This window comes from Cyclobacterium xiamenense (assembly GCF_042140265.1).
Lineage (GTDB): Bacteria > Bacteroidota > Bacteroidia > Cytophagales > Cyclobacteriaceae > Cyclobacterium > Cyclobacterium xiamenense_A.
In genome coordinates this window covers 2920585-2978255 of sequence record NZ_CP159481.1, presented here as the reverse complement: position 1 = coordinate 2978255, position 57671 = coordinate 2920585, and the positions used below count along the sequence as shown (strand labels likewise).

The following is a 57671-nucleotide window of genomic DNA, read 5'->3' as shown; positions in this document are numbered from 1 at the left end:
GTAAACAACCTGGCTGCCATGCATCCGGAAAAGACAGCCGAATTGCATTCCCTTTACAAGGATTGGATCGAAACGGTAAAAAATAAATGATACGCCGATTACGGTGAGAAATCAGGCCGACGCAGCGCAGGATCGTTTCGCAGAAAACCGACTTTCAAAACGTATTGGTTTACAAAAGAGAATTCAGAAAGTGGTAGTGAACAGCACATTCGTTTGGCAGCGATGAAAAAAATGGCCTTGGTCTGATCAATAGACAGGTAAAAATCTAGCATGTCTCGATTATACCAACCCCGATCATTTTGGTAACTTTTCACTCTTTCCATGGACCTGATCAGCTCTACCGATTCACTTGCGTGCCTACCTGTCCTTTGCGCCAAACTACACGATCAGGAATATGTCTTAAAACAGGGGGCTTTGCCTGGCCACTGGGATGTCCCCGTTTTAGGACGACAGGCGAAACGAATGCTGCATCAAATCCTCAAAACCGGCGAGCCTACCAGCGAATAGGTTTGAACCTGGCGTGCGAATCAAAAGTAGCTAGACTTTGGGAAGAGAGCCGTGGATCCTTCGATCCTGGGGCAGTGAATCAGGGTTCACTTTGCCGTCGGTGAAGTCTTTCTTCCGATCAGTAAAGGAAAGATGTAGAAACCGGGACGAAAGGTCAGAAAATGTTGGTTGGAAACCTGGGAGGTTTTACGAATAGAATTCTTGATCCTACCGGTTTTTTATTTGAATTATTTGTGCTAAATTAACTTGCCATGCGTTTGGTAACGACTAAGAAAAAACACATGCCCAAAAATCATCGATTAGCGACATTGATTTTATTCCTAGGTTCCACCTTGATTTGCGGCCAATTAATTGCACAACCCTGTCCAGAAACACTTTTCGAACAAACCGGGGAGGCCAACTACCTGGACATCCGCGCACCGGGTGGAGGAGATATACGTATTCCCCTTCCTGAGGTACAGGTTTTTCCTGGCGGAAAAGAAAGGATTTACATATTACTCCCCGATGTGGTTACTTCACTGGGGACCCCGATTATCCAATGGAATGAGCTGGTGCTAAAAAAGCCGCTAAACTCAGCAGCAAACTGGCAAGGCTCCCTGGACAGGGCTTCCTTTTTCGATACCAGTTGCCTTCCCCGTTTGGAAGCAGCAAATTTTGGTGATGCCAGTTCACAGGATAATTTTCTGTATGCAACAGAAAACAACAGGGTCACGGTTAAAGGTACCGTTGCCTTTGCAGCCGTAGATGGTAAGCAGCTGGTGTTGCATTTGGATGTGAGCGCTCAGGAGATTCCCAGCCCGCTAATCAATGATCTGGATGGAGAGGTTTTCACGAGCAACGGGCCCCTGACCATCACTTCCGGAGAAATCAGTTATTTCCCCAACGAGCACCGGCTGCAAGGCTCAGGTTTCGCCGAGGGAGAAAACTTAAATCAGCGGTTCGAATTTGAAGTCAATGGCTACATGGGAAGGCCAGGGATTTTTGTTGTGAACGAGGGTACGGAAAGGCAGGATGCATTTTATATTTACCGCATTGAGGGAGACCCGAACGTGGAACTCACGGTGAGAAAATACGCTCCCGGAACAAAATTGCTTGCCTCCAACTCTTTTTTTGAGCCCATTCCCTTTAGCGTTGATCCACTGGATTTTGATAAGCTGACCTTGCTCGGCACCTACCATAGCACGGCCCTGCTGATCGACCCAAAACCAGTGGCCATTCAACTGCCCCTCCAGAACCAGGCCTTCGAAGGGAAATCGCCAGATATTGAGCAGGTTAGAAGTTTTTCTACACCACTCCAGGTTTCTCCGAAAACCTGGGCGAGTAATGTTACGTTGTTCGTCGAAAACTTGCCGGTATGGAGCCTCCAATGGGATGAGCAAACTGACCCGGAAAAAAGCATAAAAACCATCAGGCTGAAACAGCGTCAAGAGGAAGCAGACAGCGAATTTCCGGAAGTTAGGCAGCGGCTCAGCTACCAGCAGGTGGAGCGAATTAACGAAGGCTTCATGGAGATTTTTAAAAATTTTGACGATGCCCAGGACACGTTGAAATTGAAGACCTCAATTTTAGCACTTTTTGAAGAAAACAGGCTTTCTACGACTGCCACCACAGCAGATTCGTTTGAGGATTTTCTGGTAACTACCGTTACTGCATTCAGGGAAGCTGAAAAATACGCCCTGTATACCAGTTCCGGGGAATCCGTGCCTGCACTGGATGCGAACGCGCTTGCATTATTGCCGATCGAATTAACGGTGGACGCCGAAACGGGCCTTCCCCTTTCCAGGTCCTTTTCCTACAAATCGACCCAAATGAAAATCGACTACGAAGCGGATAGCATCCTCCTCACCGTAGCTAACGAGCGCCAGGGAACACAACTGTTGAGATTGCCCAATTCGTCCCTACTCGATATTTATCAGTTTTTCGGGACATTGACCCAGCTACCGCTTGCATCCGATTACCAGGCAAACCTGGCATTCTTTGACCTGATTCCCAATGAAAAATCTCATTTTGGGGTGGACGGATCTGAACGGGTTCTGGTGGCACCTACCTATATTCATACCCGTATCCGGGTGGTGGACGAATTGACCTACCAGGGAACAGCTGCCTTTAAATTGGACGTTCAATTCAACGGGCTTAGCAACCCCTTTTTTGCGGAAAACTACGAGGAGGATTTCACCGGCACTTATTATGTCACACGATCCTTTCCCCACCAGATTATCAAAGCCACCTTTAATCAGGGATTAACCCTTCAATCCGAATAACCGACCATGCACCAAACTCCGTTGAGAAAAAGTTTATTCATTGATTCCGTTCTTTCCTTTGTTATGGTCGCGCTAAGCGTTACTTTTTTTCCCGCTTGCCAGCCAGCAGTCAATGAACCCAACAAAATCGAGCTTTCCGAGGCGATGGAAAACGGATACCTGGCCCATGAAGGTTACACACGCAGCCTTTCGTTTGTATACGATTGGCTTACCTATGCAGACCCCAAGACTGGTTTGATCCCGAGAAACCTGGACGGCGGTCTGGATATCTGGAATGCGCAGGATGCGGCAGCGGACAATTACCCCTTCATGGTCCTGACCGCTTCTATTCTTGATAAGCCATTGTACGAAGGCAGACTTGCGGAGCTACTGAAAACAGAAAAACGACTTACCAATCGGCTGGACCGACTTCCTGACACCTACTCGTTTTCAAAAAATGGGTTTGACCAGGAGGAAGTGAACAAAGATGCCATCATTTTTGGAGCCTCCGAATACGTCAAAGATGGATTACTCCCTTTGACTGAATACATCGGAAAAACTGCCTGGTCGGACCGCATGCGGGAAATCCTGGACGATATCTGGAAAAACGCCTCCTACGAAACGCCCTATGGTACCCTTCCATCGCTGAATGTGGAGGTAAACGGGGAATTGCTGCAAGTACTTTCCAGAGTATATTGGATGAGCGGAGACGAAAAGTACCTGAAATGGGCCCTCCGGCTGGGCGATTATTATTTGCTCGGCGAACAGCATCCTACCGATAATTTTGAGGTACTGCGCCTTCGTGACCACGGCTGTGAGATTGTATCCGGACTTTGCGAATTGTACCTCGCCACCGCCTTTGCCGCCGAAGACAAAAAAAGTGCCTACCAGCCCGCTATTTACCGCATGTTGGATCGGATTTTGGAAGTAGGTACCAACGAACACGGACTCTTCTATAATCAAATCAATCCAAAGACCGGAGAAGTGCTGGACGAAGGAATTGCCGACACCTGGGGATATACGTTCAATGCCTACTACAGCGTATACCTGCTGGATCAATACGAGCCCTACCGCCAGGCAGTAATCCGGGCCCTGGAAAACCTGGACAACTATGCCTATTACGACTGGGAACGGGGAAGCTCGGACGGCTACGCAGATGCGATCGAAAGTGCGTTAAATTTGTATAACCGCGAGCCACTGCCGCAAACCAAGACATGGATCGATTCTCAGATACAGCACATGTGGTCACTTCAGGATTCCGCTTACCGCCCCGGCACCGAGGCCTACCGGGGAAACGGGGTCATCGAAGGATGGCACGGCGACGGGAACTTTGCGCGAACTACCTTAATGTATTGCTTATGGAAAGCACAGGGAGTAACCGTCGAACCCTGGCGTCCCGAATTGTACCTGGGAGCCGTGGCCAACCCCTCGGGCGTACTGGTATCCTTGCTTAGCGAGGAAGACTGGGAGGGAAAAATCAAATTTGACCGGGCGAGGCACCGGTACATTTTCCAATTGCCCCTCGATTACCCCCGCATCAACCAATTTCCGGAATGGTTTGTGGTGGCCCCCGAGAAAAAGTACAGGGTTACTTTTCCCGTAGGAGACACTTCCGGCATCTACCGAGGCGAAGAACTGCTGGCCGGATTGGAACTGAGTCTGGAAAAAAACCAGCAAGTTTCCTTGATCATTCAGCCCCTTGAGGAGTAGAGACCATCCATTTCTCTGTACCAGTTGAGTAGATCCACGTTGTTCCCTACTCCGGAAGTGCCCTGAATCCTTTCCCGCAATTGTTGCGCAGCGCGTGCAACGGGCAGGGATGGGTACGCATTATCCCGTAAATAATGGGTAAACTTGAGTACCAGAAAGCCGTCGAACCATTGCCAGAATTTTTTCAAAAACGAAGCTTCTGAGTTCGACTGATTCTTTATGCGTAGCACTCGTTCGGTAAACTCCACCCTCTTCAGTAGAGGCTGAAGCACTGCAGGAAGCTGCCATTCCTCCGGTGCCTGCAGGTATAGAAATGGGATTTGGCGGAAGAAACCCTTCAGGCATTCGTAACAATCGGGATGATAGCTGGATTGGGATTCCTTACCTGCTGCTAAATAGTCTACCTGCGCTTTCCCGGTGCCAAAAGGAACGCGATCCGAGGCGCGACAAGAAGGATACACACGGGCCTGCAGGTAAGCAAACGCAGCCACTGGTAACAGTTTGTGCATGAAATAAAAATCTTCACCCGCTTTCCGGGTATTCATTCCACCCGATCGGGCGTAAGTGGCGGCCCTTACGGCCATGCAAGAGCCAACGGTATGTCTGGCAAAAGGATAGCCGGCCCAAATCAATCCCTGGATATAGCACCGTAAGTGAAGCTCGTAATCGACGATACCTGCGGCCAGTAGGCGATCCGGTTCTTTTTCGTACCGATGTTCAAACTGAAAGTGAGCCAACCCTAGAGAAGGGTGTTCAAACGCCTTTTCGGCAACTACAAAGTATTCCTCAGAAACTTCACAGTCGGCATCCAGACAAAGAATGGGACCATTTCTGTTCAGCTTCCCCCAGCGCTGAAGGGCTTCGTCCATACCAATCTTCCTGGCGAGACCGGCCCCGGCTTTTTTTGGGTGCAAGGACTCCTCTCGAATGAGTTTTAAGGAAAGAAAGTGCCCGGGGTGCCTGAGTCGCCATTCCTGGATCTGTTGAAGGCAATTCGCATTGGTTTCCAGGTCAGAGGTAGCCGCATCTTTAGAGGCATTTACGACACAAATCACTTCAACTGTCCCCCCAGGCGGAAGGCATTTGCCTAGAGAGTCCAGGGTACGATCGATCGCGGGCTCCTTGAAGGCAGGAATGACCAGCACCAAACACAAATCGTGCGAGGGCATTTCCTCAAAGTAGGGCTCGTTTACCAAAAAACGCTGGGTATATGTGGCGATTGCAGACTGTAGCGAGGGCATGGGCAATAGATTTGTAATGATCCGAAAAATACGAAAAAGCAGCAACAGATCGCCTTGGAATTACCGGTGGATCCGGTAAATTGAAAAAGATCTCGTATTTTTGGCTCATGTAAAAAATTGAAAAACGTCGATGAAATATTCCATTGATTTAAAAATACCTTCTTCTCAAGCCTGGCTCGATGCCGTCATGGCTGATTTTGACGCCTTTTTACAAGACCATGCCGACTGCGAGCGAAAAGCCTCTGCCATGGCTACTTCACTGATTGCCAAATATCCAGACCGTGTGAAAATCATCCCAGACATGATCGAAACGGCGATCGAAGAATTGGAACATTTTCATCAGGTATTTGCCCTCATGCAGCGAAAGGGAATCCCATTGAATAAAGAAATGAAAGAGGACCCCTACCTCAAGCGGCTAATGCCCCTTACCCATGGAGGAACGCAGGAAAGTAGGTTTCTGTCCCGCATGCTTCTCGGCTCCATCGTAGAATGCAGGGGATGCGAACGATTCCGTATGGTTTCGGAGGCTCAAGCCGACGAAGAATTGAAAAAGTTTTACAAAACGCTCTGGACTTCGGAGGCCAAACACGGGAATATTTTTGTGGCGCTTGCCCTGGAATACTTTGACGAAAAAACCGTATACGACCGCTTGCACGAGATGATGGAGTATGAAGGAGAGGTAATCCAATCCTTGCCTATTGCGCCGGCGTTACATTAGCCCGGATCTCAGGACTGGCTTTCGGATGCCGGATTTCGGGATTGGGCTGCTTTTTTTTCCTCCAATTTCCGCCGTGCAATATCTGCAGGATATTTCTGCGTAAGTTCCCGTATCTCGTAAGAAAACTCTCCGTAAAGTTCCTTCCAGATAGCCACTTCCTCCTCGGAATAGGTATAAAAACCGCGCCCGTTTGCAATGCCCCGCCCTCCGGCATCTACGATGTCATTGATGACCTTACCTGGTGCAGCATCGTTATTTAGCGTGGGAAAAAGATCGTTCATCACCTTACGGTAAGAGGCAATTCCTGTAAAATCCATCCAACGGAACACGCCCATCATGGGTAGGAAATATCCGGCGACATTTCTGCAGGCTCGATCCACGTCTTCCACGGAAGCATAGTCCTTGTCCACCAAATGCATGGCCTCCCGGTACATGGCATACATAAGCCGATTGGCAATAAATCCCGGAAGGTCCTTTTTAACCAGGACCGTTTCCTTTTGCCACAATTCCCCCAGATTGTAAAGGAATTGGGCTTTTTCCAAATCGCTGTCCTTGCCACATATCACTTCCAGAAACCGGGTCGTATACGCCGGCTCCATCCAATGCAGGCCAAAAAACCGATCCGGATGACTCACAAATTGCTGCAATTCGGAAATTGGAATAGCCGAGGTATTGGTGGTGATCAATGTTTTTTCCGATACGATCGCGTCCAGAGTTTGAAAAACCGCTCCCTTTATCGACTTGTCTTCCTTGATGGATTCGATAATCAGTTTGCAGTGTTTCAAATCGGACAGCTCCGAAGATGCAGAAAACCGCTTTAAATAATCCGAGACGTCACCCTGAATGAGTCCTTTTTCCAAAGCCAGTTTGAAGTGGTCTTTGACCCGTTTGGCGCCTTCCTCCAGTGCCCCGGGAACCAATTCAACGCCCGTAACCGGGTGCCCGGCCATTAGCATACAAGCAGCTATACTACTTCCCATGAGTCCAAGACCAATGATTCCAACGGGGAATTCTTTCGGATTAAAATCAGTTGACATGCGTTCGTTTTGACTGGTCGAAAAAAAAGAAGGCATTGAAGCCTCCTCTGAAAGTTTATAAATGCACCACTTTTCCTGTTCGTACCGATTCGTCACAGGCAAAAGCAATGCGCAGGCTATTCACTGCATCCTCCATATGGTCACTCAGGTCGGTGTCTTGATGAATGGCGTCTAGGAAATACTCCTGCTCCCGCTTGCAAAGGGCATTGTGATCCGGTTCATCCCGTAGATCAATCCATTCGTCTTCGTGCGCAAAAGCTTCGTTGGCATCCAGTTCAGAACGATGGTACAACAAGGATTCTGTCTTGGTATGTGCTTCAATGCTGTCGGATTTTCCGGATCCTCCGGCTTCCCGCGCCACGATGGATACGGATCCGTTTGGACCGAATACATCTTTTACAAAAAAGGCGGTTTCGCTGACCATCGGTCCCCAACCTGCCTCGTACCAGCCCACCGAACCATCTTCAAAACGAATTTGCAGGTTACCGTAATTGTAGTTTCCCTCAGGGATTTCTTCCGTTAACCGGGCGCCGATGGCATATACCTGAACCGGTCTGGACCGGGTCATCTGGCACATTACATCGATATAATGTACCCCGCAATCCACAATAGGGCTCAGACTTTTCATTAAATTCCGGTGAAGGGTCCACATTTTCCCTTCGCTTTGCTGATTCAGATTCATGCGCATCACCAGCGGTTTACCCAACTCCTGGCTCACCGAAATAAATTTCATCCAAGAAGGGTGGTGCCTGAGAATATAGCCTACGACCAATTTCTTGTTGTTCTTTTTAGCGGCATTCACCACACGACGGGCCCCCTCCACTGTATCTGCCAGTGGTTTTTCGACAAAAACGTGGCAGCCTCGCTCGAAGGCTTCTACTGCGTAGGTCTCGTGGGTATCCGGATACGTGGAAATACTAACCGCATCAGGCTTGGTAGCATCCATTGCCGCATAATAATCGTCAAAAAGGGCATATCCTCCTCCCAATTTCTCGTTAAGAACTTCCTTGGTCTTCCCACCGGAAACCAAGCCTACTATCTCAAATCCATCCAATTGATGGTAGGCCAATGCGTGGGAAGCGCCCATATTGCCGCAACCCACCACTAATATTTTTATTGATTTTTGGGTCATGCTGTATTCGTTTTTATGACTAGTTTCGTTTTCTATTATTGCCTCGTTTGTAAAAACCGTTTCCAAGTTAAAAAATATTCCCCGAAGCGAGGAACCTCTGAGCTATTTCTTTATTAAAGGGTATAGCGCAATTTCCTTGAACGCAATCGAAGCACCCTCCGACTGTACCTGAATGCGACCAAACCCGGGATTGAGTTGTTTCCCGAAATTTACCAGCGTACCGTTAAGGTAAACCGCCACCTGCCCTTCCCAGGCTTGTATTTCCAATTCGTTCCATTCGCCTACTTTTTTTTCCAAATCCTCACTTCCCCTAAAATCGATGGTATCGGTCCATTGAGGAGACCTTCCATACCAGTTGATCCGGCCACCATGGATTCGTTGGTAATCTCCCTGAGGTGCAAAATAAAGGGCATTACCCGGCTCTTTGTGGACCACCGGCGCGCTGAGTCCAAATGCAGTGGAACCATCCCCCACCACAATAAAATCACCGGTACCCCCTTCGATTATTTGGACTTCAATTCCGTTCATCCAAATCCCATTGTAGCCGCCATCCTCACCCTGCGAATGAATCAGGATCCCGCTATCCCTTGCTTTTGTTTTTCTGTTGCCATAGGTGGCACCCGTCCAGCGAAAATTCACCTTCAAAATAAAATTGTCGTAGGGGTTTTTCGTGGTGATGCAACCCCATTCTTCACCGCTGATATGCAACAAACCGTCCTCCACCCGAAATACCCTTAATGGATCCTGATTCCTTCCCCTACCTTGGATAAAGGTGTACCAGGCATCCAGATTTTCTCCGGAAAACAAGGGAATAAGCGTCCCTCGCTGCCAATTCGTCGGACTGGGTAGCGCTTGACCAAAACCCGGTAAGAAGACAAACAGGGTGAAAACTATAACTGCACATGCAACGAACGATGACTTCATCCTAATAGTGTTTTAGTAAGTATTGGCACGCGTATACATGCCATCGGGTAAAGATTGCAAATAAAGCATCAAATCACTCAATTCCTGAAGGTCCATGGCTTTGTCCAAGCCAGCCGGCATCAAGGATTGGGATACAGGCGTCAGGTTTTCTACTTCTTCTACGAGCACGTATCGCGATGCATCGGGGCCAAGCGCAATTTCATACCTTTCTTTTTCAATGCTTTTGATAATCCCTGTCAGTTGTTGGCTTGACGTGCCCAGTGAAACCGTCTCGTACTCTCGCGCAAAACTGGCAGAAGGGTAAACAATGGCTTCCAATATATCGTGCCGGGAGCGAATTTCTCCAATGTTGGTCAAATCCGGACCAAAAGTTCCTCCCTCACCGGCAACCGCGTGGCAAGTACCACAGGTGCCTTTTCCATAAAAAACCGCCCGTCCTCTGGCTACATCTCCAGCAAGTAGGTTGCTTTCCAGTACTTCCAGCGAAGTCAGGCGGGATCGTTGCGTTTGCTCCAGACTATCCACAATCGCCCATTTTTTCCCGGCAAAGATCTTACTTACCATATCAATAGAAAGCAGGTCCCATGCGTCTTTTCGCTGCAACAAGACTTGCTCCAAGGCAAGCCGTATCTCCGGCTGCTCTGCGTCATTGAACAGTTCCAGAAGCATCGGAAGATTTTCTGAGGATACGAAGGGGAAAACATGCTCCAGGAGCCAATTCAGGCGGTTTTCGTCAGGCGCGATGTCTCTCAAAACCCGGCCAACCAAGGCATGGTGCTGCCGAGCATCCGCCTGCAGAAGTTGCTGAGCAATCCATTGAAATTCGACGTCCTCGATTTTTTGACTTTGTGCGACCAGGGCCTGATAGGCCTTTAGCCTGAGGGAAACAGCCTTTTCATCGGACCGGGAAAGTAGGTTCAATTCCCGGGAGAAGGAGGTACTGTTAATTTGAGAGATAACGCCTAATGTAGCTTCCTGAACGGAGCGATCTCCTTCCCGCAAATACAGGCGCAGGCTATTGTACAGCGGGACCGACGGGTTTTTAGGAGGAAGAGATGCCAGCAAGGACAGCAGCCATTCTCCCCGTGCCGTCCCGAGATTCTTCCTCATTTCTCTTGAAATGTATGCCTGAACCGGCGCCTGATCGACAAAGACCGGCCAAAGTTCCACTACCCGGCCAGGGTCTGTATCCGGTCGGTTGGCCTGAGTTTCCAAAAACGAAACAAAAGCCCGGTGCCATTCCGGATGATTTTTCAACACCCAAACACCTGTTTCCTGTACAGTGGGATCCGATGCGGTCAAATAGGATGCAATCGCTTCCTCCGTTAATAAACTCTTACCTTTTTGATCCAAGGCGATAACGATCGCTTTGTTGAATCCGGATACTGCCAGCTCTTCCAGAAGCAGCGCCTCATTTTCCATCTCAATTAGTGCAAAAATAACTGCATGTTCAAAGAATCGGTCTTCCGGGTAGCGTTTCAAAGCCTGTAAAAGTGGTTGTGTTGCGAGGGGATCCGCGATTTGGCCCAGTGCTACGGCCACTTGTTTGAGTAGCGAAAGGGAAGCAGTTTCTTCCAGGACATGAATCAGTTTTTCACTTGCAGCTTTCAAGTCGCCCATTCCCAATACCCGAGCAGTGGCTGTTTTTACCAGATCACTGGTATCATCCAGGCCGGTATGCAGGGAATTCCAGGCCGTTGCTTGTTGGCTGCGGAACAGTAAAAAAACCGCATTCGCACGAACCCTTTCCTCCGGATGTTCCTGCATCAGCCTTTGTAAAAAGGGAACAGCGAACTTGGGTTTTTGCAGCAGGTAATTCCCGGCTTTTTCGGATACCTTTCGGCGAGGGTCTTCCAATAGCCTTGCCAGCTCACCCACCGAAAGATCATCCCATGAAATCTCCTTTCCCCAGGGATCTGCAAGTTGCTCGGACGCCTCTCTTTTTCGTATTCGGAAAATTCCTCCCGGCACATCCGGTTTGGCAGTGCGGCTCAACGGACAACCCGCAATGAACCAGCCACCGGTATTGACCAGCAGCAAATTACCGTTGGGCTCCTGCAACACATCGGTTGGATGGAAGTCCGGCAATCTACTCTGAAAAAATGGCTGCGCCTCTACCTGAAAAGAGGCGCCCGCGGGAGTCAGGATGCTACGAATGATCCTACCCGTATTGAATTCGGCATGAAACAAGTTACCCTCGAATTCTTTCGAACCACCTGATCCGGTGTGACGCATCAACCCAGAGGGAGAAACCCTGGCCATCCGGTGCATGACCGGCATCAAATCACCGGTGCGGCGTAGTTGATCTTGTGAAATAACCGGATGAGGCTTCGGATACACACCATTTTCAACCCAATGCATGAGCGCGTCCCTGTACCCGCCTTGTGGATCGGTAAAATACGTCATGGTCCCCAAGACTTCCCCGGAGGGTGTAAAAGTCAATTCAACCGCATTGTCAAAACCTCCACCGGCAAACGACTGCAATTGCGAACCGTCGGGCAAACAACGCCATATGCGTGCTCCCGCTCCTTCAAAACGAGTCGACTCTTTGCTGAAAATATCAAAACCCCTACGCGCATCCGCCAGATAAAGCCAGCCATCCGGCCCCATGAACGGACCGCTCAAAATGGCTGCATTGTGATTGAGTTTCCAACCCGATAGCAAAACCTTCCTTTCGTCCGCTACTCCGTCGCCGTCGGTATCGGTAAATTTCATCAGGTTTGGAGAATTGGTAACAATCAGACTGCCGTCCACAAACACGCCTCCCATGGGAAACGAAAGCGAATCGGCGAAGACGGTTCTTTGCTCAAACAGCCCGTCCTCGTCGTTATCCTCCAAAAGAAGGATACGGAAGTCTGGATTTTCTACAATACCGGCAGTGCTCTCGGTTTTACCACTGGATTCCATTACAAAAAGTCTTCCCTGGTCGTCAAAAATGGCAAACATCGGGTACTTCACAAGTCCGGGAAGGGTGGCTTCTTCCATTACGAAGCCATCGGGCAACTCCCAGTCCAGCTGCCGATTACCGGAGGGTTCCCCATCGAGAAAGTTCGCCCAAATCAAATAAACCAGCCCTGCCGAACCCAGCCATAGCAAGGCAGGAATCCATTTTTTCCAACCAGGCCACATCAGCATTTTCAGGAATTTTGATTCATCGCCTCACGCCCTAGCAAGAGGGGAAAAAATTGCCCGGTCAACGGTTCTCCTGGCTGAAAAATGGGTACCCCGGCCAGTAACTCTTGTTCGGTATTGGACCGGGTACCGTCCGCGAACACATTCAAAACAAACGCTCTTCGGGACCGTTCGGATTTGTTTTCGTAGGATCCATGCACCATGAGCGGGTGGTGAAACGTACCGTACCCCTTTTCCATTTCGATGGGAACGGGACGAAATTCCTCTTTTTGTGCGTCGGTAAGGTAATCCATTAGCCCGTCCATATTTCCAGCCAATTCCGGTTTGTCCAACAAGCCCCATCGATGGCTTCCCGGCACGTAGTACACGCAACCGTTTTCGGTATCCGCATCGTCCAGCCCCACCCAGCAGGTAAGGTGCTGCATTGGAACAGAGCGGGTCCAATACGCATAATCCTGATGCCATGCGACCACTCCACCGTGTTTGGCAGGTTTGCAAAACAGCTGATCGTGCCAAAAGCGCACGGATTTATCTCCCAAAAGCTGACTTGCCGCCATTACAAAGGCCGGATTCCATAATATATCGTGAAACCCATTGGTAATGCGCCAATGGCCAAGGGAATGAAACAAGACGGTATTTGGATCCGCCGATTCATTGGACTTAAACTCATAAAACAATTCGTTACCGGGATGGCCGGGATCCGTTAATTCTTCCAGTTCCTTATTTAACACATCCACCTGCCAGGGATCCAAAAGTTTGATGTGAGACAGGTAACCGTTCTCCTCAAAGAACGCGACTTGATCTTCCGACAAGCGGTATTTTTTCCAGTCGTTTTCCGTTTGGGGCCACTCGAAAAGATCGGTGATCAACTCGTGAATCCGGGATAAATCGTTCAACATGGGTAACTATTTGTTATCAATTGGGTAATAAAGGTGCTATTTGTTCCGGGGAAGTAACGCCAGGAGGAAGTGGGGTCACTGTCAGGTTGCGAAAATGGATCGGTGCTCCCTCTGACTCCAGGCAGATATACCCTTTTTTTTGCGTGGACTGACGGATGCCATTCACAAATTTTCCGTTGACGGAAAGCTTGATCACTCCGTCCACACAGACCACCACGTAGGTATTCCACTGCCCTTTGCCAAGGCAGCGGTTTTCAATGGACTTGCTCCTTGTTCCGCGAGGGTTATCGGGAACGGTCTCCACGCCACCCACGCCGAAGAGTTCTCCATGTACGTAAGCAATGGGAGGCAACTCGCCATCGGGCCGTTTATTTTGGTTGACCCAATCCAATTCCAGCATTTGTACTTCTACTCCATCGGGCAACCGGTTTTCCCCAGGTGCAGCTCCGGACCAGACAAAGGTACCGGAATTTCCACCAGCCTCCATGTGTTTCCACTCCACATACATGATAAAATTTTCGTATTGCTCCTCGGAACGAATGACGCCAATCGGCAGACCTTCGCATACCAACTCTTCCCCTTCAAACCGCCAGGTAGCAGGTCCTGTATTGACATCCCTCCAGCGAATGGATTTTTCCTCCGTGGCCCGTCCCTGGATCAGTGCATTTAGGTCTTGCTCCTTTCCAAATTCAAATAGGAATTCCTGTGCCGAAAGGGAGGATGAAAGGAGTAACAGGAAAAGCAAAAATAAAGGTATTCGTTGTTTGTTGTTCATAAAACTGAGTTAAGGAATCGTCAAATGCTACACTACTTTTGTAATTCCTGGTACCGCAATGGGCGGAACTTCTACCACCAGATCCCAGCGATAGTCCTCGGCAGCGGGTCCCAATTTATGTTCGCTATTCATGGCCTGTTCCCAGGTGATGGTCTGTCCGCTATAGCCGACCATTCTCCCCAGGATAGCTAGCATGGTGCTATTTGCCATCAACTCTCCCTCATTCATTGGCTGTCCGGCCCGGATGGAGGCAAAAAGTTCCTCGTGTTGGGTCTCGTAGGGGTTATTGGACTCCCCTTTGTAATCCCAGCGCTCGGATCCCATAGTGGCATGAATTCGTTTGCCGACATCCACGGAAGCGAACCCTTCTGTGCCTGCAATGTCTACTTTATTGGTATTGGAGCAACCTTTTTGCTGTCGGCTGAAATGCACGCCTTTGATGTTATTTTCGTACTCGTATTCGATGGCGAAATGGTCGTAGATATTACCCCACTGCGATTCTGTGCGGGATTGGCGGCCTCCGGTGCCAGTGGCCTGTATGGGCAAGCGGTCACCGAGTGCCCAGGACATCATGTCCAGACTATGAACCATCATCTCCACGATGTAATCTCCCGATAACCAATCGTAATAATACCAGTTTCTCAATTGGTACTCCATCTCGGTCCAATGATCCTGACGAGGTTTGTACCACAATCCCCCACCATTACGCGCGGTAAAAACCGAGGTAACCTCCCCAATCTCTCCATCTAGAATCCGGCTAAACAATGCCCGCTTTGGAAAATCATACCGAAAGGTAAACCCGGATACCACGGACAAGCCTTTTTCCTTAGCTTTGCGGGCCGAATCCAACACACTACGTACGCCGGGCGCATCGACGGCCACGGGCTTTTCGCAAAACACGTGCTTGCCTGCATCTACTGCGGCTTTGAAATGCGCCGGTCGAAAAGCAGGTGGCGTTGTCAATATCACTACGTCCACTCCGGCGTCCAGTACCTTCTGGTACGCATCAAAACCCACAAATTTCTGCGCATTCCCTACTTTTACCTGTTCGGGATTTATTTTTTTTAACGATTGGTACGACTCTTCCAGGTAATCCGAAAAAATATCGGCCATACAGGTAAGCTCGGCGTCTTTATCTGCTTTCAATGCCTGCGCGGCTGCTCCGGTACCTCTCCCTCCGCAACCAATAAGTCCAACCTTTAAGGTTTCTCTTCGGGCAGCGTACCCATTACGAATAGAAAAGCCCATGGGAAGCACTGTACTGCCGATTACCGCTGCGCCGGTGGATTTAAGAAATGTTCGCCGTTGATTGTGTTTATTCTCCATACTAATTTCCTCTGTTATGTTGGCTTGTTGGCCAGTGTTGAATTTAATTCATGCGTAAAATACGATATGTCTTTTCAAGTTCAAACAATTTTTCTACCAAAGGCCCGGGGAAAAGAGATAAAGATATTCGTGCTTGTTATCAAACCACAAAAAATAATATCTTTGAACAAATTGAGAAAACGTCTTCATGCAAACCAATTCGCCGGCTATTGCCGCTTCACTTTCGGATCTGGGCAAAGCGCTCAGGGGAGAACTGTTGACAGACTCCTATTCACTGGGCATGTATGCCACCGATGCCAGTATTTACCAGATTTTTCCATTAGCGGTCGTACTTCCCAAAGACGAAAGCGACGTAAAAAAAGCCTTGGAATGGGCGAACAGCAACCAAGTCACTATTTTGCCCCGAGGTGGAGGTACTAGCCTTGCGGGCCAGACGGTCGGAAAATCCCTGGTACTCGATTTTTCCAAGTACATGAACCAGACCCTGGAAATTAACACGAAGGAACGATGGGTACGGGTACAGCCAGGAAAGGTTCGCGATGTCCTGAATGAAGAACTTGCACCCCTCGGGCTCCATTTTGCCGTCGATCCGGCCACCTCCAGCCGCGCAAATGTGGGGGGGATGGTAGGAAATAATTCTTCCGGAACCAAAAGTATCCTTTACGGAAAAACCGTGGACCATGTACTCGAAGCAAAAATACTCCTTGCGGATGGAACCAGCATGCATTTAATGCCGACGACTGCGGAAACCTATCGGGAGATAGCCCAACAGGACACCAGGGAAGGGGAAATCTACCGTCGTTTTAAACAGCTTATCGAAGAAAATGAGGACTTGATTGAGCAGAAATTTCCGAAAGTCATGCGCCGGGTCGGAGGCTACAACCTCGACGAATTCATTCACACCGACGAATGGAACCTGGCAAAATTGATCACGGGAAGCGAAGGAACACTGGCGACAACACTGGAATTGAAACTGAACCTGGAACCCTTGCCTCAATGTAAATCGGTTTGTGTGCTTCATTTTGAAGAGGTGCTGGATGCCGTGGGGGCGGTTACGCGTATATTGCCGTACCAACCCTCCGCCGTTGAGATATTGGACAAAATAGTCGTTGACCTGAGCAGGGAAAACCTCACCACGAAGCGGCATTGCCATTTTATTCAGGGAGATCCGGCTGCCATACTCATCGTCGAGTTTTACGGAGAAACCATGGCGGACGTTATGGATCGGCCCAGGAAAATGATCCAGGAATTGCAGGAAAAGGGACTGGGCTATGCCTACCCGCTGTTTCCTCAAGGACCGGAGTACGAGGACGTATGGGTGGTTCGAAAAAAGGGACTGGGGCTAATGCTCGGTATTAAAGGCAAGAAAAAACCCCTCCCTTTTATAGAGGATGCCGGCATCCCTACCCAGCACCTTCGGGAATACATTGATCGTACGCTGCAAATCTGTAAAAAACACCAGACGGAAGTCGCCATGTACGCACATGTTAGCGTAGGTGTAATTCACGTTCGGCCCATCCTGGACCTGCGTGACCAAACAGATATCGAACGACTGGAAGCCATTGCGGAAGACACCTTCAACCTGGTGATGGAATACGGCGGATCCTGGAGTGGGGAGCACGGCGACGGGCTGGTAAGGAGCCCGTTCAACGAGCGTTTTTTTGGCAAGGAATTGTACCAGGCCATGATCAGCGTCAAACGCTTATTTGATCCGGAAAATCGAATGAATCCGGGAAAGATCGTAGAGGCAGAACGCATGTCAAACAACCTGCGCTATGGCAATCGGTACGAGGACCAGCCGGTGGAACCAGTCTTTCATTACCGGTCCGAGCAAAGCTTTCAGGAATCGGTCCATATGTGCACCGGAGTAGGCGAATGCCGAAAGCTACTGGGTGGGACCATGTGCCCCAGTTTCAAGGCTACTCGAGACGAAGAGCATACCACGCGTGGCCGGGCCAACGCACTGCGTATGGCCATGTCGGGCCAACTGGATGAAAAAGGACTTCAAAGTGACCGCCTGCAGGAAACCTTGAGCCTGTGCCTGAGTTGCAAGGCCTGTAAATCAGAATGCCCGAGTAATGTGGATATGGCCAAAATGAAAAGCGACGTGATGCAGTGGTATTACGATGCCAATGGTCCGACTCTGCGGGATAAAATGATCCGAGACGCCGCTCGTGTGGCAAAACGCTTGTCTGGCACCTTGGCCAAACCGGTCAATTTTCTACAATCGTCCGGACTGTTTCGGAAAAGCCTGGAGAAAATCGCCGGATTTGATAGCCGGCGGACGCTCCCTGCTTATACATCGGAATCTTTTTCTGACTGGTTTGCTAAAAATGGCGGAAAGCAGCAGAAAACGGGAAAGAAAGTCGCGCTTTTTGCCGACACCTACCTCAACTACCACGAGCCGTCTATAGGCAAGGCCGCATTAAAACTACTCAACGATTGCGGATACGAGGTGGTACTGGCCGAAGTGGGCTGCTGTCAGCGGCCCAAGATCTCTCATGGTTTCCTGCGAGCGGCAAAAAAGGAAGGGAAAAGTACCGTAGAGCAGTTGATGGTCTTAATCGAACAGGGCCTCACGGTGTTGGTTTGCGAACCCAGTTGTGCATCGGCATTGAACGATGACTTTCCGGATTTACTTGACGAAAAAGACCTGGCAGCAAAACTTAAGGAAAACGTGCTGATGATTGATGTTTTCCTTTCGAGGGAAATGGAGCGGGGCAATCTAAACGTCCGTTTTCGTAGCAAGGGAAATGGGCTACAAATTCATGGTCATTGCCACCAAAAGGCTCTCTACGGGACGCAGGCGATGAAAAATACCCTGAAAGAGCCGGCATCTTGCACCGAGATTCCTTCGGGCTGCTGCGGTATGGCGGGTTCCTTTGGCTACGAGAAGGAACATTATGCCCTTTCCGAAAAGATAGGAGAAGAAGTATTGTTTCCGGCCATTAGAAATGCCCCGGAGGATACCGAACTGGTCGCTTCCGGCTTTAGCTGCAGGCACCAAATTGACCACTTTACCGGAAAAAAAGCAAAACACTGGGTGGAGTGCGTGGAGGTGGTGCCCGAATGAAATTTCACCCGGGAACACCATACGCAGGGTACACCGACATAAGGGGTAGCGTTAGCGAGGCGTAGGTGTGGAAAATAACGGGTCCGGTTCCTGAACGCCAGCCTGGAAAAAAATCCAGGCAAGGAGATGGTCGTACCAACGTATTTATTATATTTTTACGAGAATTTGCCAATAAAAAATAAACCATAAAATCCAACCGCTACATGAATCCAATCCCCCAGCACGCTCCCCGAATCCTCTCCATCGATGCCTTGCGGGGATTCGACATGTTACTCATCGTATTTGCCGATCGCTTCTTTGCCTCCCTTCACAGGGGCGCAGACACGGCGTTTACCGGGTTTTTGGCTCGGCAATTTGAACATCCCGATTGGTTTGGATCTACCTTCTACGATATCATCATGCCCTTGTTCCTTTTTGTGGTCGGGGCGGTTATTCCTTTTTCTTTGTCCAAGCGCATGCAGGAACAAAGCAGCCGCACACAGCTTTACGGTAAATTGGTCAAGCGCTTCTTCATTCTTTTTTTCCTGGGCTGGATTGTGCAAGGCAACCTGCTGTCTTTGGATGCCGGGCAGTTTAAGGTTTTTAGCAATACCCTTCAGGCCATTGCTGTAGGCTATGTGGTTTCATGCCTGGCCTTCATTCACCTGAGCCGGAATGGCCGCTACCTGTTGTTTGCGGGCTGCCTGATCGTTTATGCGCTGCTGCTCACGGTCCCGCAGGTACCCGGCGTTGGAAGAAGCACTCTCCTACCCGATCAGAATTTTGCCCTTTACGTGGACCAACTGGTATTTGGCCGTTTTGACGATGGACTGCAATACACCTGGCTGCTGTCCGGTTTCGGCTTTGCCGCCACCACCCTTTCCGGCTTGTTTGCCGGCGAATGGATCAAGTCTGAAATGCCGCGAGAAAAAGTAGCCCGGTTTCTGTTCCTGGCCGGATTGATCTCCCTTCTTCTTGGCCTGATTTGGGGCATTTGGCATCCCATTGTTAAAAAAATCTGGACGAGTTCCTTTGTGCTCGCCTCCTCCGGGATTTGTTACCTGCTTCTGGCCGGCTTTTACTGGATCATTGACGTCAAGGGAAAAACAGCCTGGGCCTTCCCCCTAAAAGTAATCGGTATGAACGCCATAACCGCCTATGTGCTTTCCCATGTCATTGATTTTCCGGCCATCGCCGGGGACGTATTGTTTGGTCTCGAACAATACGGCGAAAGCTGGTATCCGGTATGGACCAGTATCGGCGGGTTTGTGATCCTGTATACGCTGCTTTGGTACATGTATGCAAACAAAACCTTCGTCAAGGTATAAGGCCGCCTTTTCGGATAAAATAATCACTTTGATGCTTTTTCCCTTGCTTTATCTCCGAACCGCACTGCTTTTTATTGGACTTTTTTGGCCGCTCACTGACTCAGAAACCGGTTTTTCCCAGACCCGGCCAAGATCCAGGGGGGTATTGGTTTCCCCTTCGGAACTTGTGGAAATCAAAACCAAAGCGGGTCAGGGCCTGGAACCCTATCGGAAAAACCTGCAAGAGTTCCTTTCTTTCATTGACAGCCTTATGGTGACTTCCATGGAGTGGCAAGAGCTCAAGGGGGAAGTGATCGTATACGATCGAAGCTCCTCAAGTCCCATTCAGTTGAGTTCGATCGGTGCCAAATTAGTGTACGGCACCGCGCTCGCCTGGCACCTGACAGGGGAAGAAAAATATGCCCAAAAATCCCGATCCCTTATTCTAGACCTGACGGATACCCATGGCTACCGGAATGACGCCGAACCCACTTTTCACTGGGGTGCCCAGGGTATTCTGAATTTGGCTCGGGGGGGTACACCCTATATCTATGCAGCGGACCTACTGGAATCTTGGTCGGGCTGGAACCGGGAGGACAAGCGTAGCTATCAAATCTGGTTACGGGATGTAATGTACCCCAAAGTGGCCTGGGCGAGCCGGTGGAGAAAAAACAATTGGGGTGTAGCCGGTTCGTTTTCGGCTGCACTTATCGCCTGGTACCTGATGGATCATCCGAAATGGGAGTTGGAGGAAATAAGCCCGAAACGGCAAAAACTAAGTCCCGAGAAAGCATTTGCCTCGCACAACCAATACCAAATCGGACGTCTGCTTACCACCGAGGAGTGGAAAATGGATGGAAAAGTAGCGGTATGGGGAATCCTTCCAAACGGCGCCATTCCAGAAGAAATCAGGCGGGGCGACGATCCGATAGATGGCGACCACCTACCCAGCGCCGGAAGCGGGACGCATTACACCATGACTTATATTGAACACCTTACGGCACACGCCGCCTTTCTTCGTCGACAGGGTGACAATCGATTGTACGATCACGTAGCAAACGATGGCTCGGGTTCCCTGCTGCAGGCCTACCTATTCGTCATTGATAATCCAAAAAAGTCGCACTGTTTTACCTCGAATCGAATAAATGCCCTATACCTGGCCTACGACTACTATCGGCACCCGGCAATGCTAAAAGCGCTTGCTGCCTGCGGCCCTGGTACTATCTCCGGGCAACGTTTGGCACTCTTTGCGAGGCTGACCCAACCCCTGGTGCTCGAGTAAAACCTGAGTCCGACTAAGATGAAGTTGCTAAATTCTACGTAAATTAACTCTTGTTTCTAATGGTTAGACACAATTGCTGATGAAAAAACGGCAAAAACTTGATCGTTGCCTGAACTGTGGCCGAAGCCTTCCGTCGTATGAAAATTTCTGTCCCGATTGTGGTCAGGAAAACAAAGACCAAAAGGTACCGGTCGGCGTGTTTCTGGAGGAATTGATCACAAGTCTTTTTAGTTTTGATGGGAAATTTTTTCAGACACTTGGCACTTTTCTTTTAAAACCGGGTGCTTTAACCCTCGCCTTTAATTCCGGACAACGAAAGAAATACACCCATCCCGTTCGCTTATACCTCATTTTTTCGCTGTTTTATTTCTTTGTGATCGGCTTTATTGTCCCAAATGATATCGTGGATCGTTTGCTTTCCGCGCGGGAGCTATCGAAGGATTCCGGAAACGTTCAAATAGATATTCAGGAAAAAATTCCAGAATCTGTGCAGAAGGAACTGAAACAAATCGAAGAGGCGGCAGCTGCCGGAGTACAGGCCAACAGGCCGGTTGCCTCCCCGGAGAGTTCCGACAGCGCCATGCAAAGGCTCTCCTGGAAAGAAATTCGCTTTTTATCCATCGACCCCGAAGTGAGTGAGGAAGTGTTTTCGGCAACGCTGGAAAAGAGTTCCTATGCCTTTGATTTGGGATTGACTCCCGAAAAACGCCGCGCATTTATCGCTAACTCCAACCTATTTGTTTCCCAGTCGGTAAAGAATTTACCGTTGATGATGCTTGTTTTGCTGCCTGTTTTTGCGTTTTTAATTCATGTTTTATACTTCAAGAAGGACCAATATTACATTGAAAATTTAATTCTCGGCTTTCATCTGCATGCCTTTGCCTACGCCTTGTACGGATTGGTCATCCTTCTGAATCTTTCTTTCGGGTTACAAAACAACTGGCTCGCGGAAATTGCATTTATTCTGGTTACCACCTATGCCTATTTTGCCATCCTGCGTATCTTCAAGCAGCATTGGTTTCGAACCCTTGTCAAATTCTGGATATTGGGATTGGGATACCTGCTGGTATTACTTGCCGGAATGGGTCTGGAGCTGTATTTTTCATTGCTATTGCTCTGATGCAGCCCCTATGGTTACCTGGTAGAGGAAAAAAGGACACATAGGGGATAATTGCAGGAGTCAATGGGATATTTCGCATCAAAAAACCCGGCCAATGCCATGGTTTCATAGGATTTTCCGGGAGTATAGGCCACACCGGGTCGGTATTTTTCTATTCCCGCGGCCGCGCGCCTCCGATCCAGCTCCACCTTTGAATTCTCCCATTGATGGTAGACTTTTTCTCCCGTAGCATAAGGTACCACGTAATCAAGGGAGCGGGCAACAGAGGCTCCCGCTTCGGTTTCAAAACGAAAAAACTGCAAGCCCCTGCCTGTTTCGGCTTCGAGAGTAATGAAAAATTGCAATAGGGGCTTTAATCCACTCACATGATAACTTAGGGCATCCCGCTGGCGAATGTCTATACTCGTCCCATCCGGAAAAAGGGCGTTTTCCAGGTAATACCGGGTCCGGTCCTCCGCCCATGCAAGCAGCGTTTCGTCGTCGAGCAACATACCGATCGTGCCTACCAGGTGGATTCGTTTGGTCTCCCAGTTATTTAATGGAACCCGGGCGTTACCGATTTCGGCAACAGCAATCGCTTTAAGCCATTTTTCCAAGACAAGTTGCTCCTGCGGTCGTAGACTTGATTTTAAGGAAAAAATAAGAGTAGACGATGGGCAGCAATTTATTTTCATTGATTGGATTGCCAGTGGCGTGAAACGTTTTTGCCCAGCTTAGACTAAAATCTCGCATTTTTCTTAAACTGTATTCGTCTGCAAACAACGCATAATGCCAGTAAAAAAGAGCCAGCTTGTCCATATCTTCCAGATGCAGCAGGGTTTTAACCCTCTCAGGGTCATTGTCCAGCAGCCCTTCGTAGTGGATCTCCTCCGCTGGGTTGGGTTCGTCCGTCCGTATTCCGGACCAGGCCTGCTCCAACTGATTTCGTAGCGCTGATAATCGGCCGGAATGGGCGGTCTCACGAATGATTTCCGGATGAACCAGGGTACTAAACTCCGTAGAAACAACGCCAGTCTGCAACCAGCCAAAACTAAATAAAACGAGTAAAATAGACGTCATGCCAGGAATATACGAGTTTCGACAGAGATTTATCCATACCGCTGAAGAAAATCTTTCTTGTAGCTCATCGGGGTCATATTCATTTTTTCCTTGAATTGTTTGTTGAAGTTAGACAGGGTATGAAAGCCGCATTCGTAGCTGATTTCACTGATATTGATGTTTTCCCGTTGCAGCAATTTGCAGGCATGCCCGATCCGAACCTCGGACAGAAAGTCAGAAAAGGACTTGTTCATTCGGGATTTAAAGTACCTTGAAAACGAGCTACTACTCATATTGATCAATCCGGCGACTTCTTCCAATTTTACCGGACGTTGAAAATGATCCATTACAAAGGCATATACCGTACTCATCCGGTCCTTCTCTGATTCTTTGTTGGTATTCATGTAGCCGGCCCGCACAATGGGCTTCACCTCGGCCGATCGCGCGACCCGCAGCAAAATCTCCAGCAAACCGATGATCCTATCCAATCCGCTTTTTAGTACCAGAGAAGCGAGCAAGGGTCGGAGCTCCTCGTTGGTTTTTCCAAGAATTTCCAGCCCCATACCGGCTTTTTCAAGAAGGACAGTTAATTCCCCAAACTCCTCCTTCTGCATCATCTCTTTGCCGATAAAGTTTTCTGGAAAGTACACGACAATTCCTTCCGTAAGCAATTCGCTCCCTTTTTCAAAATATTCCTGGTCGTTCCGCCAGAGATGGGGTAGATTTGGTCCGGTAAACACCAGGTCATTTTCTTTAAAAACCCGCATGTCATCCCCTACGAAGCGTGTACCCCTGCCCTTTCTGACCCAGAAAAGCTGGTATTCCGGATGGAAGTGCCAATTCTTGTCGAAATAGGGTGCCACCAGTTCTTTCACGACGAAAGCACTCTGTTCGGGAATACGGGATTTTTGAAAGGGTTTTTTCAACGAGTAATAAATTTATGCGCCTATTTGGGCGAAAATACAATAAATATGACAAAATACAGTAGGAAATAGGTAAAAAACAGTAGGAAACACAGGCTTAAATTCCCCATATTCGTACAGTGAAAATACCAGACAATACTACCCAAACAAAAATTACCATGAAATACTACGGGTTAATTGCCATGGCCATGCTTTTTTGGATGGGCTGTGGTACCAAATCAACGGAAATCAGTCTATCCGATGGTCCGAGAAGGGCAGAAATACTCTTCCTCGGACACGAAAGTCCGCACCACAACTCCGAAATAGTAATGCCGATGCTTGCGAGGCATTTGTTTCAGAAGGGCATCAACCTGACCTATACGGCCGATCCTGAGGACTTGAATGCAGAAAATCTCCGCCTTTATGACGGGCTGATGATCTACGCCAATCACGACGAAATCACTGCCAGGCAGGAAGCTGCCTTAAAAAACTATGTGGAAGGGGGTAAGGCCCTGATTCCCCTGCATAGCGCCTCTTTTTGTTTCCGGAATTCAGAGTGGTTTATTGAAACCGTCGGAGGACAGTTTAAGTCCCATGGTACAGGAGATTTTACAGCAAAGATCGTCGATGCCACGCACCCGGTAATGCAAGGAATCGAGGAATTTGAAACCTGGGACGAAACCTATGTGCACTCCCAGTTGAACGAAGACATGACCGTGCTAATGGAACGCGTAGACGGGGACCACCGGGAGCCCTACACCTGGGTGCGTGAGCAGGGAGAAGGGCGGATTTTTTACACGGCCTACGGGCACGACGAACGCACCTGGAGCCAGCCAGCTTTTCAGGAATTGGTTGCAAATGGTGTGCTCTGGGCAGTTGGTGATAAGGTCGCCTCCCAGGTGGCTCAATACGATATTCCTCAACCCGTTTTTGAAGATGCGGAAATTCCAAATTATGAAAACAGGGACCCTGCCCCCCGCTACCAACTACCTCTTTCTCCAGAGGAATCCATGAAGTTGGTACAGGTACCCGTGGGATTTGAATTGCAGCTCTTTGCCTCCGAGCCAGACATCATCAATCCGATGGCCATGTGCTGGGATGAAAAAGGTCGATTATTTGTGATCGAAACAACGGACTATCCCAACGAGGTTCGGAAGGAAGGCGGCAACGATAAAATCAAAATGCTGGAAGACACAAATGGAGACGGCAAAGCGGATAAGGTTACCATTTTTGCTGAGGGATTAAACATTCCAACCAGCCTTGTGGCGGTAAATGGAGGAATATTGATCTCCATGGCACCTGATTTTGTCTTTTTGAAAGATACCAATGGCGACGGCAAAGCGGATGTAAAGGAAACCATTATTACCGGTTGGGGCAAAAGCGATACCCACGCCGGTCCATCCAATCTTCGGTATGGGTTTGATAACAAACTATGGGGGGTATTGGGCTATTCCGGGTTTCGGGGAGAGGTTGACGGCAAGTCTTTTTCTTTTGGACAGGGCGTATACCGATTCGACCCCGATGGAACCGATTTTGAGTTTCTTGGCAATACCAGCAACAATACCTGGGGACTGGGATTCAGTGAGGAATTTAACGTGTTTATCTCCACGGCAAACGGGCAACACAGTGCCTACCTTGCCATGCCCAGGGAATACGTTCGCAGACCGGTTCATGGAGGTTCGGTCAATGCCGTTCACGGGATCGACAGCCATTACGACATGCCCCACCTGACCCCATTTCTCCGACAGGTAGACTGGCATGGAGGCTACACGGCTGCTGCCGGCCATCATTTGTACACCGCCCGTAACTTTCCGAAATCCTATTGGAACCGGGTGGCCTTCGTGGCCGAACCTACCGGAAGGGTACTCCACAATGCCATCATTGAAAAAGATGGTTCCGGGTTTCGGGAAAAAAACGGCTTTAATATGTTGGCCAGTTCGGACGAGTGGTTTTCACCGGTTCATGCCGAAGTGGGACCGGACGGTGCCCTTTGGATAGCCGACTGGTACAATTTCATCATTCAGCACAACCCCACGCCCAAGGGTTTTGAAAACGGGGAAGGGAATGCGTATATCAATCCCCTACGCGATGCGAAACATGGGAGAATCTACCGAATGGTATACAAAGGATCGGATTCGTACGAGGGGATGGATATCGATCCAACCAATAACGCCGACCTGATCAACGGATTAAAAAGCGACAACATGTTCTGGCGCATGACGGCCCAGCGCCTGATTGTAGAAAACCAGAATACCGAACTGATTCCAGAACTTTTGAAGTTGGTAGACAATCCTTCGGTGGACGAAATTGGTCTGAATAGTCCGGCAGTGCATGCACTATGGGTGCTGCACGGTATTGGAGCGTTGGATGGTTCCAACCAATCGGTCAACGAGGTAGTAGCCCGGGCCTTGAACCACCCCGCAGCCGGTGTTCGAAAAAATGCCCTACAGGTATTGCCACGCAATTCGGCAAGTTTAGACGCAGTATTGGCTACCGATGTCCTCGATGACCCCGATTTGAATACCCGGAAAGCAGCCTTTTTGGCGCTGGCGGATATGCCCAGTTCTGAAACGGCTTCCAACCTACTGTTGACCTCCGCTGACGCAGCCGACAACGGAGCAGACCCCTATCTACCCCAGGCAATTTTCGCCTCCGTGCTATCGCACCCGCAATCGTTCGAAAATTTATCCGAGAGCTTGCTGAATCCTAACAAACCGGATTCCTTGCTTACCCTGCGCGAACGGGTTTCCAAAAGTCTGGTATCGGAACAATACAGCCTGGACAGAAGGGCAGGAATCCCCTACCCTCCAGAAGTTGTCGGAAAAGAGCTGCACCTGCAAGCGACGCTCAGCAAAGCGGAGGAACCGCTGGAAGGGATAATCGTGGCCCAGGGAAACCATACCAATGGCTACAGCCTGTACATTCAAAACAACCGCATCCACTGGCTGGTCCGACAGAATGGAAAAAGCTACCTGGCACGTTCTGGGACCGGCCTTCCTTCCCAACAGTTCGTGCTTAAAGCCAGCTTGCTGGAAGACGGAAATATGGTCCTGCGTGTCGATGACCGACAGCTCGCTACCGCAAAGGCGCCGGGATTATTTGATCAGGAATTGGCACCAAACCGCGTTCGTATCGGCCATGACAACATGGGTTCCGATCAGGTTGGAACCTACCCGGACCGGTTTTATTTTCGGGGAAGGCTGAACAGCAGAGCCTCTCATTTAAATCTGAAAGTCCCTGCCAAAAAGGTAGGCTCCGACAGCTCGGTCGCTACTTCAACAAGCCCGACCCAGGGATCTGCCGGTGCAGTGACCATTAAAATGGGGGTAATACAGCACGAAATGAAATTCGATAAGCCCAGCTTTACTGTAAAGGCCGGACAGCAGGTAACCATTGATTTCACAAACGATGATTTCATGCAACACAATCTGTTGATCGGAAAAGCCGGTAGTCTGGAAACCATCGGCAAAGCGGCCGACGAACTGGCACGGGACCCCAATGGCGTTACGATGAATTTTGTTCCAAAAATTCCGGAAGTACTTGCCTCGACCCCTCTGGTAAACCCGGAAACCAGCGAAAGCCTGGTATTTACGGCTCCCGGCGAACCGGGTGAATATCCGTATCTTTGTACGGTTCCCGGCCACTGGCGAATCATGAACGGTATCATGATCGTAGAGTAAGTCCATTTTTCACCAATTGAATCACTATGGCTTTAGATATCAAACTGGGAGTTAGTACCTGGCTATGGACTTCTCCATTTCAGACAGAGACGATTTCCCTTTTTCCAAAAATCAAACAAATGGGCTACGATGCGGTGGAAATTCCGATAGAAGACCCTACGTTAATCGATGGGAAAGTAGTGAAACAGGCATTGGACGACAATGGACTACACCCTATTGTATGCGGAGCCTTCGGCCCAAGCAGGGATTTGACCCATGAGGATCCTTCCTATCATCAAACCAGTTTGGATTACATCCAACAATGCCTGGATTTCAGCGTGCAGGTGGGTGCGGCCTTTGTCGCAGGTCCCATGTATTCTTCGGTCGGTAAGGCCCGCTTGGTTTCCCCCGAACAGAAAAAGATAGAATGGGATCGGGCGGTGTCTAACCTGTACAAGGTATGCCTGATGGCCGAAAAATCCGGACAGCTGATTGCTTTGGAGGCCCTGAACCGATTTGAAACCGATTTAATCAATACCACGGAAGAACTCATGCGCCTGATTGGAGACATCAACCACCCGGCAGCACGGGTATTGCTAGACGGTTTTCACATGAACATTGAGGAGCCAGACATCGAAAAGGCCATATTACAGGCCGGTGACAAGCTCCTTCACGTGCAGGTATCGGAAAACTACCGGGGCACGCCCGGCACCGGCCAAACCCGCTGGCAAGACTACAAAAGAGGGCTGGAAAAGGTAAACTATCAAGGTACCATTACCATCGAAAGCTTCACGCCGGAAATCAAGGAATTGGCTGGAGCCGTTTGTATCTGGAAACGATTGGCAAGCAGTCAGGATGCTTTTGCCTCCGATGGATTTCGTTTCCTAAACGAATGGGCCCGCTCCTGAAATAGAACCAGTTGCATCACCACAAATTTTATTTACTATGACCCATAAAAAACTAAACATCGCCATTATCGGACTCGGATTTGGTGCAGAGTTTATCCCCATTTACCAAAAACACCCCGGGGCCAACATGTATGCCATTTGTCAGCGAAACGAAGAGAAACTCAACGAGATCGGCGATGCATTCGGTATAGAAAAGCGATATACCGATTACGAGGAATTGCTGAAAGACCCGGATATCGACGCCGTTCATATCAACACACCCATACAGGCGCATGCCGAACAGTCCCTCCAGGCACTACGTGCCGGAAAACACGTGGCCTGTACCGTACCCATGGCTACTACCGTCGATGAATGTCGTCAAATTGTGGAAGAGACTGAAAAATCCGGGCTCACGTATATGATGATGGAAACGGTCATCTACAGTCGGGAATTTCTCTTCGTCAAGGAAATGTACGAAAAGGGAGAAATGGGCAAACTTCAATTTCTACGGGCCAGCCATCAGCAGGAAATGGCCGGTTGGCCTGGGTACTGGGAAGGCTTACCGCCCATGCATTATGCCACGCATTGCGTAGGCCCCGTTTTGGCACTGGCCAAAGGGCAAGCCGAGTACGTATCCTGCTTTGGTTCGGGCAGGATTGACGAAAACCTGATCGAAAAATACGGATCCCCCTTCGCTATAGAAACCTGCCATATCAAACTGAAAGATTCCGATCTTTCTGCAGAAGTAACCCGCTCGCTATTCAACACCGCCCGGCAATACCGGGAAAGTTTCGATGCCTATGGCTCGGAAAAGTCCTTTGAATGGACTTTGATCGAACACGAGGATCCGGTGATTCACACGGGCGAAACACCCAAACGCGTAAAGGTGCCGGATTATGCCCACCTGCTTCCGAAGGAAATTGCTTCCTTCACGACAGAGGGGGTCTACGACTCCGACGATAACCAACACCTCTCGTTTATACAAGGTGCGGGTCACGGGGGCTCACACCCGCATTTGGTGCACGAATTTGTAACCGCGCTGCAAGAGGGCCGGGCGCCCTATCCGGATGCCCGTCAATCGGCAAACATCACCTGCGTCGGGATTCTGGCACACGAATCCGCCATGAAAGGTGGGGCCATCATTCCGCTACCTGAATTTACGCTCAGCAGCTAATTCACTAAAACCCATTTCCTTTCCTAACCAACCCTCAACCCGGAATCCTGCGATTCCGGGTTTTTTATGCCGGAGCCTGGCAAGCTGCTTGCTATAAACCCGCTGCTGCGTATAAAATCTCCACCGGATGCAGGGCTTTGCGGTCCGTTCCATCCGAAATCTGATGCCGACAACTTGTGCCTGGTGCGGCGATCAGGTCTTCCGCTTCCGCAGCGCGGACAGCGGGAAATAAAACCATCTCCCCGATCTGCATGCTCAGCGAATAATGCTCTTTTTCGTAGCCAAAAGATCCCGCCATGCCACAACAACCCGACGGAATCACCTGAACCCGATAGTTTTCCGGCAACTCAAGTATTTTTCGGGAGTAATTCACCGAAGAAAGGGCCTTTTGATGACAATGTCCATGCAGGTGGACAATTCTGGATGCTTTGGTAAAGGCATCGGGGCCAATATTGCCGGCAATTACTTCTTTTGCGAGAAATTCATCGATCATCTCGCAATGAAATTTTAGTGAATTCGCTTTAGCCCGCAAATTTTTGTTCACCAAGCGTGGGTATTCATCCCTGAAGCTCAGAATGGCCGAGGGTTCCAGACCAATCAAAGGCCGCTCGGCGTTTACCAGCTCAGCAAACAGGGAAACGTTCGCTTCGGCCATTTTTTGTGCGTAATCCAAGAGGCCTTTGGAAATCGCCCCTCTTCCACTTTCGGCATGGTCTACCATCTTCACCTCGTAGCCCAGGTGTCGCAATAAGGTAATGGCTTTGATGCCGATTTCCGTGTCGTTGTGATTGGTAAATTCATCACAGAAAAAATACAGCGTTTTGAGGATGGATCTGCCAGAGAGTTTTTGGTACTCTTTTTTATACCAGTTTTTTAAGGATTGCTTACTTATCGTCGGCAAGGTTCGTTCCGGGGCTACTCCCAAAAACTTTTTCAGTCCTCCCCCAAATGCAGGGTTGGTGAGAAAAAAATTGGATACACCCGGCACAAGACTTCCCATACCGTTTAGCTTGTTGATATACGCAAATGCAGTGGACCGTAGCGGAACCCCATTGGCCTTGTTGTATTGGTATTGAAATTCTGCTTTCATTGTGGACATGTCCACGTTGGAAGGACACTCGGACGTGCAGCCTTTACACGAGAGACAAAGATCCATTACTTCCTTGATCTCCGGATGATCGAAGGGATTCTCCTTCTGGCTATTGGTCAAAAACTCCCGCAATGTATTGGCTCTTCCACGGGTCGTATCTTTTTCGTACCGGGTGGCCTGGTAGCTAGGACACATGGTCCCGCCGCCGGAATTGGGCAATTTGCGGCAGTCACCCGATCCGTTGCATTTTTCGGCCATGCGCAAAATGCCCCCCACGCTGCTGAAGTCAAATTTCGTAGGAAAATCCGGTGTGACCATCTCCGGCTCGTAGCGAAGGGAAGTATTCATCGGTGGCGCATCGACAATCTTTCCCGGATTAAAAATGCCGCGGGGATCCCAGGTGGCTTTCAGACGTTTGAATAGCCCGTAGTTTTCCTGGCCGACCATCATGGGAATAAATGCAGCCCTCACCCGACCGTCTCCGTGTTCCCCACTCAAAGATCCTTTGTATTTTTTTACCAGCCTGGCGCTGGCTTCACTGATCCGGTAGAATTCCTCTACATCCCTTGCTTTTTTCAGATCCAGGATGGGACGCAGGTGGATTTCTCCGGCACCGGCATGGGCATAGTACACCGGTTCTTGGCCAAACTCTTTGATGATTTCTGCAAATTCGTCGATGTAATCCGCCAGGTCCTCGATAGCGACGGCGGTATCTTCGATGCAGGCGACGGCTTTTTTATCACCGGGAATATTGGCAAGCAGGCCCAGACCGGCGCTTCGCAGCTGCCAGGCACTACTTGTCCGTTCTGGACCGATAACCGGAAAAGAATAGCCCAAGCCGACAGTTTTCAGGGCTTCCACAAAGACCAGTCCCTGCTCCCGTGCATGTTCGATCGATTTTCCACGGAATTCTACCATGAGGATGGCTTTGGGATCTCCTTCCACAAAATCCCGGTTTCGGCTTTGTTCCACGTTTTCCTTGGTACAGTCCAGGATGATTTTATCCATCAACTCTACTGCGGTGGGTGCATGCTTCATGGCAACCTGCGCCGCTTTCATGCTGTCGTGGATGCTATCAAAATGTGCCGCGACCACAATATCAAAGGGATCGGGTAGAGGATCCAGGTGAATTTTTATCTCCGTGGTGATGGCCAGGGTGCCTTCCGAGCCACAAAGCAATTTGCAAAAATCAAATGGCTTTTCGGAATTCGAAAACAACTGAGATTCCAGGAGGTAGTCAAGGGCATAGCCGGTATTTCGGCGATGAATGGTCGCCTTGGGAAAGTGCTCCCGAATGTTTTGTTGCACTTCCGGCTTGCTCAACTCTTCCCGAATATGGCGGTAAAGTGCCCCTTCCAGGTTATGCTGCTTGCATTTTAACTCAAAATCCGCGGGGGTCATGGATTTGAATACTGCCTCGCTCCCGTCACTCAACAGTACCTTGAGCTCAAGTACATGCTCCCGGGTACTTCCGTACACAATGGAGGTGGTCCCGCAACTGTTATTTCCCACCATTCCACCGATCATCGCACGGGTTGCGGTACTGGTAATGGGGCTAAAAAAATATCCGTGTTCTTTGAGATAATTGTTCAACTCATTCCGTACCACACCGGGTTGTACGCGTACCCAGCCCTCCTGCTTGTTAAACTCGATGGTTTTATTAATGTACTTGGACACATCCACCACAATCCCCTCACCCACGCATTGCCCGGCCAATGAGGTACCAGCGGTCCGGGGAATCAGCGAAGTCCCGTTTTCTGTCGCAAAACGGATCAGTTTTTTCAAATCACTGCTCGTTTTTGGCAAGGCTACCGCCAATGGCAACGATCGATAGACCGATGCATCCGTGGCATACAAGGTCTTCATCAGGCTGTCAAAGTGAAGTTCCCCATCCAGGTCTTTAGCCAATTGGCGTAGAAGCGGGTCAAATTCCGTTATCGTTTTACTCATGACCCAAAAATAGGACAGTTAGCATTAGGAATGAACAGCTACCCTGGTTTTTTATTTCTTCGGGAATGAGGCTCGAAACCAATTTTGGTGCGTATTTTTGAAACGAGAAGCCAAATCTGAATTACACCCCATCACTGATGCTGCTACATGCACCACTGACCCAAGAACACATCGACTACCTGCGAAAAAAAGGAATCCTGCATCCGGACGAATCGGTGCGCTCCAGCAGAAAAGCCGGGGAAGGAAACATGAATGTCACGCTGGCCGTATCGACCGAAAAACGAACCATTATTTTAAAGCAATCCCGACCTTACGTGGCCAAATACCCGGAGGTACCCGCGCCTTCGGAGCGTACAGGCATTGAATACAGCTTTTACCAATACATGGCAACTCAGCCCGAGGTAGCCCACTACTCCCCACGAGTCTTCGCATTCGATAGGGATTCCTGGCTTCTTGCCTTGGAGTTTGTAGAAAAGGGGGTGGATTACCTGTGCATTTATCACCACCCGGACCAATTTACCGAAGCCCTGGGAGATGACTTGCTGCGGTACCTAAAGGGGCTGCATCAAGTCACGGCGCAGACTTTTCCAGAAAACCGAGCCATGCGTACGTTAAATCATCAGCACATTTTTCTCCTTCCTTTTCAGGAAAACAATGGATTTGATCTGAATGGGATTCAACCCGGGTTGGAGCAACTCTCCCTGAAGATAAAAACCAATGGCGATCTGATCGGGAAAGTAAGGCAATTGGGCAAGCGGTACCTTTCCCCCGGAAGTAAGCTGATTCATGGGGACTTTTACCCGGGCAGTTGGCTTTCCAGTCCGGGTGGCTTAAAAATTATTGATACCGAATTTGCCTTTGTCGGAGATCCCGAGTTTGACCTTGGGGTAATGCTGGCACACCTGTACCTGGCGCGGGTACCGGATGTCCGTATCAAGGACCTTCGGGAGAGGTATCCCCTGAATGAAGCACTTTTGGCAGCTTTTACCGGAACAGAAATTCTCCGCAGACTCTTTGGGCTGGCACAGTTACCCCTTGTTTTATCCCTGGAAGAAAAAGAAAAACTAGCCAATCAAGCCATCCAACTAATTCTCCATGAAGCGTTTTAATCCATTTTTTTACCTTGTTTTAATCCTTTCGATACCGGCCTGCTCTCCAGATCCTGCCGAGCCTACAGCCGATCAAGCCAGCAAATCCCTGCCCCCTCTACCGCTAACTGAAGAGGAATTGGCCGACAAAGTAAAGGGAATGCTGGTGGGTAGCGCCATCGGCGATGCCATGGGTGCCCCAACAGAGATGTGGGACCGGGAGTCTATCCATCGGACCTATGGTTGGGTAGACGATTTGGACTCCATGGTACGAGAAGTCTCCCCGGAAGGCACCTGGAAGGTAAATTTACCCGCCGGAGGTACCACTGACGATACCCGTTGGAAAAAGCTCGTATTCGAGTACATGGAACGCCAACCGAAACTTGAACTAAATGCCAGCGAGTTTTCTCAACACATCATCCGGGAGTATGAAGGATATTTCGCGGATTTTAAAACACTGACGCCGACACAAACCGAAGCCCTCGAATTCGCCAGTCTACGGGTCTTGTGGTTGCAGGAGTGGTACAAGGTATCCCTATCGGTGCAGGAAGAGGACCTGATGGCCTATCAGCAGTCACTTGGTAAGTTTTACGGAGGAGAAATGGTCTGTGCCGGCCTGTTGTACGCACCGGCGATCGGCCTTCGCTATCCCGGGCAGCCCGAAATGGCCTATCAACAGGCGTATCGCCTAAGCCTCTACGACATTGGCTATGGCAAGGATATCAGTGCCTTATCGGCAGCAATGACCGCGGCGGCAATGACTGCAGACGGCGATCCAACAAGACTTTTGGAGGTATTACGGTCCGTGGATCCGCAATCCTTTTTCTCCAGCCGCCTGGTGGGGCGAAGTAGTTACCGAATCCTGGAAGTAGCAAGGGCGATTACGGAAACGGTCCATGCTTCCGCAGCTGACGAAAAGCGCCCGCCCGATACCACATTCGACAAAGAAAAACTCATGAAACACGCCTTTGTGTTGTTGGACGAACACCTGCAGGACATGCCCTTCCACGTGGGGGAAATTCATCTACAGGTACTGACTGCCATGTTGGTTTGTGATTTTGATTTTCTTGACAGTCTGACATTTTTGGTCAACTACGGAAGGGATAACGATACCACGGCAGCCATTTTGGGAGCAGTTTTAGGAGCATTTTATGGCTATGAAAAATTACCGGCTGCAATGAAAGCGCGAGTGATTGCCGTGAATAAAGAATTACTGGACATTGACTTAATCGCTCTGGCCGAAACGCAAAGCGCTCGTATTCAATCCTTCTATGCCCTGAAGGAATAGTATCTCCTTACCGACTCGCAAGGCCTGAAAATCCTTCAAGGGGGACCTAGCGCACGGAGATCTGGTAGCCCGATGTCGGTTTCTGAAATACGACCGGCTTAAAGATGCCAGCCCGCGAAGAAATGACCCTCCTGCCCTTGAAAAACCAACGCTATTCTTCTCAATAGTCAAGATACCGCGGCAAACCCAAACACAACATTCCCTTACAGCCGATTGGACCGTACTGCCTTTGTAACAGAAAGATACCGGAAAAATCGTCGTTGAATCATTTGGAAAAAGGGGTAGACGACCAAAAGATCTTTTTAATTTTATTTTATTTTCTAAATTATTTAGTAATATATTTTGTTATTCCCGTATAAGAACTACCAATCATTCTAAAAAGGACAAAAAACACATGTATGCCTTTAACGCTTAAATTTGTCGATAAAACCAATTCAGCCTTTTTCTCAACTGTAAAGAAACGGGTAGATCACTATTTCCAAACCAATGGGATCTCCAAGCAGGCCAACGGGGCGATGGTACTCAAAACGATCACCTACCTGGTTTCTTTTGTTGGACTGTACCTGCTCATTTTGCTGGAAGTGATGCCCTCCTGGGTATCCTTGTTGCTAGCAATCGCACTGGGAATGAATATGGCGTTCATTGGATTTAATATTTGCCACGATGCCCTGCACGGTTCCTATTCCTCCAAGCCCTGGGTCAATAAATCCCTGGGTTTCCTGTTTAATATCATCGGTGCAAATGTCTACGTATGGAAGATCACCCATAATAAAATTCACCACACCTATACAAACATCGTCGGCCACGACGGTGATCTGGAGGTGGCTCCCGGAATCGTCCGGGTTTCTCCCAATGAAAAGCATCATTTCATTCATCGGTTTCAGCATATTTATGCCTTCTTTCTGTATGCCCTGGCTTCCATTTCATGGTTTTTTCGAAAAGACTACAAAAAATTCTTTCAAAAGCGCATCGGAAAACACGAGAACAAACATCCTCGCATCGAGTATTTCAATTTGTTTTTTTACAAACTACTCTATTATTTCTTGTTCATCATCCTTCCACTATTGGTCATGGATATCGCCTGGTGGCAGTTTTTGATTGGTTTTCTGGCAATGAATTTCGCCGAAGGGCTGGTACTCGGTTTGGTCTTTCAGCTGGCACATTTGGTGGAACAGACCGTGCTTCCCAATCCCCAGCCACACGAAAATATGGAAAATGCATGGGCGGAGCATCAGATGAAAACCACGGCAAATTTTGCCAGCAACAGCGCCATCACCACCTTTCTGTGCGGGGGACTCAACTTACAGGTGGAACACCACCTTTTTCCAAAAATCTGCCACATCCATTACCCACAAATCTCCGGCATCGTTCGGGACGTAGCGCTGGAATTTTCCCTGCCCTATCATGAAAACAAAAGCTTTGCATCGGCCCTTCGATCGCACTACAATTTTCTAAAAAAAGCGGGAAAAAAATAAACGCTTTGATCGAAAGCCAGGTAGTGAACGTCTGCAATTCTCAAAGAACTTCTTCCTCCGGAAGACACATTCATCCGTTATCAGAACAACATTTCTCATTCACCCATAGCCCAATTATCTTCAGACCCGGTATATCATGAAATAAACCCAAATGGAAAGCAATCTGATAACCGCCGTATTTTTGCCATTCGCCCTGGCATTTATCATGCTGGGCATGGGTCTTAGCTTAACAAGCAACGATTTCAAAAACATTTTTACCTATCCCAAGGCAATGGTTGTAGGCTTATTTTGCCAATTGGTACTTTTGCCCCTACTTGGATTTTCTTTGGTATTGAGTTTTGGATTGGAAGGGGCGATGGCAGTAGGGGTCATGATTATCGCTTGCTGCCCGGGTGGCCCTACTTCAAACCTAATCACACACTTGAGTAAAGGCGATACGGCTTTATCCATTAGCCTTACAGCGACGAGCTCGCTACTTACCCTAATTACTATTCCCTTATTTGTGAATCTTTCCATTACCTATTTTGGCGAAGAAGGAAGCGTATCCCTTCCATTTATTTCTACCGTATTTCGCATTACCGGGGTAACTTTGGTTCCGGTCGCCATCGGCATGTGGCTTAAAAACCGCTATCCTATCTTAACCCAGAGGGCAGATCGACCGGTTCGGATTGCTTCCATGGTATTTTTCGTTCTGGTTGTAGGAGGAGCCCTATACAACGAAAAAAACCAGATACAGGAGTTCTTCGCCATGGCCGGGCCGGTTGCCTTGCTATTGAATGTGTTGACTTTTGGATTATCCCTGCTTCTGGCTCGTACATGCATGCTTTCTCCTCGACAACAATTAGCCATTAGCATAGAATCCGGCATACAAAATGGCACTTTGGGTATCGTTATCGCAGCTACCTTGCTGCAGAATCCAACTATGGCAATACCCGTAGTGATTTATAGTTTGATCATGTTTGTGGCCTCTATCCTAATCGTATCCCTTGCAGGAAGAATACGAAAGGAAGGATTGGTACAGGTAAAAGGGTAAAAAAAGATTTAGCCAAGTACGTCTTTCACTACATGGCCATGCACATCGGTCAACCTAAAATCTCGTCCCCCAAAATGATACGTCAATTGTTTATGGTCAACGCCCAACAAATGAAGAATGGTGGCGTGCAGGTCGTGTATGCTGACCGGATTTTCCTCAACCCGGTATCCGTAATCGTCTGTACGGCCGTATATGGTCCCCCCTTTGATGCCTGCTCCAGCCATCCACATGCTAAACGCAGAGGGGTTGTGGTCCCTTCCATCCTTTCCCTGGGCAAAAGGAGTCCGACCGAATTCGCCGGTCCAGACAACTAGCGTTTCTTCCAGAAGTCCCCTGGATTTCAAATCCTTAAGCAGTCCCGCTATAGGCTGGTCCACAGCATGTGCATTGCGCTCGTGGCCGTCTTTCAGCCCACTGTGCTGATCCCAGCGATCAATTCCTTTTTGATAGGGACAGGTCAACTCCACGAATCGAACCCCGCGCTCTACCAGCCTTCTTGCCATCAGGCATTGGGCACCGTAGCTGCGGGTATTGGGATCCTCGTCAAACAAACCGTACAACTTTTGGGTTGCTTTGCTTTCCGCGGCGAATTCGCTGAGTTCCGGCACCGAAGACTGCATCCGATACGCCAACTCGTAATTTTTTATCGCTGCCTCTACCTCCTGCGATTTGTCTTCACTTCCCCGATCCATGGCCTGTATAAAATCCAATTTTTCTCGCTGGAAATCGGCCATGCTACTATCGGGTTGAATATTAGCTACCGGGGTAGCCCCGGTTTTCATGATCGAAGCCTGGTAATCTGCCGGTAGAAACCCATTCTTAAAATTATCCACCCCGCCCGGCGGCACGAGGCCACCATCCAGTACCACGTATCCCGGCAAATTGCTGTTTTCCGAACCCAGCCCATAGTTTATCCAGGCCCCCATACTGGGCCTCCCCTGCAGCCCACTGCCGGTGTGCAAAAAATAATTGGCATTGGTATGTTCCGGAAAATTAGAAACCATGGAACGAATCAACGCGAGGTCGTCCACGCAGCTAGCAATATGAGGGAAAAGTGCACTCACCGCCATGCCAGACTCGCCGTACTGCTTGAATTCCCAGGGACTTTTCAGTAGTTTCCCATTGTTATTAAACTGGGTTGCATCAATTTTAAACGTTGGATCCAACCCATTTTCTTTGGCCAATCTGGGTTTAGGATCGAAAGAATCCACCTGGGAAACGCCGCCGTCCATGTACAAAAAAATTACATTTTTCGCCTTGGGAAGATAGTGAGGAGTGGTGGCCAATTGGCGGAGCAGGCTACGGGAATTGGGATTGTCCGATTTACAAGCGGAACTTACAGAACCCAGCAGTCCCATGAAGGCGAGTGATCCGAATCCACCGCGGCAAATCCGTAGCATTTCCCGGCGGCTGAGCTCCTTGTTCAAAAGAGGACGATGGTGGTGGTGCATGTGTGCTTATAACAGATAAATGAATGCTTTCGTATTAAACAAGGCGTGGCAATACTCCTTCCAAGCCGGAAGTTCCCCGGCTACCGTCGTATCTGTGCCCAGGCTTGCTTTTTCGAGGAAGGCCTTTCCCCGATCGATTTCTGTGGAAGTGGGCGGTCGGGAGAAAGCAAGCAGGTAAGCCTCCTGAATCCGTTCTTCGGTAGATCGATTGGCTCCGCCAAGAAGCCGTTTTGCAAACAGTTCGGCTTGCTGAGCTACAAATGGGTCGTTCATCAGAAAAAGGGACTGTGCCGGTACATTCGTCTCGTCTCGGTTGCCAAAGGTGGTAAAGGGTGTGGGCCGATCAAACGTGGTCATCATCCGGTCGAGAAAATTCCGACGGACCTCCAGGTAAATGGATCGCCTACCGGCACCATCCAGCGGCCCGGACTTGGACGGTCTTCCCCTGCCTTGCATGAATTCGGTCAAATGTACAGGCACCGGCGGACCAAACATGGCTTGGTCCAGGGATCCGGAAACTTGCAGTAAACCGTCTCGGATGGCTTCGGCTTCCAACCGACGTACCGGATAATGAGCCAGGTACTTGTTTTCCGGATCTTTTCCATCGTTGACATCCGCAGTGCCCCGCCGGAAAGCTTCCGTTAGCACCAAGGATTTGATCATCTTTTTCAAGGACCAATCTTCCCTCCGAAAGGCTATGGCCAAATGGTCCATAAGCTCCGGATGGCTGGGAAGCTTTCCCTGTAGCCCAAAATTATCTACCGTTTCGACCAGTCCTTTTCCGAATACATGGTGCCAAAGGCGGTTGACCATTACCCGGGCCGTGAGTGGATTTTCCGGATGCAAGATCGCTTCCACAACCTCACGTCGTCCACTGCCACTGCTGTTTATCGGCCGCTGCCAATCCAAAATAGCCGATAGAAACGTTCTTGGAACGGGTGTAAGCTCCGGTTCCAAATGGTTGCCCCGGATAAATACCGGACTTTCCCTTGCAAAGCCTTCTGCCACTCCCTGTATGAACAGACTGTCTTTGACTTGAGCCAACAAAAGATCCATTGTCAATTGGGTTGTTACTCCCTCGGGAAACCGGCGTTTGAGTTTCCCCGACTCCAACTGTCGGTTGAGGAGATGCACCTCCGAAGGCGAACTTTTCCCCTCCTTCCAGCTTCCCACCGCGGCCGGCAACAGGTGCACCGGAGAATAGCTTTCCGGTTGAAACCATTCTTCCTCGAAGGCGGTGGCATAGGCTACTTCAATGTAGGCCTCCGGTTCCTGATGGTACGTATGTCGAATGTAGGATCCAGGCAGCAATTCTACATAAGCGTCGTGTCCCTGCCAATCGCTCAGATCAAACACGTAATTATGCCATTCTTCATCGTTGACCTTTTGATCCAATCCCCCGTAAATTGGGTAGCTGATCAACTGAAAATTGTCCATGATGATCCGAATGCTGGCTCCCTTTCCCCGCGCTCTTACCCCCAAATAAGGGCGATCGATGGAGAAATCCGGGGAGCGAAGTGCGCCAAAAATACCCGTTCCCAATTTTCTGGACGAGGCGAATCCATCTTTCAAAGCCAGAAGTTCACCCGTTGTACGATCCAGCTGCGGATCTCCCAGCGTGGTCCCTTCTCCAAATGCCCAGCCATCGGCCTTCCAGCCATCAAAATCAGAACCGCTAAAATCACCGATAACCTCGCCCGCATAGCCAACTGCTTTTGCGGAGCCGGCGACTGTTTCTTTTTGACCAACCAGCAAAGCGGGTACCGTATCCCGTGAAGAATCTCCCCAGGCATCGGCTATCCTCTCCCGAAGCTCCCTTTTGAGCCGCTGCACCTCCTGTAGGCTGGTGGTTTTCTTTTCGAGATTTCCGACAGGAATCGGGCTGAACCGGGTACTACCCAATACTCCGTAGAGCCCGTAATAATCGGTAGCCGGGATGGGATCGAATTTATGATCGTGGCATTTCGCACAGCCTACGGTTAGCCCTTGGAAACTCTTTCCGATCACATCCGCCATGTTGTCTATCCGATCCGCCTCGTCTTTTTTTGTGTCAACCGGACTGTGTGTACCTTCGGTCATGGTCAGAAAAAGCGTGCCAAGCACGGATTCGTTGTCGCCTGTTTCCGGGTGCAGGCGCGGCTCCCGTACCAGATCTCCCGCAAGCTGCTCCCGTATCAGTTGCGCATAGGATACGTCCGAATTGATCGCTCGAATCAGGTAATCACGAAATCTCCAGGCCCCCTGAATTTCGTAGTCAAACTCGTGCCCCCGGGTTTCGGCATAGCGTACCACGTCCATCCAGTGACTCGCCCATTTTTCACCAAAGGCGGGACTGCTGAGAAACTCGTCCACCAATAGCCCGTAGGCCTCAGGCCGCTCATCCCCGACAAAACGCTGTACCCGCTCCGGCGCAGGTGGAAGACCGGTCAGGACATAGGAAAGACGTCGAATCAATTGGTATTTTCCGGCGAGATCGCTCGCTTTCAGCCCTTTGCTCTCCATTTCTTGCCCCAGGTGTCGGTCAATTTGGTTGGATAGCGTCTCCCCGGGGACCGTGAGGGTGGAAACGACCGGCGGAATGAACGACCAGTGGGGCTGGTATACGGCTCCCTGATTGATCCATTTTTTTAGCAGCTCCACCTCTACCGCGGTTAGTTCCAGTTTTGAGGCAGGAGGGGGCATTTTTAATTCCGGATCGGTTTCTGTGATCCGATGAATGAGTCCACTTTTTGCGGCAGATCCCGGAACAACCGCACTGCCGCCACTTTCCAAAAGTCGGGTGGCTCCTTCCGCCAGGTCCAGGCGTAACCCTGCTTCCCTACTACCGGGGTCCGGACCATGGCAGAGGTAACATTTTTGCACGAGTATGGGCTTGATGTGATAGTTAAAATCTACCTGTTCGGGTATATTTTCAGGTACGGAAGATTGGCAGGAGAGCAACAGTTGCCCTGAAAAAACGACGAAAATACCGATCAAAGATACCGATACACTTTTTTCTAACCTGCTACAGAATTTCATACCGTTCACCGGGATTTCGTTTTTATTCTTCATAAATCTACTCAAAAATTCAATAATTTCAATGCATGCTACGGTTTTTCAACTACTACGCACTTCCCGATGCAATCCAGATCGGGTAGATGATATCGGAAACATCACCGGACCGAAACTTATTTTAAGATAAAATATTATTATATAATTTATATAAATGGATTTTTATATATATATACTTTTTTTAAATAAAAAACACATTACACATATCGAATTTTTCTTGTTTTAATTATAACTAAAATATATTTTAAAAAGATTTAACCCACAATACCCATACCTTATTCCGAATCCCCTACGCAATCATGGGACAACAATTTAAAAACGAATTATTTCTTGGCTATTTTTAGAAATTATATTTTGATTTTTCATCATTGTATTCCTATAAAAAATTCGTTTTTTTATTTAACAAATTGTTTCTACGTATGAAACCGATTGCATGTTATATTTTATTTACTTATGTTCGAAATGTTTTGGTGTTTCGGAAGCGCCGCAACACCAGGCATATTTCGGCAAAGTGCCACCTATCCATCAACAAATTAAAACCCAAAAAAATGGAAAAAATCTTACAACCCTTTAAATTTCAACGTGTAAGGCGAATCGGCCTTGTGCTTTGGATGAGTGTGTGGTTGGTTTCGACAGGTTTTGTCAGGCCCGTGGCAGCAAACCCGGCCCTGCCCACTCCTGGCAACCCGCCAAGTCTGCTGACTACGGCAGAAGTAGACATCACGGTGTCCGGTACCGTGACTGACGAGTCCGGAGAAGGTATCCCCGGTGTAACGGTTTTCATCGCGGGCACCGGCACTGGTACCGTCACCGATATTGACGGGGCGTATTCGTTAACCGTTCCCGAAGGTTCGGAACTCACGTATTCCTACGTGGGCTTTGTCTCCCAGACCATCACGGTCGGTAATCAGTCAGAAATCAACGTCACCTTGCTGATGGATACCGCTTCTTTGGAAGAGGTGGTAGTGATTGGCTACGGTACCGCGAGAAAACGGGATTTGACCGGTGCCGTTTCCTCGGTGACGGCCACTCGTCTGGAAAATGAAAATCCAAATTCGGTGCAGGACGTCCTTCGGGGAAACATCGCTGGATTGAATGTGGGACTAAACACCTCCGCAAAAGGGGGCGGTAGCCTGGAAGTACGGGGGAGAACCTCCCTGAATGCCGGATCCAGCCCGTTGATCGTTCTGGATGGAGCGATTTATTACGGCCAATTGTCGGACATCAACCCCAACGATATCGAGAGTATCGATGTCCTGAAAGATGCCAGTTCCGCTGCCGTATTCGGTGCGAAGGCTGCCAATGGTGTAGTGTTAGTCAATACCAAAAAAGGCGCACTTGGCAAACCTCAGGTGAAAATAAACACCAACTGGGGCGTGGCCACCATGGCAAAAAACGAGCCGGTCTACGGCCCGCAAGGCTTTTTGTCGTGGAGAGAAGACGTAATGGAAAGCATCAACGCCGGTGGGTTTGAACCCTATCGGTTTTCCAACCCAAACACCCTTCCACCGGAAATTCCGCTGGAGACCTGGCTGAATTACGATGGTTCGGACGGAGATCCTGAAACCGTTTGGTTGCAGCGCCTGAACATGCAACCGCTGGAAATTGCCAATTACAAGGCCGGCGAAAGTGTCAACTGGTACAACATGATGTTCCAGAACGGTTTGCGGCAGGATCATACGGTCAGTCTTTCAGGCCGAAGCGATGACTTCCAGTACTACTGGTCCATGGGATACCTGGACAACGAAGGATTGATCGTGGGCGACAAATTTACCACTGTCAGAAGCCGCTTTAACATCGAGGGAAATGTCAACGATTGGCTCACAGTGGGGATGAATACCCAGTTCGCCGATAGGGACGAAAGCCAAATACCCGTCAACTGGGGCGACATGGTTAATTTATCGCCCTGGGGCGAGCCTTTTCTGGAAGATGGCGTGAGCTTGCGATTCCGACCCAATGAGGAAGTCAGCGGGGGCCGGCATCCGTACTACACCCCTAGTTTTACCGATCGCCTGCAAAAGGAAACGACCATCAACTCCACCTTATTTGCTGCCATCGAGCTTCCCTTTGGCTTGAAGTTCCGGACCAACTTTACACCCCGTTATGAGTTTTACGAGCGGTACAACCACGAAAGTGCAGGCCACCAGGACTTCGAAAACATGGGAGGAAGGGCTAGCCGTCAGCAACGAAAAGTGTACTACTGGCAGGTGGACAATATCCTGAGCTGGAATAAGAATTTCAACAACATCCATAATTTTGACGTGACCCTGCTGGCAAACGCCGAAAAATTCCAAAGCTGGGACAATACCATGCAAAACGTGGGATTTGAACCCCACGATCGATTGGGCTACCACAACATTGGAGCGGGTATTAATCCCATCATGTCCAGTAACGACCAATACCACACGGCCGACGCACTGATGGGTCGGGTAATTTACTCCCTATCCGACAAATACATCACGACCCTTTCCGTGAGAAGAGATGGCTATTCCGCCTTCGGTCAAAGCAATCCACGGGCGACCTTTACTTCTGCGGCCTTCGGTTGGCTATTTACCGACGAGGACTTTGTCAACATACCCTGGTTGGATTATGGAAAATTGCGTGCCTCCTGGGGTGTGAACGGAAACCGGGATATCGGTCGGTATGCCGCTTTGTCGGACCTCCAAACCGGAAAATATTTTTACCAGCGGCCCAGCGGGGAATTGTATTTTGTCAGTCAGCTGTATGTAAATACCATGCAAAACTCCAATCTGCGCTGGGAGAAAACCACATCTACCAACCTGGGTTTGGACTTCTCCCTGTTTAACAGCATCCTGGACGGTACGATTGAGGTTTACGACATGTCGACCACGGATCTCCTGGTAGAGCGAAGCCTTCCGGACATACTCGGATTTGATTTTGTGTTTGCCAATTTGGGTGAAGTACGAAACCGAGGCGTCGAAGTGAGCCTGAATAGCCAATTGGTCAACCGCAACAACCTGTCCTGGCGCGCCAATCTTAATTTTCAGATGAACCGTAACCGCATTGTCAGCCTCTATGGGGACCTGGACGAAAACGGTGAAGAACTTGACGATATCGGAAATCGCTGGTTCATTGATCACGCCATCGATGAAATCTGGGATTACCGTACCGATGGGATTTGGCAAACGCCAGAGGCAGATGAAGCGGCTAATTATGGGGTAAAGCCCGGGGATTTTAAAATCGAAGACGTCAATAACGACGGACTGTATACCAATGCGGACCGCCAATTCCTGGGCTTCTCGGAGCCACGGTCCCGCTGGAGTTTGCGAAACGAATTCAAAATCTGGAAGAATTTTGACGTTTCGTTCATGATGTATGCGTATCTGGGACACCTGGGTACCTTTAATCAGCGAAAAAACAGACAAGGATTTCTGGATCGATCCAATTCCTATATTCTGCCCTATTGGACCGAAGAAAACCCAAGTAACGAATGGGCCCGACTGTATTCCAGTGAAGGAGGAGCCGGAGGCTTTAACGTGTACCAAAGCCGTTCTTTTGTACGGCTCGAAAATATTTCCATGGCCTATACCGTTCCCCGAACCATTTTGGAGCGAGCAAAGATCCAGAATTTGCGGCTGTACATGAACGTTCGGAACGTAGGTTTTTATGCACCGGAAATGAACTTCTGGGATCCCGAATCCGGAGGACCAACCCCACGAATCTTTACCCTGGGACTTGATTTGACGCTTTAATGGATCACAAGAAAAACGAACAACTCATGAAAAATATACTAAAAAAATCATCGGTTTACCTGGGCCTGATGGCGACGGGTCTGATGCTTAGCACCACCGGCTGCGACGAAGCATGGCTGGAACCCAAACCCCTTTCGTTTTACGCACCTGAAAACACCTTCAATTCTGCCAGTGGACTTTGGAGCGCATTGGTGGCCTGCGAGCGAAACATGCGCCACGAATACACCGGAGATGGGCCTCCTATCCTCACCGAGCACATCTTTACGGAAGTAGCGGTGGAAGGCACCACCGATAAGTCCGGTCCGGCGCAGGACATGAACCTACTCATCACTCCGGACGCCAACTTGAACAGTGCCAATTTTAACCGAATCGGCTGGTACTGGATGGAAGGATTTAATGGGATCAAGTATGCCAATACCGTGATTTCCCGAATCGATGATCCTACCGATTACGAATCGGAGGAAGAACGCAACCACATTTTGGGAACGGCTTACTTTCACCGAGCCCTGCGGTATTACCGATTGACAAACCAATTTGGGGATGTTCCATTGATTCTGGAAGAAATGCTTGAGCCCCGTCTGGACTTCTATTCGACCGACCGGGAGGTGATCCTTCGAAAAATTGAAGGAAGATCTGGAATGGGCCGAACCATGGGTCCCTTCCGTAATGGATCGCGGTCAGGTACCAAAAGGAGCCATTCAGCACCTGCTTACCAAAGTCAACCTGGCCCTGGGAGAATTTGATGATGCCATCGCTTCAGCATCCCGCTTGATCGACGGCGGCACGCATGCACTGATGACCGATCGGTTTGGCTCCACCGGAAACGACCCGGAACGTAACGTAATCTGGGACCTGCACCGTCCGGAAAATAAATCCCTCAATGCCAACACCGAAGCCATCCTGATGGTGATGGATCGTTTGGATACCGACGGAAATTCCGGAGGCATGTCTTCCATGCGTCAGGCGGTTCCTTTTTGGATCACCAATATCAATACCCCCAATGGAAACCGGGGCACCATTGATCAGCCAGGCATTGAGATCGACCATGTAACGAAATATGGCCGGGGTATTGGGCGTCTCCGAGGTACCTGGTACCACCAAAGCATGATTTGGGACGACGAAAACGACCTGCGTCACGCTCCGGGAAACTGGATGGACATGAGCGACCTCGTTTACAACAACCCCGCCATCAAAGGAAACGACGAGTATTACGGACAGCCCTTGCAGTTTCGCAACGATGAGGGTACCGTATTGGTGGTGGATACCATCCGTAGCTGGTTTTCCTGGCCTCATTACAAGGTATTTATACCCGACCCTCAAAACATTCGACCCAGCGGGGGGCACAGCGACTGGTACATTTTCCGATTGGCAGAAACCTACCTGCTTCGTGCCGAAGCGCACGTCTGGAAAGGAGATCTGGCCAGTGCCGCCGCGGATTTAAACGCCGTACGCACCCGGGCAGGCGCTGCTCCCTACGCACCCGAGCAAATGAACATCGGTACGATTCTGGACGAACGTGCTCGGGAACTGTACTACGAAGAGCCCAGAAAAACAGAGTTGACCCGAATGGCTTATTTGTTCGCCATGACCGGGAAACAAGCCTACAATGGGAAGACCTATTCCATGGGAAGTTTCTCCGATGATAACTTTCTGTACGATCGGATCATGGAATTCACCGACTTCTACAACAAAGGAGTCTTTACCAGGCATGGCGACACGTATACCTACAGCCCTTACCATGTTTTGTGGCCCATCCCTGCGGATGCCATCAACACCAACACCCAAGGTGTGATCAATCAAAACAAAGGGTATGCCGGTTTCGAAAATAACGTACCCCCGCTGACCACAGTGGATGGAAATCATCCCAATAGCGAGGGCTAATCGTTCAGCCCCAGCGTACAATTAAGAAAAAGCCCGGAATTTTCTTCCGGGCTTTTTTATGGGATACCTACCTATTGGTGAATACCCTTCTGATTTTAACCCGAACTAGGCATTCGCCTTTCTACGCCACAGCGTACAGGTAGGACGAACTGAAACTACTTCTGAATCAGTCGCTACGCCGTCGTTTTCGATTTCACCATCGCAATGCGATGCATCAATCTCCAAGCAGCCCGATTTCTTGCCGTTTCAATTCTCATAACGATTCCCAATGCATCATCCGGGTTCAATGGCCAATGCAAAGCCACGAAAGAGCCCATCACGATGGTAAACGGTATCGGTTCACCCTTCTCACCACGGAGATCGACACCGGCAAAAAGCGCTAAACCAAAACCCAAGCGGTTAGCGTTCGTTTGAGATCACTTCGAGTAAGAATAACTGGCGTGTTCCGTTTGCGGCCATGCCGGGTAGCAATAGAGCGTCACTGCTGCGGTTCCACCGAGGTGCGGGATCGATGCGAATATCACCGCTGTAGGCCCCCTTACTGATTCCTCCGGACCTGGCCCAGGCTCCGTCACTGAGCCGAACTACCGAATACCTGTTCAAGGTATCCTTCGAATATCCGTTTGCGAACCAGTTTCCGTCAGCGGACAGGGAGATATCCCCTTCCGGGTCGGGAAACAATTCGGAATCCCCCAGGTACCCCACTATTTCCATTTTTTCGACATCGTATAAAACCTGTCGTTCGGTTCCGGTATCGTCGGGGGCACTACCTATCAGGATGTTTCCAGCCCCCCATTCTGGATGCCCCCCAACAAAAATGGAGTGGCGCGTGAGCCCACTGCCATCGGCATTGACCGTAAAAGGAACGTTGACACGCGTACCCTCCCCCCGATTACCGCTCCAGCCAGCCCGCGCAAAAAAATATATTTTGTTCGAATCCCGATTCCAAAGGGTATGATTGATAAATAAACCGGTGTGCTGCAAGTCGGGCTGAGATTCCTTGATTTTTTGTTCCAGTTGAAAAAAAGATACCAACAGCCGTTTTTCGCCAGTTTCAGCATTTACGATAAAGATTCCGTCATTTTTCGGTGCCGGTTCCTCCTTTGACCAATCCAAGGCGCCGGAGTAACCGGTTACCCGACGCAGTCGGGACATCCTGCCGTAATTAAGCCCCAACCAAAATGATCCATCGGGCGCTACGCCACCATTTCCGATTGGCGTGTCTTCGTACCGAAACTCTCGCAGGCGTTTCCTCTCCTCCAGATCGTACAGGACGGTGAAAACCTTTCCGGTAGTGGTATCCTTGTCGTTAAAATAAAACTGACTTTCGGGCTGTTTCGGGTTCCAATAAAACATGGTCCCCTGCTGGGGATTCCAGCCGTAAGTTTTGTCCAGGTAGATCATTTGGTCTCCGGCCCGCCTGTCCAACACAAAAATAGTCGCTGCCTCGTCTGCCTGAGGCATTCGGTGAATGGAATCGATTTCCATCCCCAGAATGTATTGTTCCGACGCATTCCAGGGCGAAGTCAGGCATTGTCCGATGTAGCCAAAAAAATGGTGCTGCGAGCCGGAGGTAAGCTGGTGTACCTCCAGGGAAAAAGGTGGGGTCTCGTCCGCCTGCTCACAGGAAAAAAGCGCCAAGGGAAGCAGTAAAGCGACAAAATGAACGATTAGCCGCTGGTCAAATGTAATTCTCAGAAAGGATATCATGATTTTACCGTTTGCTTCCAATATCGGACTTTTTTTGGAAATATGTAGCCAAATGGTCAGGAGGTCTTACAATACGCAGGAATGGGACAGTCCCCCTGGCCTGAAAAAGCATACCTCGCCTTGCCAATTGACACCATTTCTCAGGCAGCGTTGCTTTTCACCTCAATCCGCGAACGAAGAAGAAAGCCAGTTATCCAGCCGCCCCGATTTGATTTTGACGAATGAACAAAGGATTCGATCTAGAGCGCTGATTGTAGCCAAACCCCATCCGTCAAAAACAATGCCCCTTACGTTGATGTACGGGGGTGCGCACTTAATCATATTTTTTGTATATTAGTTCATCCTATGATAAATAAGCGCCCAACGGTTCGCAGTAGGATCAGAAGTAGCAAAGATCGTATTTAGCAATGACCCATTTTAGAACGTTAATTGTCCTCGTTGGTCTGGCGAACTTTTCCGCAGGCTGCAGTATTGACACCCCTCAGGACGTCGAAAAAGCGGCGCTTGGCCTACCCGAAACCGTAGACTACAACTTACACATCAAACCTATACTTTCCGACAGGTGTTTTGCCTGCCACGGACCGGATAAAAACAATCAGGAAGCCGGCTTATTTCTGCACGCTGCCGAAGGAGCCTTTGCCTCATTGGAAAGTGGAAATACGGCCATTGTCCCGGGGAATCTGCGCCGCAGCGAACTGATTCGCCGCATTTTATCCGAGGATCCCGAGACGATGATGCCACCTGCAGAATCGAACCTACACCTTTCGGCGGAGGAAAAGGCGCTACTGATCAAATGGGTAGAGCAAGGAGCGGAATACAAAAAACATTGGTCCTTCATCAAGCCCGAAAAAACTGCCCTTCCGGAAATCAAAAATGAGTCCTGGGCGGCCAACGCCATCGACCATTTTATTGCAGCCAGGCTGGATAAACTAGCGATCAAGCCTTCTCCGGAAGCACGAAAAGAGACCCTGGTCCGAAGGGTGTTTTTTGACCTGACCGGGCTGCCCCCTACCGTGGGGCAGTTGGAAACCATCATGGCCGATAGCAGCAGCAATTATTACGAAAAATTGGTCGATGACCTGCTGGACTCACCCGGCTACGGCGAGCGCATGGCAGCACATTGGCTGGATGTTGCGCGGTTTGCCGATACGGAAGGGTACCTGGATGATTTCCATCATGAAATGTGGCCCTACCGAGACTGGGTTATCAATGCCTTTAACGACAATATGCCCTACGATGAGTTTGTGGTAGCTCAGGTTGGCGGTGACCAAATCCCCAACGGGACGGAAAAACAACGGTTGGCAACTGCCTTCAACCGCTTGCATAAGCAGAATTCTGAGGGAGGCGTCATCCCGGAGGAGTTTCGGGTCGAATACGTTGCAGACCGAACAAATACGGTAGGCACGGCCTTCATGGGACTCACGGTATCCTGTGCCCGTTGCCATGACCACAAATACGATCCCCTTTCACAAAAAGAATACTTCCAATTGTATGCGTTTTTCAATAGTACCATTGAGCGGGGAGATGCGATATTTTCCGGAAATTCGATAGAAAATGGTAACCGTATTCCAAACAAGTACTCGATGAATTCCGGTCCGGTCATGCCGCTTCCATCGAAAGAAGTCGCTGAAATCCGGGCCTATTTGCTGGAGGAAATCGATGCCAAAGCTTCCGAAATCGAATCACAGAGGCTGGTAAATCAGGCGGAGGCGCTCGCTTGGGCTGCATCCGGACCGAGCCCTGCTACCCTTAAAAATGTGGTGAAGGAAGCCACTATGGTAGACTTGCGATTCGATAGTGTGGCCGATGAAACTGTAAAAGACCACGCCAAGGGTTCCAAACCTGCCCGAATTTTCGGACATCGTTTGGTTGAAGGGAAAAAAGGAAAAGCGATCGAGTACAACGAGGGGAAAGTCATTGCCGACGGCAGTCGGGTCAGCTTTGAGCGCATGGAACCGTTTACCCTGAGTTTTTGGATCAAAACACCGGAGGAATTCGATGAAGCCCGAGTGCTTTGCAACGGAAACGGCAGGATTCAGGGCTACAGAGGCTGGGATGTTTGGATGGACAGTACCCGGCTTTCCTTTCGACTGAACCATGCACATCCGTTCCAATCCCTGGACGTTCGGCTGAAGGAAAAATTACCCCTCAACGAATGGCAGCACTTTGTATGGAGCTATGACGGGTCGGGTTCGGCCAAGGGCATGACCGTTTGGCAAAATGGGAAAAAGGCGGATCTCAGTATACAAAGAGATCTTATCTACCGCTCTGCCGTACCCTACAAAGACCCAAAAGGCTTTGTATACCTGAAATACGAAGGTTTCGTAATGGGTGCCAGCCACTACGATGCGGATTTCGACGGGGGCGTGATCGATGAGGTACGGGTGCTTGACAAGGAAGCCGGCGACCTGCTGGCTACGTTCCTTTACGACGAAGACATGGGAAATAAACGCTTCCGCGAAGCAGTCGCTTCTCAATCCGGGGAAGCCTTGGAATTTTATGCCCTGCATGTGGACCAGGAGTTGGAACGGCAGCGTGAAGCACTACGTGAACTCCAATTGAGAGAAGTGATGGCCATCGATACGGTCCAGGAGATCATGGTAATGGGCGATTATGAAAACGAACGGCCGACCTATCTTTTGGAACGAGGGGCTTACGATTCCCCGGGAGAGCGGGTAGAAAAAGGTGTTCCCTCAGCTATCCTTCCCTGGCCAGAAGGACTTCCCAGGAACCGATACGGACTGGGCAAATGGCTGACCCACGAAGACAATCCACTCACATCCCGAGTGGCTGTGAACCAGCTGTGGTATCTGATGTTTGGCCGCGGACTGGTACGGACCAACGAGGATTTTGGTAACCAGGGTGCATTGCCCAGTCATCCCGAACTGTTGGACTGGTTGGCCGTTGACTTTCAGGAGAGTGGCTGGGACGTTAAGCGTTTGATCAAAATGATGGTGACGTCTTCTACCTACAAACAATCCTCTGTCATTCGGGAAGACCTTCGGGAAATTGACCCGGACAACATGCTTCTGGCAAGAAGCCCCCGGTACCGGCGGTCGGCCGAGATGGTTCGAGACAACGTCCTTGCGGTGAGTGGGCTGTTGCAGTCCACCGTGGGAGGGGAGTCAGCATTCCCCTATCAACCCGAAGGATTATGGAGAGAAACGATTACCCATGCTTTTTTTCCGGATTACAAGATCGACTATAAAGACGGGCTTTACCGAAGAAGCCTTTACACCTTTTGGAAGCGAAACGCTCCCGCTCCGGGAATGCTCGTTTTTGATGCCTCCAATCGGTCAGAATGCCAGGTGCAACGGCAGCGAAGCAATACCCCCTTACAGGCCTTGGTGTTATTGAATAGCCCGCAAGTACTCGAAGCTTGCCGGGTTCTTTCCGAAAACGTTCTGCTTGATTCAGGTATGGACATCTCCAAATCCATCGAAACGCTCTTCGTGGCGCTGGTGGGCAGAAAACCAACGAGCCGGGAGCATGCGATCCTGGAGCGGCAATTCACGGAAGAAGCCGCGTACTTTTCCCAGGAGCCTTTGGCGGCCCGGGAGTTTTTGAGCATTGGCTACCAGGCACCCTCTCCGGAAATCCCTTACAGCAATACCGCCGCACTGGCACGGGTAGCCAACACGATCCTGAATTCCACAGAGGCCTATTACAAAAACTAAGGACATGAACTATTTGAACGAAATACACGCGAAGGAATATCTGAAAACCCGTAGGGAATTCCTGAAGAAAACCTCCAGAGGCCTGGGCGGATTGGCCTTAGGTGGTCTCCTGTTTCCGGATACCCTAAGGGCCTCTGATTCCAAAGAAATTGATCGCCAACGGGTAAAAAATAGCGGTGTTTTGGGAGGAACCCATCATGCCCCCAAGGCAAAACGGGTCATCTATCTTTTTCAAAGTGGTGGGCCCAGCCAGTTTGAGCTATTCGATTACAAACCCGAGTTGAACAAACGTCAGGGAGAAGAGATCCCCGACTCTGTAAGGGGCGGACAACGAGTTTCCGGAATGCTGGCGGCACAATCCAGCTTCCCGCTGGTGGGTTCTCGGTTTGATTTTATGCAACACCCAACGACCGGCGGATATTTTAGCAAACTTATGCCCCATACAGCCGGTATAGCAGAAGATATTTGCATGATTAATTCCATGCATACGGACGCCATTAACCACGAACCCGCAGTAATTTTTATGCAAACCGGATCCCAGCAAGTCGGGCGGCCGAGCATCGGTTCCTGGATGAGTTACGGCTTAGGGAGTTCGAATGACAACCTTCCTTCCTTTATTGTCATGTTGTCCCGCGGGAAAAATGGCGCTCAAAACCTAAACATGCAGGCCTGGAACAGTGGTTTTTTGCCTTCCCATCATCAAGGCGTTCGCTTTCGTTCCGGCCATGACCCGGTCCTTTACCTCAGTAATCCCAAGGGCATCACCAGGGATCGCCGTCGCTCAGAATTGGATTATCTGGCCGAACTGGAAGCAGAACAAAAAAAGGTATGGGGCGATCCCGAAATAGATTCCAAAATAAGCCAGTACGAAATGGCGTATCGCATGCAGAGCAGCGTTCCCGAAATCGCAGACCTTTCGGATGAACCTGCCTATATCTTCGATCTCTATGGAGAAGAGGCGCGAATTCCGGGAACCTACGCATTTAATTGCCTAATGGCACGCAGGCTTGCCGAACGAGATGTGAACTTTATTCAATTGTATCACATGGGTTGGGATCAACATGGAAATCTCCCGGTCGATATCACGAAAATGGCAATGTCTTCGGACCGGGCCTCAGCGGCCCTGGTAAAAGACCTGAAACAGCGGGGCCTGCTGGAAGATACGCTTGTGGTTTGGGGAGGGGAATTTGGTCGAACCAGTTTTTCACAGGGGAAAATAACGAAATCCACCTATGGACGAGACCACCACCCCAGGACCTTCAGCGCCTGGATGGCAGGGGGCGGAATCAAGCCCGGCCTGGTCTATGGAAAAACCGATCCGTTTGGCTATAACATCGTCGAAAACCCGGTTCATGTGCATGATTTTCAAGCTACCCTTCTACACCTGCTAGGCGTAGATCACGAAAGGCTCACCTTCAAGCACCAGGGACGGAGGTATCGCCTTACCGATGTTCACGGCCATGTGGTGAAAGATATTTTGGCCTAAACCATGAGACGAAGAAATTTCTTAGCCAAAGTAGCCACCATGGGAGCGGCTTTTCCCGCGTTGCATGCGGTTGGAAATCCCCCCATTTATCCTCCAGTCTCCAAGTTCAACGGAGAAATAGTGGGGCACGGAGATTTCAAGTATCGGGTAGATACGCAATGGGGCCAACTTGACCCTAAAAAGGTACCGATCGATAACTGTCACGAGATGGTGATCGATTCCAAAGGGCGAATCATCCTGCTGACGGATGAACCCCGTAACAACCTTATTTTTTATGATCAATCGGGGAATCTGCTTGATGCTTTTTGTAACCGGTTTCCCGGAGGGCACGGACTCACCCTGAGTGAAGAGGGCGGAGAAGAGTTTCTTTATGTCACGGACAGCGGTTGGTTTCACGACCACAAGCATCCGGATGAATGGAAGTACTTCAGTGGCAACGGATTTGTATCGAAGATCACAATGAAAGGGGAATTGGTCTTTAATGTGGGACATCCCCAAACGATCGGAGTGTATGAGCCAGGTATGGCCTTTAAGCCCTCAGAGACCGCAATCGGACCAAACGGAGATATTTATGTAGCCGATGGATACGGCTCCTGCTACATCATCCAGTACGATCAATATGGCCGATACATCCGGCATTTTGGCGGTAGGAATAATTCCGATCCCAACTACCAACTGAAAACCGCACATGGCGTTACCCTGGACACCAGAAATCCGGACGAATTGCAATTGATTGTCACCTCCCGTGAGGAGTGCTCGTTTAAATTTTATACGCTGGAAGGACGGTACAAAAAAACCGTCACGATTCCCGGGGCGATGGTAAATCGGGCGGTAATTCATGGAAAAAACCTGTATGCGGGCGTATGTTGGTCGCAAATAGATGGCAAGGCAAAAGAGGGTACGGGATACATTACCATCCTGGATGAGCGGGATCGGGTAGTGTCCAATCCTGGGGGGCAGGCACCCCGGTACAAAAACGGCATGCTGAGCCATCAGATTCAGGAAGTCCCCTTCCTTCGGCACGGCCACGATGTCTGTGTGGACGAGGATGAAAACATCTATGTCTGCCAATGGAATGGCGGAAGGACCTATCCCATGAAACTGGAACGAATATAGACGGGGAATTTAGTGCCATGATGTCTGAACAAAGACAGCATCCATTTCGAAACCTGGACAGGCAGTGATCTGCGGCCGTTTTTCCGGACACCAAAGGAAGCTGCAGGTACCGGACCTTATGGTTTCCATCCAACACCAGAAATAAAATGGCGTCCGACCGTACTTCTTCTTACTCCTGCCCGTTCGGTTGGATACGGGACTTCATTTTTGTTCGATAGGTGACGGCAAACAAAAGCCGCTGGAAAAATTGTTTCCAGCGGCTTTTTTGTGAGTATTCGGTAGGCTATAAGCCAAATAAACGCGGCAGCCAAAGCGATAACTCCGGAAAAAGGGTAATGACCAGCAGGCCCAAAATCATGGCGAAGAAAAAGGGCAGCAAGGGCAAAAACACTTTCGCAATGGAGGTCTTGGCCACACCCACCCCGATGAAGAGTACCGATCCTACCGGCGGCGTACATACACCGATACACAAATTCAACACCATCATGATCCCAAAATGAACCGGGTCAATCCCCATAGTTACAACTGCCGGGAGAAAAATTGGCGTAAAAATCAGCACGGCAGGGGTCATGTCCATAAAGGTTCCCACAAACAACAAGATCAGGTTGATCATGATCAGAATCACAAACTTGTTGTCACTCAGTGTAAGCAACGCCGCACTGATCGACTGGGGAATATTTTCGCTGGACATGGCCCAGGACATGCTCATCGAAGTCGCGATCAATAGCATTACGATGGCTGTAGTCTCGGAGGATTTTAGCAAAACCCCCGGTAGATCTCTGATTCTGATTTCTCCATAAATAAAGGACAATACGAGCGTGTATATGACTGCAATGGCAGACGCTTCGGTGGCTGTGAATACGCCAATAACGATCCCCCCGATAACGACCACCAGCAGCATCAAACTGGGGAACGCGGCAAGAAACTTCCGGGTCAGTTCTTTCAGACTCGTTACTTCCCCACCTTTCAGGTCGTGCTTTTTTATGAAAATGGCTGCGGTGATCATCAGAAACAAGCCAACCAATAAACCGGGAATGTAACCGGCCACAAAGAGCGCTGCGATGGATACCCCACCGCTTGCCAGGGAATACACGATGAGTACATTGGAGGGTGGGATAATCAGTCCAGTCGTGGAGGAGGTGATGTTTACGGCGGCTCCCAACTCCCTTGGGTATCCTTCTTTCTCCATACGGGGGCCCAAAATACCTCCGATGGCGGAAGCTGCAGCCGCCGCAGATCCGGCAATGGCCCCAAACAGCATGGCAGCAATGACGTTGACGTACAGCAAGCCGCCCGGCAACCGCCCGGTCAGGGCTTTGGCCAGGTTGATGAGTCGATTCGCGATACCCCCTTTATTCATGATTTCTCCGGCGAGGATAAAGAACGGTATAGCCAGCAGGGCAAAACTGTCCAACCCTACCCCCATGCGTTGGGCAATGGTGGTAGCAGATGGTACGGTGGCAATGGTTACCGTCAATGTTAAAAAACTGGAAAAGCCCAGTGCCCATGCCACCGGAACCCCGATTCCCATGAGTACGATAAAACTGCTTACCAGTATAAGTATGCTTAAGTATTCTTCCATGTCGAGTTAATTTTGGGA

General features: G+C 49.6%; 38 protein-coding genes (2 of these 38 only partly in view). 21 read left to right on the top strand and 17 right to left on the bottom strand.

Annotation, left to right across the window (positions count from 1 at the left end; genetic code table 11):
• The 3 genes from ABWH99_RS12285 to ABWH99_RS12275 form a co-directional block, all read left to right on the top strand.
• Positions 1-90 carry the 3' portion of a sulfatase/phosphatase domain-containing protein gene (locus ABWH99_RS12285; protein ID WP_375582146.1) on the top strand. It extends 375 nt beyond the left edge of the window, so only the last 90 of its 465 coding nucleotides appear in the window; its start codon lies off the left edge, out of view; its stop codon occupies positions 88-90.
• Positions 91-815: 725 nt separating this feature from the next.
• Entirely contained in the window at positions 816-2768 is a 1953-nt protein-coding gene (locus tag ABWH99_RS12280) for a hypothetical protein (RefSeq protein WP_375582145.1), read from the top strand.
• 6 nt (positions 2769-2774) lie between these two features.
• Positions 2775-4457 carry a hypothetical protein gene (locus tag ABWH99_RS12275; protein WP_375582144.1) on the top strand — a complete coding sequence of 561 codons (1683 nt, stop codon included), beginning with the start codon at positions 2775-2777 and terminating at the stop codon, positions 4455-4457.
• On the opposite strand, the gene ABWH99_RS12270 is transcribed toward ABWH99_RS12275, so the two are convergent.
• Complete coding sequence (locus ABWH99_RS12270) at positions 4439-5698, bottom strand: glycosyltransferase (protein WP_375582143.1); 1260 nt, start codon at positions 5696-5698, stop codon at positions 4439-4441. The two genes, ABWH99_RS12275 and ABWH99_RS12270, sit on opposite strands and share 19 nt — an antisense overlap.
• A 130-nt stretch (positions 5699-5828) precedes the next feature.
• On the opposite strand from ABWH99_RS12270, the gene ABWH99_RS12265 reads away from it, so the two are divergent.
• Complete coding sequence (locus ABWH99_RS12265) at positions 5829-6416, top strand: tRNA-(ms[2]io[6]A)-hydroxylase (RefSeq protein ID WP_375582142.1); 588 nt, start codon at positions 5829-5831, stop codon at positions 6414-6416.
• An 8-nt stretch (positions 6417-6424) separates the two neighbouring features.
• Here the strand turns inward: ABWH99_RS12265 and ABWH99_RS12260 are convergent, their stop codons facing one another.
• The 7 genes from ABWH99_RS12260 to ABWH99_RS12230 all read right to left on the bottom strand — a co-directional run bounded on the left by ABWH99_RS12260 (position 6425) and on the right by ABWH99_RS12230 (position 15641).
• Complete coding sequence (locus ABWH99_RS12260) at positions 6425-7453, bottom strand: 3-hydroxyacyl-CoA dehydrogenase family protein (protein ID WP_375582141.1); 1029 nt, start codon at positions 7451-7453, stop codon at positions 6425-6427.
• 55 nt (positions 7454-7508) lie between these two features.
• Positions 7509-8585, bottom strand: coding sequence for a Gfo/Idh/MocA family protein (locus ABWH99_RS12255; RefSeq protein WP_375582140.1), 1077 nt, complete (start codon positions 8583-8585; stop codon positions 7509-7511).
• A 102-nt stretch (positions 8586-8687) separates the two neighbouring features.
• The gene (locus ABWH99_RS12250; RefSeq protein WP_375582139.1) at positions 8688-9509 is read right to left on the bottom strand and encodes a DUF1080 domain-containing protein; all 822 of its coding nucleotides are present in this window, start codon (positions 9507-9509) and stop codon (positions 8688-8690) included.
• Positions 9510-9521: 12 nt separating this feature from the next.
• Positions 9522-12644, bottom strand: coding sequence for a PVC-type heme-binding CxxCH protein (locus ABWH99_RS12245; RefSeq protein WP_375582138.1), 3123 nt, complete (start codon positions 12642-12644; stop codon positions 9522-9524).
• A 2-nt stretch (positions 12645-12646) separates the two neighbouring features.
• Complete coding sequence (locus ABWH99_RS12240; protein ID WP_375582137.1) at positions 12647-13540, bottom strand: phytanoyl-CoA dioxygenase family protein; 894 nt, start codon at positions 13538-13540, stop codon at positions 12647-12649.
• Between the two features lie 16 nt (positions 13541-13556).
• Positions 13557-14315 (bottom strand): DUF1080 domain-containing protein, encoded by a 759-nt coding sequence (locus tag ABWH99_RS12235; RefSeq protein WP_375582136.1) that lies wholly within the window; start codon positions 14313-14315, stop codon positions 13557-13559.
• Between the two features lie 27 nt (positions 14316-14342).
• Positions 14343-15641, bottom strand: a complete 1299-nt coding sequence (locus ABWH99_RS12230) for a Gfo/Idh/MocA family protein (RefSeq protein WP_375582135.1) — start codon at positions 15639-15641, stop codon at positions 14343-14345.
• Between the two features lie 187 nt (positions 15642-15828).
• Between ABWH99_RS12230 and ABWH99_RS12225 the strand changes: the two genes are divergently transcribed.
• The 4 genes from ABWH99_RS12225 to ABWH99_RS12210 all read left to right on the top strand — a co-directional run bounded on the left by ABWH99_RS12225 (position 15829) and on the right by ABWH99_RS12210 (position 22402).
• Positions 15829-18714, top strand: coding sequence for an FAD-linked oxidase C-terminal domain-containing protein (locus ABWH99_RS12225; protein WP_375582134.1), 2886 nt, complete (start codon positions 15829-15831; stop codon positions 18712-18714).
• A 203-nt stretch (positions 18715-18917) separates the two neighbouring features.
• Positions 18918-20021, top strand: a complete 1104-nt coding sequence (locus ABWH99_RS12220; protein ID WP_375582133.1) for an acyltransferase family protein — start codon at positions 18918-18920, stop codon at positions 20019-20021.
• Between the two features lie 31 nt (positions 20022-20052).
• Positions 20053-21282, top strand: a complete 1230-nt coding sequence (locus ABWH99_RS12215; protein ID WP_375582132.1) for an alginate lyase family protein — start codon at positions 20053-20055, stop codon at positions 21280-21282.
• Between the two features lie 79 nt (positions 21283-21361).
• Positions 21362-22402, top strand: a complete 1041-nt coding sequence (locus ABWH99_RS12210; protein ID WP_375582131.1) for a DUF3667 domain-containing protein — start codon at positions 21362-21364, stop codon at positions 22400-22402.
• A gap of 14 nt (positions 22403-22416) precedes the next feature.
• Here the strand turns inward: ABWH99_RS12210 and ABWH99_RS12205 are convergent, their stop codons facing one another.
• From ABWH99_RS12205 to ABWH99_RS12195, 3 genes are read right to left on the bottom strand one after another with little or no spacing between them, the layout of a single operon-like run.
• Positions 22417-22998: an alginate lyase family protein gene (locus ABWH99_RS12205; protein WP_375582130.1), complete on the bottom strand. Its 582-nt coding sequence runs from the start codon at positions 22996-22998 to the stop codon at positions 22417-22419.
• Entirely contained in the window at positions 22982-23461 is a 480-nt protein-coding gene (locus tag ABWH99_RS12200; RefSeq protein ID WP_375582129.1) for a hypothetical protein, read from the bottom strand. The genes ABWH99_RS12205 and ABWH99_RS12200 overlap by 17 nt, the downstream gene beginning before the upstream one ends.
• Positions 23462-23490: 29 nt before the next feature.
• Positions 23491-24366, bottom strand: coding sequence for an AraC family transcriptional regulator (locus ABWH99_RS12195; protein WP_375582128.1), 876 nt, complete (start codon positions 24364-24366; stop codon positions 23491-23493).
• Positions 24367-24521: 155 nt separating this feature from the next.
• On the opposite strand from ABWH99_RS12195, the gene ABWH99_RS12190 reads away from it, so the two are divergent.
• The 3 genes from ABWH99_RS12190 to ABWH99_RS12180 are packed head-to-tail and all read left to right on the top strand — an operon-like array spanning position 24522 to position 30062.
• Entirely contained in the window at positions 24522-28022 is a 3501-nt protein-coding gene (locus ABWH99_RS12190; RefSeq protein ID WP_375582127.1) for a PVC-type heme-binding CxxCH protein, read from the top strand.
• Between the two features lie 26 nt (positions 28023-28048).
• Positions 28049-28909, top strand: coding sequence for a sugar phosphate isomerase/epimerase family protein (locus ABWH99_RS12185; protein ID WP_375582126.1), 861 nt, complete (start codon positions 28049-28051; stop codon positions 28907-28909).
• Between the two features lie 37 nt (positions 28910-28946).
• Positions 28947-30062, top strand: a complete 1116-nt coding sequence (locus ABWH99_RS12180; RefSeq protein ID WP_375582125.1) for a Gfo/Idh/MocA family protein — start codon at positions 28947-28949, stop codon at positions 30060-30062.
• 91 nt (positions 30063-30153) lie between these two features.
• Here the strand turns inward: ABWH99_RS12180 and ABWH99_RS12175 are convergent, their stop codons facing one another.
• The gene (locus tag ABWH99_RS12175) at positions 30154-33102 is read right to left on the bottom strand and encodes an FAD-binding and (Fe-S)-binding domain-containing protein (RefSeq protein ID WP_375582124.1); all 2949 of its coding nucleotides are present in this window, start codon (positions 33100-33102) and stop codon (positions 30154-30156) included.
• Positions 33103-33239: 137 nt separating this feature from the next.
• Between ABWH99_RS12175 and ABWH99_RS12170 the strand changes: the two genes are divergently transcribed.
• The 4 genes from ABWH99_RS12170 to ABWH99_RS12155 all read left to right on the top strand — a co-directional run bounded on the left by ABWH99_RS12170 (position 33240) and on the right by ABWH99_RS12155 (position 37986).
• Positions 33240-34211, top strand: coding sequence for a phosphotransferase (locus ABWH99_RS12170; protein WP_375582123.1), 972 nt, complete (start codon positions 33240-33242; stop codon positions 34209-34211).
• On the top strand, positions 34198-35478 hold the full coding sequence (locus tag ABWH99_RS12165; RefSeq protein ID WP_375582122.1) for an ADP-ribosylglycohydrolase family protein: 1281 nt from the start codon (positions 34198-34200) through the stop codon (positions 35476-35478). The genes ABWH99_RS12170 and ABWH99_RS12165 overlap by 14 nt, the downstream gene beginning before the upstream one ends.
• Positions 35479-35876: 398 nt before the next feature.
• Positions 35877-36953 (top strand): fatty acid desaturase family protein, encoded by a 1077-nt coding sequence (locus ABWH99_RS12160; protein ID WP_375582121.1) that lies wholly within the window; start codon positions 35877-35879, stop codon positions 36951-36953.
• A gap of 151 nt (positions 36954-37104) precedes the next feature.
• Positions 37105-37986, top strand: a complete 882-nt coding sequence (locus tag ABWH99_RS12155; RefSeq protein WP_375582120.1) for a bile acid:sodium symporter family protein — start codon at positions 37105-37107, stop codon at positions 37984-37986.
• Positions 37987-37994: 8 nt separating this feature from the next.
• Here the strand turns inward: ABWH99_RS12155 and ABWH99_RS12150 are convergent, their stop codons facing one another.
• On the bottom strand, positions 37995-39437 hold the full coding sequence (locus ABWH99_RS12150) for a DUF1501 domain-containing protein (RefSeq protein WP_375582119.1): 1443 nt from the start codon (positions 39435-39437) through the stop codon (positions 37995-37997).
• Between the two features lie 6 nt (positions 39438-39443).
• The gene (locus ABWH99_RS12145) at positions 39444-42488 is read right to left on the bottom strand and encodes a PSD1 and planctomycete cytochrome C domain-containing protein (RefSeq protein ID WP_375582118.1); all 3045 of its coding nucleotides are present in this window, start codon (positions 42486-42488) and stop codon (positions 39444-39446) included.
• Positions 42489-43036: 548 nt separating this feature from the next.
• Between ABWH99_RS12145 and ABWH99_RS12140 the strand changes: the two genes are divergently transcribed.
• Genes ABWH99_RS12140 through ABWH99_RS12130 form a run of 3 tightly spaced genes read left to right on the top strand, consistent with a single transcriptional unit; the run spans position 43037 to position 48082 of the window.
• Positions 43037-46201, top strand: coding sequence for a SusC/RagA family TonB-linked outer membrane protein (locus ABWH99_RS12140; RefSeq protein WP_375582117.1), 3165 nt, complete (start codon positions 43037-43039; stop codon positions 46199-46201).
• Positions 46202-46227: 26 nt separating this feature from the next.
• Positions 46228-46944, top strand: a complete 717-nt coding sequence (locus ABWH99_RS12135) for a RagB/SusD family nutrient uptake outer membrane protein (RefSeq protein ID WP_375582116.1) — start codon at positions 46228-46230, stop codon at positions 46942-46944.
• Positions 46868-48082 carry a RagB/SusD family nutrient uptake outer membrane protein gene (locus tag ABWH99_RS12130; RefSeq protein WP_375586573.1) on the top strand — a complete coding sequence of 405 codons (1215 nt, stop codon included), beginning with the start codon at positions 46868-46870 and terminating at the stop codon, positions 48080-48082. Before ABWH99_RS12135 ends, ABWH99_RS12130 begins: the two co-directional genes overlap by 77 nt.
• Positions 48083-48481: 399 nt before the next feature.
• Here the strand turns inward: ABWH99_RS12130 and ABWH99_RS12125 are convergent, their stop codons facing one another.
• Positions 48482-49792 (bottom strand): hypothetical protein, encoded by a 1311-nt coding sequence (locus ABWH99_RS12125; protein WP_375582115.1) that lies wholly within the window; start codon positions 49790-49792, stop codon positions 48482-48484.
• 407 nt (positions 49793-50199) lie between these two features.
• Between ABWH99_RS12125 and ABWH99_RS12120 the strand changes: the two genes are divergently transcribed.
• Genes ABWH99_RS12120 through ABWH99_RS12110 form a run of 3 tightly spaced genes read left to right on the top strand, consistent with a single transcriptional unit; the run spans position 50200 to position 56071 of the window.
• On the top strand, positions 50200-53469 hold the full coding sequence (locus ABWH99_RS12120) for a DUF1553 domain-containing protein (protein WP_375582114.1): 3270 nt from the start codon (positions 50200-50202) through the stop codon (positions 53467-53469).
• 4 nt (positions 53470-53473) lie between these two features.
• Complete coding sequence (locus ABWH99_RS12115; RefSeq protein WP_375582113.1) at positions 53474-54955, top strand: DUF1501 domain-containing protein; 1482 nt, start codon at positions 53474-53476, stop codon at positions 54953-54955.
• 3 nt (positions 54956-54958) lie between these two features.
• The gene (locus tag ABWH99_RS12110; protein WP_375582112.1) at positions 54959-56071 is read left to right on the top strand and encodes a 6-bladed beta-propeller; all 1113 of its coding nucleotides are present in this window, start codon (positions 54959-54961) and stop codon (positions 56069-56071) included.
• 283 nt (positions 56072-56354) lie between these two features.
• Here ABWH99_RS12110 and ABWH99_RS12105 read toward each other — a convergent pair whose 3' ends face one another.
• Together ABWH99_RS12105 and ABWH99_RS12100 are read right to left on the bottom strand one after the other, a co-directional pair.
• A complete protein-coding gene (locus ABWH99_RS12105) occupies positions 56355-57653 on the bottom strand; it encodes a TRAP transporter large permease (protein ID WP_375582111.1) in 1299 nt (432 codons plus the stop codon).
• 6 nt (positions 57654-57659) lie between these two features.
• Positions 57660-57671, bottom strand: the 3' portion of a protein-coding gene (locus ABWH99_RS12100; RefSeq protein ID WP_375582110.1) for a TRAP transporter small permease. 474 nt of this gene lie beyond the right edge of the window; 12 of the gene's 486 nt are visible here — the last part of the coding sequence; its start codon lies off the right edge, out of view — the gene reads right to left on this strand; its stop codon occupies positions 57660-57662.

Coding starts and splice junctions, on each gene's coding strand:
- ABWH99_RS12270 (WP_375582143.1), bottom strand. CDS start 5,698: ATGCCCTCGCTACAGTCTGCAATCGCCACATATACCCAGCGTTTTTTG.
- ABWH99_RS12165 (WP_375582122.1), top strand. CDS start 34,198: ATGAAGCGTTTTAATCCATTTTTTTACCTTGTTTTAATCCTTTCGATA.
- ABWH99_RS12255 (WP_375582140.1), bottom strand. CDS start 8,585: ATGACCCAAAAATCAATAAAAATATTAGTGGTGGGTTGCGGCAATATG.
- ABWH99_RS12155 (WP_375582120.1), top strand. CDS start 37,105: ATGGAAAGCAATCTGATAACCGCCGTATTTTTGCCATTCGCCCTGGCA.
- ABWH99_RS12150 (WP_375582119.1), bottom strand. CDS start 39,437: ATGCACCACCACCATCGTCCTCTTTTGAACAAGGAGCTCAGCCGCCGG.
- ABWH99_RS12145 (WP_375582118.1), bottom strand. CDS start 42,488: ATGAAGAATAAAAACGAAATCCCGGTGAACGGTATGAAATTCTGTAGC.
- ABWH99_RS12125 (WP_375582115.1), bottom strand. CDS start 49,792: ATGATATCCTTTCTGAGAATTACATTTGACCAGCGGCTAATCGTTCAT.
- ABWH99_RS12245 (WP_375582138.1), bottom strand. CDS start 12,644: ATGCTGATGTGGCCTGGTTGGAAAAAATGGATTCCTGCCTTGCTATGG.
- ABWH99_RS12210 (WP_375582131.1), top strand. CDS start 21,362: ATGAAAAAACGGCAAAAACTTGATCGTTGCCTGAACTGTGGCCGAAGC.
- ABWH99_RS12110 (WP_375582112.1), top strand. CDS start 54,959: ATGAGACGAAGAAATTTCTTAGCCAAAGTAGCCACCATGGGAGCGGCT.
- ABWH99_RS12215 (WP_375582132.1), top strand. CDS start 20,053: ATGCTTTTTCCCTTGCTTTATCTCCGAACCGCACTGCTTTTTATTGGA.
- ABWH99_RS12260 (WP_375582141.1), bottom strand. CDS start 7,453: ATGTCAACTGATTTTAATCCGAAAGAATTCCCCGTTGGAATCATTGGT.
- ABWH99_RS12120 (WP_375582114.1), top strand. CDS start 50,200: ATGACCCATTTTAGAACGTTAATTGTCCTCGTTGGTCTGGCGAACTTT.
- ABWH99_RS12115 (WP_375582113.1), top strand. CDS start 53,474: ATGAACTATTTGAACGAAATACACGCGAAGGAATATCTGAAAACCCGT.
- ABWH99_RS12160 (WP_375582121.1), top strand. CDS start 35,877: ATGCCTTTAACGCTTAAATTTGTCGATAAAACCAATTCAGCCTTTTTC.
- ABWH99_RS12200 (WP_375582129.1), bottom strand. CDS start 23,461: ATGACGTCTATTTTACTCGTTTTATTTAGTTTTGGCTGGTTGCAGACT.
- ABWH99_RS12230 (WP_375582135.1), bottom strand. CDS start 15,641: ATGGAGAATAAACACAATCAACGGCGAACATTTCTTAAATCCACCGGC.
- ABWH99_RS12130 (WP_375586573.1), top strand. CDS start 46,868: ATGGATCGCGGTCAGGTACCAAAAGGAGCCATTCAGCACCTGCTTACC.
- ABWH99_RS12265 (WP_375582142.1), top strand. CDS start 5,829: ATGAAATATTCCATTGATTTAAAAATACCTTCTTCTCAAGCCTGGCTC.
- ABWH99_RS12190 (WP_375582127.1), top strand. CDS start 24,522: ATGAAATACTACGGGTTAATTGCCATGGCCATGCTTTTTTGGATGGGC.
- ABWH99_RS12220 (WP_375582133.1), top strand. CDS start 18,918: ATGAATCCAATCCCCCAGCACGCTCCCCGAATCCTCTCCATCGATGCC.
- ABWH99_RS12140 (WP_375582117.1), top strand. CDS start 43,037: ATGGAAAAAATCTTACAACCCTTTAAATTTCAACGTGTAAGGCGAATC.
- ABWH99_RS12185 (WP_375582126.1), top strand. CDS start 28,049: ATGGCTTTAGATATCAAACTGGGAGTTAGTACCTGGCTATGGACTTCT.
- ABWH99_RS12175 (WP_375582124.1), bottom strand. CDS start 33,102: ATGAGTAAAACGATAACGGAATTTGACCCGCTTCTACGCCAATTGGCT.
- ABWH99_RS12235 (WP_375582136.1), bottom strand. CDS start 14,315: ATGAACAACAAACAACGAATACCTTTATTTTTGCTTTTCCTGTTACTC.
- ABWH99_RS12225 (WP_375582134.1), top strand. CDS start 15,829: ATGCAAACCAATTCGCCGGCTATTGCCGCTTCACTTTCGGATCTGGGC.
- ABWH99_RS12275 (WP_375582144.1), top strand. CDS start 2,775: ATGCACCAAACTCCGTTGAGAAAAAGTTTATTCATTGATTCCGTTCTT.
- ABWH99_RS12180 (WP_375582125.1), top strand. CDS start 28,947: ATGACCCATAAAAAACTAAACATCGCCATTATCGGACTCGGATTTGGT.
- ABWH99_RS12105 (WP_375582111.1), bottom strand. CDS start 57,653: ATGGAAGAATACTTAAGCATACTTATACTGGTAAGCAGTTTTATCGTA.
- ABWH99_RS12240 (WP_375582137.1), bottom strand. CDS start 13,540: ATGTTGAACGATTTATCCCGGATTCACGAGTTGATCACCGATCTTTTC.
- ABWH99_RS12170 (WP_375582123.1), top strand. CDS start 33,240: ATGCTGCTACATGCACCACTGACCCAAGAACACATCGACTACCTGCGA.
- ABWH99_RS12250 (WP_375582139.1), bottom strand. CDS start 9,509: ATGAAGTCATCGTTCGTTGCATGTGCAGTTATAGTTTTCACCCTGTTT.
- ABWH99_RS12135 (WP_375582116.1), top strand. CDS start 46,228: ATGAAAAATATACTAAAAAAATCATCGGTTTACCTGGGCCTGATGGCG.